The sequence below is a fragment of the Sphingopyxis sp. KK2 genome, from assembly GCF_001990265.1.
GTDB lineage: Bacteria > Pseudomonadota > Alphaproteobacteria > Sphingomonadales > Sphingomonadaceae > Sphingopyxis.
In genome coordinates, this window is record NZ_LYVN01000020.1 from 1 (window position 1) to 43162 (window position 43162).

46 protein-coding genes and 1 tRNA gene are annotated in these 43162 nt (G+C 65.5%); 17 read left to right on the plus strand and 30 right to left on the minus strand.

The window, feature by feature from the left end:
- The 6 genes from B1A78_RS22950 to B1A78_RS05370 form a co-directional block, all read right to left on the minus strand.
- Positions 1-267, minus strand: a 267-nt coding sequence (locus B1A78_RS22950) for a hypothetical protein (RefSeq protein WP_218667947.1), incomplete at its 3' end; no start/stop codon positions are given.
- Positions 268-1024: 757 nt separating this feature from the next.
- The gene (locus B1A78_RS23075) at positions 1025-1267 is read right to left on the minus strand and encodes a hypothetical protein (protein WP_256837489.1); all 243 of its coding nucleotides are present in this window, start codon (positions 1265-1267) and stop codon (positions 1025-1027) included.
- Between the two features lie 50 nt (positions 1268-1317).
- The gene (locus B1A78_RS05355) at positions 1318-3105 is read right to left on the minus strand and encodes a ParB N-terminal domain-containing protein (RefSeq protein ID WP_256837494.1); all 1788 of its coding nucleotides are present in this window, start codon (positions 3103-3105) and stop codon (positions 1318-1320) included.
- A gap of 207 nt (positions 3106-3312) precedes the next feature.
- Entirely contained in the window at positions 3313-3714 is a 402-nt protein-coding gene (locus tag B1A78_RS05360) for a DUF2958 domain-containing protein (protein ID WP_077145968.1), read from the minus strand.
- On the minus strand, positions 3711-3962 hold the full coding sequence (locus B1A78_RS05365; protein ID WP_077145969.1) for a hypothetical protein: 252 nt from the start codon (positions 3960-3962) through the stop codon (positions 3711-3713). The genes B1A78_RS05360 and B1A78_RS05365 overlap by 4 nt, the downstream gene beginning before the upstream one ends.
- Positions 3959-5149, minus strand: coding sequence for an ArdC family protein (locus tag B1A78_RS05370; protein ID WP_077145970.1), 1191 nt, complete (start codon positions 5147-5149; stop codon positions 3959-3961). The genes B1A78_RS05365 and B1A78_RS05370 overlap by 4 nt, the downstream gene beginning before the upstream one ends.
- Positions 5150-5899: 750 nt before the next feature.
- Here B1A78_RS05370 and B1A78_RS05380 point away from each other — a divergent pair.
- From B1A78_RS05380 to B1A78_RS05395, 4 genes are all read left to right on the plus strand, one after another.
- Entirely contained in the window at positions 5900-6709 is an 810-nt protein-coding gene (locus B1A78_RS05380; RefSeq protein WP_144037696.1) for an RNA polymerase sigma factor, read from the plus strand.
- Complete coding sequence (locus B1A78_RS05385; protein ID WP_077145972.1) at positions 6706-7623, plus strand: FecR family protein; 918 nt, start codon at positions 6706-6708, stop codon at positions 7621-7623. Before B1A78_RS05380 ends, B1A78_RS05385 begins: the two co-directional genes overlap by 4 nt.
- A gap of 69 nt (positions 7624-7692) precedes the next feature.
- Positions 7693-10629, plus strand: coding sequence for a TonB-dependent receptor (locus tag B1A78_RS05390; protein WP_077145973.1), 2937 nt, complete (start codon positions 7693-7695; stop codon positions 10627-10629).
- Positions 10629-12605 (plus strand): Atxe2 family lasso peptide isopeptidase, encoded by a 1977-nt coding sequence (locus B1A78_RS05395; protein ID WP_077145974.1) that lies wholly within the window; start codon positions 10629-10631, stop codon positions 12603-12605. The genes B1A78_RS05390 and B1A78_RS05395 overlap by 1 nt, the downstream gene beginning before the upstream one ends.
- On the opposite strand, the gene B1A78_RS05400 is transcribed toward B1A78_RS05395, so the two are convergent.
- From B1A78_RS05400 to B1A78_RS05425, 7 genes are all read right to left on the minus strand, one after another.
- Positions 12602-14338 carry an asparagine synthase C-terminal domain-containing protein gene (locus B1A78_RS05400; protein ID WP_083733865.1) on the minus strand — a complete coding sequence of 579 codons (1737 nt, stop codon included), beginning with the start codon at positions 14336-14338 and terminating at the stop codon, positions 12602-12604. The two genes, B1A78_RS05395 and B1A78_RS05400, sit on opposite strands and share 4 nt — an antisense overlap.
- On the minus strand, positions 14335-14991 hold the full coding sequence (locus B1A78_RS05405; RefSeq protein WP_179101983.1) for a lasso peptide biosynthesis B2 protein: 657 nt from the start codon (positions 14989-14991) through the stop codon (positions 14335-14337). Before B1A78_RS05405 ends, B1A78_RS05400 begins: the two co-directional genes overlap by 4 nt.
- A gap of 41 nt (positions 14992-15032) precedes the next feature.
- Positions 15033-15170: a hypothetical protein gene (locus tag B1A78_RS22550; protein WP_179101984.1), complete on the minus strand. Its 138-nt coding sequence runs from the start codon at positions 15168-15170 to the stop codon at positions 15033-15035.
- Between the two features lie 96 nt (positions 15171-15266).
- Complete coding sequence (locus B1A78_RS05410) at positions 15267-15890, minus strand: GntR family transcriptional regulator (RefSeq protein WP_144037697.1); 624 nt, start codon at positions 15888-15890, stop codon at positions 15267-15269.
- Complete coding sequence (locus B1A78_RS05415; RefSeq protein ID WP_077145978.1) at positions 15887-16783, minus strand: phytanoyl-CoA dioxygenase family protein; 897 nt, start codon at positions 16781-16783, stop codon at positions 15887-15889. Before B1A78_RS05415 ends, B1A78_RS05410 begins: the two co-directional genes overlap by 4 nt.
- Before the next feature lie 13 nt (positions 16784-16796).
- On the minus strand, positions 16797-17414 hold the full coding sequence (locus B1A78_RS05420; protein WP_077145979.1) for an acyl-homoserine-lactone synthase: 618 nt from the start codon (positions 17412-17414) through the stop codon (positions 16797-16799).
- Between the two features lie 79 nt (positions 17415-17493).
- Positions 17494-18237 (minus strand): LuxR family transcriptional regulator, encoded by a 744-nt coding sequence (locus B1A78_RS05425; protein WP_083733869.1) that lies wholly within the window; start codon positions 18235-18237, stop codon positions 17494-17496.
- 206 nt (positions 18238-18443) lie between these two features.
- Here B1A78_RS05425 and B1A78_RS05430 point away from each other — a divergent pair, with 206 nt between their 5' ends.
- Both B1A78_RS05430 and B1A78_RS05435 read left to right on the plus strand, forming a co-directional pair.
- Positions 18444-19211 (plus strand): transcriptional regulator domain-containing protein, encoded by a 768-nt coding sequence (locus B1A78_RS05430; RefSeq protein WP_077145980.1) that lies wholly within the window; start codon positions 18444-18446, stop codon positions 19209-19211.
- Positions 19212-19315: 104 nt separating this feature from the next.
- Positions 19316-19558 carry an AlpA family transcriptional regulator gene (locus B1A78_RS05435; RefSeq protein ID WP_077145981.1) on the plus strand — a complete coding sequence of 81 codons (243 nt, stop codon included), beginning with the start codon at positions 19316-19318 and terminating at the stop codon, positions 19556-19558.
- A gap of 18 nt (positions 19559-19576) precedes the next feature.
- Here the strand turns inward: B1A78_RS05435 and B1A78_RS05440 are convergent, their stop codons facing one another.
- Together B1A78_RS05440 and B1A78_RS05445 are read right to left on the minus strand one after the other, a co-directional pair.
- Positions 19577-20935, minus strand: coding sequence for an integrase arm-type DNA-binding domain-containing protein (locus B1A78_RS05440; protein WP_256837490.1), 1359 nt, complete (start codon positions 20933-20935; stop codon positions 19577-19579).
- 159 nt (positions 20936-21094) lie between these two features.
- Positions 21095-21187 (minus strand) — tRNA-Ser (locus tag B1A78_RS05445).
- 252 nt (positions 21188-21439) lie between these two features.
- On the opposite strand from B1A78_RS05445, the gene B1A78_RS05450 reads away from it, so the two are divergent.
- The gene (locus B1A78_RS05450) at positions 21440-22204 is read left to right on the plus strand and encodes a DUF1134 domain-containing protein (protein ID WP_077145982.1); all 765 of its coding nucleotides are present in this window, start codon (positions 21440-21442) and stop codon (positions 22202-22204) included.
- A 170-nt stretch (positions 22205-22374) separates the two neighbouring features.
- A complete protein-coding gene (locus B1A78_RS23080; RefSeq protein WP_256837491.1) occupies positions 22375-23541 on the plus strand; it encodes a GGDEF domain-containing protein in 1167 nt (388 codons plus the stop codon).
- Between the two features lie 22 nt (positions 23542-23563).
- Here the strand turns inward: B1A78_RS23080 and B1A78_RS05460 are convergent, their stop codons facing one another.
- Genes B1A78_RS05460 through petA form a run of 4 tightly spaced genes read right to left on the minus strand, consistent with a single transcriptional unit; the run spans position 23564 to position 26834 of the window.
- Positions 23564-24118, minus strand: coding sequence for an adenine phosphoribosyltransferase (locus B1A78_RS05460; protein WP_077145983.1), 555 nt, complete (start codon positions 24116-24118; stop codon positions 23564-23566).
- Between the two features lie 23 nt (positions 24119-24141).
- Positions 24142-24951, minus strand: coding sequence for a cytochrome c1 (locus B1A78_RS05465; RefSeq protein ID WP_077145984.1), 810 nt, complete (start codon positions 24949-24951; stop codon positions 24142-24144).
- A 31-nt stretch (positions 24952-24982) separates the two neighbouring features.
- Positions 24983-26263, minus strand: coding sequence for a cytochrome b/b6 (locus B1A78_RS05470; protein ID WP_077145985.1), 1281 nt, complete (start codon positions 26261-26263; stop codon positions 24983-24985).
- 13 nt (positions 26264-26276) lie between these two features.
- The gene (petA, locus tag B1A78_RS05475) at positions 26277-26834 is read right to left on the minus strand and encodes a ubiquinol-cytochrome c reductase iron-sulfur subunit (protein ID WP_077145986.1); all 558 of its coding nucleotides are present in this window, start codon (positions 26832-26834) and stop codon (positions 26277-26279) included.
- A 222-nt stretch (positions 26835-27056) separates the two neighbouring features.
- Here petA and B1A78_RS05480 point away from each other — a divergent pair, with 222 nt between their 5' ends.
- Together B1A78_RS05480 and hemF are read left to right on the plus strand one after the other, a co-directional pair.
- The gene (locus B1A78_RS05480; protein ID WP_077145987.1) at positions 27057-27515 is read left to right on the plus strand and encodes a tRNA (cytidine(34)-2'-O)-methyltransferase; all 459 of its coding nucleotides are present in this window, start codon (positions 27057-27059) and stop codon (positions 27513-27515) included.
- Positions 27512-28372 (plus strand): oxygen-dependent coproporphyrinogen oxidase, encoded by an 861-nt coding sequence (hemF, locus tag B1A78_RS05485; RefSeq protein WP_077145988.1) that lies wholly within the window; start codon positions 27512-27514, stop codon positions 28370-28372. The genes B1A78_RS05480 and hemF overlap by 4 nt, the downstream gene beginning before the upstream one ends.
- 57 nt (positions 28373-28429) lie before the next feature.
- Here the strand turns inward: hemF and B1A78_RS05490 are convergent, their stop codons facing one another.
- Together B1A78_RS05490 and B1A78_RS05495 are read right to left on the minus strand one after the other, a co-directional pair.
- Positions 28430-29305: a hypothetical protein gene (locus B1A78_RS05490; protein WP_077145989.1), complete on the minus strand. Its 876-nt coding sequence runs from the start codon at positions 29303-29305 to the stop codon at positions 28430-28432.
- A 123-nt stretch (positions 29306-29428) separates the two neighbouring features.
- Positions 29429-30247, minus strand: coding sequence for a glycerophosphoryl diester phosphodiesterase membrane domain-containing protein (locus tag B1A78_RS05495; RefSeq protein WP_077145990.1), 819 nt, complete (start codon positions 30245-30247; stop codon positions 29429-29431).
- A 127-nt stretch (positions 30248-30374) separates the two neighbouring features.
- Between B1A78_RS05495 and lipB the strand changes: the two genes are divergently transcribed.
- Positions 30375-31028 (plus strand): lipoyl(octanoyl) transferase LipB, encoded by a 654-nt coding sequence (lipB, locus tag B1A78_RS05500; RefSeq protein WP_077145991.1) that lies wholly within the window; start codon positions 30375-30377, stop codon positions 31026-31028.
- Positions 31029-31037: 9 nt separating this feature from the next.
- Entirely contained in the window at positions 31038-31376 is a 339-nt protein-coding gene (locus B1A78_RS05505) for a hypothetical protein (protein WP_077145992.1), read from the plus strand.
- A 4-nt stretch (positions 31377-31380) separates the two neighbouring features.
- Here the strand turns inward: B1A78_RS05505 and queE are convergent, their stop codons facing one another.
- The 6 genes from queE to B1A78_RS05535 all read right to left on the minus strand — a co-directional run bounded on the left by queE (position 31381) and on the right by B1A78_RS05535 (position 36453).
- Positions 31381-32013, minus strand: a complete 633-nt coding sequence (gene queE, locus B1A78_RS05510) for a 7-carboxy-7-deazaguanine synthase (RefSeq protein ID WP_077145993.1) — start codon at positions 32011-32013, stop codon at positions 31381-31383.
- Positions 32014-32016: 3 nt separating this feature from the next.
- A complete protein-coding gene (gene queC, locus B1A78_RS05515) occupies positions 32017-32709 on the minus strand; it encodes a 7-cyano-7-deazaguanine synthase QueC (protein WP_077146010.1) in 693 nt (230 codons plus the stop codon).
- A 185-nt stretch (positions 32710-32894) separates the two neighbouring features.
- On the minus strand, positions 32895-33287 hold the full coding sequence (locus B1A78_RS05520; RefSeq protein ID WP_256837492.1) for a hypothetical protein: 393 nt from the start codon (positions 33285-33287) through the stop codon (positions 32895-32897).
- Between the two features lie 144 nt (positions 33288-33431).
- The gene (locus tag B1A78_RS05525) at positions 33432-34346 is read right to left on the minus strand and encodes an Hsp33 family molecular chaperone HslO (protein WP_077145995.1); all 915 of its coding nucleotides are present in this window, start codon (positions 34344-34346) and stop codon (positions 33432-33434) included.
- Entirely contained in the window at positions 34343-35266 is a 924-nt protein-coding gene (gene argF / locus B1A78_RS05530; protein ID WP_077145996.1) for an ornithine carbamoyltransferase, read from the minus strand. Before argF ends, B1A78_RS05525 begins: the two co-directional genes overlap by 4 nt.
- Positions 35266-36453, minus strand: a complete 1188-nt coding sequence (locus B1A78_RS05535; protein ID WP_077145997.1) for an aspartate aminotransferase family protein — start codon at positions 36451-36453, stop codon at positions 35266-35268. The genes argF and B1A78_RS05535 overlap by 1 nt, the downstream gene beginning before the upstream one ends.
- Before the next feature lie 161 nt (positions 36454-36614).
- On the opposite strand from B1A78_RS05535, the gene B1A78_RS05540 reads away from it, so the two are divergent.
- From B1A78_RS05540 to B1A78_RS05550, 3 genes are read left to right on the plus strand one after another with little or no spacing between them, the layout of a single operon-like run.
- On the plus strand, positions 36615-37970 hold the full coding sequence (locus B1A78_RS05540; RefSeq protein ID WP_077145998.1) for a cytochrome P450: 1356 nt from the start codon (positions 36615-36617) through the stop codon (positions 37968-37970).
- Between the two features lie 45 nt (positions 37971-38015).
- On the plus strand, positions 38016-38453 hold the full coding sequence (locus B1A78_RS05545; RefSeq protein WP_144037699.1) for a hypothetical protein: 438 nt from the start codon (positions 38016-38018) through the stop codon (positions 38451-38453).
- Positions 38450-39355 carry a cation diffusion facilitator family transporter gene (locus B1A78_RS05550; RefSeq protein ID WP_077146000.1) on the plus strand — a complete coding sequence of 302 codons (906 nt, stop codon included), beginning with the start codon at positions 38450-38452 and terminating at the stop codon, positions 39353-39355. The genes B1A78_RS05545 and B1A78_RS05550 overlap by 4 nt, the downstream gene beginning before the upstream one ends.
- On the opposite strand, the gene B1A78_RS05555 is transcribed toward B1A78_RS05550, so the two are convergent.
- Together B1A78_RS05555 and B1A78_RS05560 are read right to left on the minus strand one after the other, a co-directional pair.
- On the minus strand, positions 39352-40338 hold the full coding sequence (locus B1A78_RS05555) for an LLM class flavin-dependent oxidoreductase (RefSeq protein ID WP_077146001.1): 987 nt from the start codon (positions 40336-40338) through the stop codon (positions 39352-39354). The genes B1A78_RS05550 and B1A78_RS05555 overlap by 4 nt on opposite strands.
- A gap of 67 nt (positions 40339-40405) precedes the next feature.
- A complete protein-coding gene (locus tag B1A78_RS05560) occupies positions 40406-40858 on the minus strand; it encodes an Lrp/AsnC family transcriptional regulator (protein ID WP_077146002.1) in 453 nt (150 codons plus the stop codon).
- Positions 40859-40932: 74 nt separating this feature from the next.
- Here B1A78_RS05560 and B1A78_RS05565 point away from each other — a divergent pair, with 74 nt between their 5' ends.
- The gene (locus tag B1A78_RS05565; RefSeq protein ID WP_077146003.1) at positions 40933-41526 is read left to right on the plus strand and encodes a LysE family translocator; all 594 of its coding nucleotides are present in this window, start codon (positions 40933-40935) and stop codon (positions 41524-41526) included.
- Positions 41527-41623: 97 nt separating this feature from the next.
- The gene (locus B1A78_RS05570; protein ID WP_256837493.1) at positions 41624-42589 is read left to right on the plus strand and encodes an aldo/keto reductase; all 966 of its coding nucleotides are present in this window, start codon (positions 41624-41626) and stop codon (positions 42587-42589) included.
- Here the strand turns inward: B1A78_RS05570 and B1A78_RS22555 are convergent.
- The coding region (locus tag B1A78_RS22555) for a hypothetical protein (protein WP_179101985.1) at positions 42574-43162 on the minus strand (589 nt) is incomplete at its 5' end. The two genes, B1A78_RS05570 and B1A78_RS22555, sit on opposite strands and share 16 nt — an antisense overlap.

Here is a 43162-nt window from a genome sequence, read left to right on the forward strand (position 1 = left end):
CGCAGCCGGCGGGGAAAAAAGGCGCGCCGCGGCCGTTGCGCCGCCGCCGCCCCGTTCCAGATCGCCACCGGAACAGCCCCGGGATGGCTTTCGCAGCCTGATCAACGGGACAGTTAGCCATGCGGCGCAAAGTGACCGGCACCACCGAAAGGCGATTGCCAAGGCGGCCATTTCGAGGCGAGGCTGATCGTTTCCGGCGCCGGATTCGTGGAGACGGTGGACCGGGAATTTCCGATTTTCGACCGGATCGATGTCGAACCGGCGCACGGGCGCAAGGGACCGAGATGGACAGGCTGGCGCCATTTTGTGTCGATGCCGGGAGCCGCGACCTCGCGCTTCTTTGCGATCCGCAGTGCCGGACTCTGTATCGGCCGCGCGCGCGGCGACGACGCCCGCGCTGCGGTTCGCCGCGACGGCTCGACCCCACCGCCCAGCGTGTCTCGGGCGTCTTTCGCTCGGATGTCGACCGGCACCGGACGGCGGTCTCGACGTCACGGCGAACGCCAACGACAGGGAGACGGCCGTGGCGCTGCTATGTCTTTTCCATTACTATTTTCTCCGCCGACTGCGCGCGCCGCCAACAGGAGCGGCCGAGGCCGTAACCCTAGCATCGCGCGGCGCCGCAGGCCTGCCGCGCGGCCTTTCCACATCAAGGCAAAGGCGCGCGCCGGGATCGGGAGGGCCGCAAGGCCCCTTCCCGGTGCGCGCCTTTTCCACTCTCCCCCGCCGCCCCGCGAGGGGCGGCGCGCGGCAAAACAGCCGGTCGGATGCAACATGCATTCGACCGGCCGCTTGCGGCTTCGCCAGTCCGAAGGCTGCACCGTCAGCCGTCCACGACGAGCGGCGGCACCTTGAAATCGGCAGCTTCAAAATAGCCGGTAATGGCCGCGAACGATCCAAGCCTTGCGGCCTCCTCGCGCCCGATCACGACCTGATCGTCCTCGTCCGCCGCATAGTGCCGAAGGTCGCCGCCGCCCTCGAAGACGACGCGTTCGGCGCCCCAGTCGGCGCCATAGCCGCCGCACTAGCGAACGAAAGGGACACAAGTCTCGACGCAATGGCTTTCGAGCGCCTGAAACTCTCCGCCCGAAACCTCGAAGGCGTGGAGCCTCAGCATCTCGCCCTCGGTGCGGTGATCGGCCTCGAAGGGCTCGCCGTCCCAATCGACCGACAAGCCCTCGGCCTGAATCAGGCGCACCAGCTCCGCATAGGCATCGGCGGTAACCGTCCCGCCAAGCTCGATCGACGCCGCAACACGATTGGCCATTTCATTCCTCCTCCTGCGGGCGGGCGGCGCCATGCCGCCCGCCCTGTGGATCAAGCCGCGAGCCGCTTGCCCTCGGCGTGCTTGTCTGCGGCCTCGCCATCGCTCTCGCCATCGCTCACGCCGCTTTCATCGGGGTCAGGCGCGACCCCGTCTTCACCGAAATCGTCGGGGTCCGCCTTCGCGTCCGCCTCTGTCCTGTCGATCTCCGCGGCGCGCGCGAGGATGTGGAGCAAGCGGTCACTTGCCGCGACGCTGCCGACGCCGCCGCGCGGCGTGTAGGGCGCGGGCGGGAATGTCATCCACTTGGGCACCCATGTCTCGACCTTGGCGCGCCCGTTTGCACCGTCCAGATGGTCGGTGACGATGGCTTTGAGCGTCTTCGCCTTCTCGCCCGCATTGGCAGCGGCAACTTCGGGACCGGCCACCTCGGCGACGATCTTCCCGAGCACCTCCTTGTCGCGGACAAGCTCCCAAAAGGCGGCGTCGGCGCGCCAGACCTTGGCGAGGTCGGTGCCGAGATGGAGGCCGATCGCCTCGACCGCCTCGCTGCCCGCCGCCAAGGTTTCGCCCATGACGATCGCGACGATTTCAAGCACGACCGGATCGGGCAGTTCCAAGAGCCGCGCGAAGGTCGGCGCGAACTGGCGCCCCCCATAACGCTGACCGGCGACCGTGCCGCTTTCGACATTCAGACCAAGCACCCCGAGCACCGCGCGGCGGCGCTCGTCGAATGTCGCTACGGCCATGCCGGTCTCGGCACTTTCCTGCACCGCGTCCTTGGTCTGGTGGTAGGACTGCACATCGACGCTGAAATGATCGGCACTCGCGATGACGTGCGCCGCCATCGCGCGAAGTGCAACCTCGCCATGCCGCGCCAGTTCGGCCTTGACCGCCGCGTGGCGGTGAAAGTCGATATAGGCGTTCATGGCGCTCGTCACCTCGGGCCGCTGCACTTTCTCGGGCACCGCACCGCCGTCGGTCTTGGCGCGGGCGCGCGCCCCCTTCTCGGTCAAATAGCCTTCGTGGAAGCTGACCTCGCCCGACTTGCGCACCTCGACATAGATGCGCCCGCCCTGCCGTTTGGATGTATGGCGATGATCGTAGCGGTCGAAGCGCTGGCCAAGGTCGAGAACGATCACGTCGCTCCAGCCATCGTCTAGATAGGCGGCGCGGCGCGTCTCGACCTCGGCCATCTGGCGCGTCCAGAAAGCGTCGGCGTCGGCGACCAGCTTGTCGTCGCCGAACAGGTCGGCGATGACCGCAACCTTCGCTTCTTCGACATCGAAGAGCGCATGGTCGGCCTTGATCGCGTTGCCGCCAAACAGCCATTCCTTGAGGCGGAACCCGGTGGGACAATAGGCGTCGGCGTCGTCGAACAACGCCAGCCAGGCGGTCTGCTGGCTCTTGCTCGCAAGGGTCAGCTGCTTGACGGTCGTCTGGTCGATTTCGGCATTGCGATAGAGGGTACGGATGCGCGGAAGCAAATTGCCGAGCGCGAGGATACGCCGCACCGCCTGCGGGTCGAAGGCGAAGTTCGCCGCGATTTCCTCGACATTGCGACCGAGCTTCGCGAGCTTGACGAAAGCCTCCCACTGGCTGACCTCGTCGGGTGCGACCCGCCGCAGATTTTCGAGCATCGACGCTTCGAGCGCGTCGGCGTCGTCGGCGTCGTCTAGGATTGCGCAAGGCAGCGGTCGCACGGTTCCGCCATCGCGGGCGATATTGCCGACGGCGGTGAAGCGCCGCCGCCCCGCCACGATCTCGAAGAGGTCCGTGTCGGGCTTCGCGCGAACGATGATCGGAACGATCACGCCGCGCTGCGCGATGCTCGGCTGGATGTCGGCGACATCGGGTCGCGGCCCTTGGCGCGCATGTTGGTCGATGCGACGACAAGCTTGTCGAGCGCGATAAAATCGAGTTTCATGATAGTCACTCCATTCAAAGGGGTGGCCGGTTTCAGGGTTTCCGCGCTCGGACTTCCATGAGCGGGGGATTGCCCCCCTGAAACCGGCCTGACGGCGAAGGCGCGCCGCCTCGCCTTGCCGCTAGTAAAGCGGAAGCTCTGAGCGCTTCTGGTTCAGAAGCGCGGTTTCGGCGGCGATGATCGACCCCAAGCGCCGCGCGGTGTCGGCCCAGACCGAGAGCGCAACCATCGGGTCGAAATGCTGGTCGCGCTCGATGCGCAATCCGAGAGCAAGCTTGACCTCGCGGATCTCGGCCAGCGAAAAATAGCCGAGTTCGGGACAGCCGAAGCCGAGGTCGGCGAGGCCAAACAGCGTGTCGCCATCGTCGGCAAGCTCGGTTGCGAGCCATGTCGCAGCACCGACCGGATTATAGAGTTTGACGACCGGCCACGGGTCGAAGCGCTGGTCGCGCTCGGCGCGAAGCCGCGAGGTCAGCGCATTGGCTTGCAGCGCGAACGCGAGATTCGCGGGAATGAGGGTCATGTCCCGTCTCCCGCATAAAAAGCTGCGTCCGCTCCGCGCGCGACGAGCAGGCTGCGGGCGATCTGGTAGCGGATGGACCAGTTCATCCGGCGCGACATGCGCATTTCCTGCCCGAGGGCGTCGATGCTCCGCGCGCGCCAGTAGAAGGTCGCGCTGTCGCCGAGGCCGGACAGCACCGCCTCAATCTCGTCGCCGCCGAGGGTCATGACGTCGGCGAGCGGCGTCGAAAGGTCTGCGAGCCGTGTCATCCGCCCGCTCCCGCCTCGGCGCGCGAGGCTGGCGCGCGATCTGCGTTCCCTGCGCTCGCCTCGCCGCCTTTCGTTGTCGCGGGCGTAAAGCCGAGCAGATAGTCTGCGGCCTTGCTCGCGAGGCTCGCCGCCTTGAAAATCGCGCGGGTGTCGGCGCGCATGATCGCGAGCCACGCGCCGAGATAATCGGCATGACGCACGGTCGGTGCGATACCGAGCGCGGCGCACAGGAAGGCGCTCGCGAGTTCGGCGCAAAGCTCCTCGCGGCCATAGGCGGCGCTCGCAAAGCCGCCCGACTGATCGCGGTCGAGCCGCGACTTATGACCGGTCCAATGGCCAAGTTCGTGGAGCGCGGTGCGATAATAATCGATCTGCGCAAAGAAGGCCTGTTGCGGCGGCAGCGCGACATAATCGCCGCCCGGGCTGTAATAGGCCTCATTGCCGCCAATGCGGATATCGGCGCCGCTCGCGGCGAGCAGCGTTTCGGCGAGCGGCTCGCGCTCGGGCAAGGGCTGGTCGGTCAAGGTGCAGCGGTCGGGAAGCCCGTCGACCTGCGCGACGTTGAACACGGTGAAGCTTTTGAGGAACGGTACCGAACGCGCGTCTCCCTCGGCGCCGCCCGCGCCGTTACCGCCGCCGGTCCGCCCGCCCTCAACCGCCGCACCGCCACTCGCCGCGCCGCCGCCGTTCCCGCTCGCATCCTTCGGCGTGAAGCGCGCGGCGTAGAAGATCGTCGTGCCCCTTTCGCCCTTGCGAACCTGCCCGCCTACCGCCTCGGCCTGACGGTAGGTCAGCCAGCCATGCGACCCGAAACCGCGCCGCATCGCCTCGGACCAGAGAATGAGGATGTTGATTCCCGAGTAGCTGCGCCGCGTATCGGCGTTGCGCGGCAGTCCCGGCGCAAAGGCCTTGGCGTCCCACGGCTGCGTCCAAGGAAAGCGCCCCTCCTCCAGCTCGGCAACGATCCGCGCGGTGACCTCGTCGTAGAGCGAGGGACGCGGCGCGGTGTTCCCACCGCGACCTTCGCTCCCGCCTTCGTGCTCGCCCCGAGCTTCGCGCTCACTCAAGCCCGCGCCCTTGCCGCGCTTCTCGCGGCGTGCGCCCGCCTTCCTTCCCGACCCTTTCCGCCTACTCGCGCGGTCCTGCTGCGCTGCGTCCCCGAACTGCCGTTGCTGAAATGCGCTCATGGTGCGTCTCCTCCTGCCCAAAATCCGCCGCGGCCGGCCCCGGACGGCGGGGCGGGCGGCGAACGCGCAGGGTATGGGACCGCCGTCCGAGGCGGCTGCGCACCCGAAGGGCCGCAGCGAAGCGAAGGAGCCGGGCGAAGACCGGCTTGCGCAGGTGCCGGGCGGTCCCAGCCCCGTGCGCCGCCCGCGCCGACGTCCGAGGTGCCGGCCCAACCCAACGCCGCCGCGCGGCAAGCGCGGCGTCCATCTCGGGGGAGGCTCCGGCCCGGGCATGAGCCCGGACGGGGCCAAAAAGAACGGCGCCCCCGGCGACGCCGAAGGACCGGCGGCGTGCAAGGACGGGAAGCAAGCGGGCAGCCGCGGTCGGTGGGGCGGCAGCCCCGGCGCGGCAGCGCGCGCAGCGGACCGGACTGCGCCCGCCGGGACGAGACGCGGCGACGGGAGCGCCGCGCGGCCAACCGTGAAAACGCGCGACCTCTGGCGGCGGCCCCCGCCGCCAGTGCGCGCTCCATTCGGGCCGCGCCCATCAACCGTGCCTTCTCGCTATGCTCCCGTTCCGGGCCTCGTCGATCGAAGTGATCCGAAAAAAGTCGCCAGGCGAAGCAAGGCCACGATCCCGAACCCGGGCGCCTAGGCCATTCGCGCGCAAATGCAGGCCGAACCGGACGCGAAGGCCTGGCGCCGTCCAGGCTTTACCCGCTATAAAGAACGGCTTTTCTTCCGCTTTGGACCAGTTTCATATGAAACCAGTTGAAACCCGGACTCACCGCGCTAAGCTTGAAGGGCATCGGGCCCAAGGCGCCAGATGCCGGGTTTGAGACCCCGCTTGAGACTGACGAATTCCCATTGCCATCCTGCCGGGTGGCCGCTGTCCATGTCCAAGTCCTTCGGGACCAAAGGCTGCGGCATGAGCCTCAAGCTCGTCTCAACACCCGGCTTCAAAACCGCCTTTTCGTGCCCCGGCATGGAAAGGCGGCGGCAATGGACTATGACGGCAGCGAGGGAAATCGCCGTACACCGCTCGGCGCCGGCGACCCGCTGCCGCCCGAAGATTGGATCGGGTTCGAGGCACATACGCGCGCCAACGCTCTTTACGTCGCCCACCGCCCCGAGCTCGCGGGCTTCCTGCGCAACCGGGCACCGGCACAGGAGGTCGGCGATCTCCTGCAGGAATGTTTCCGCCGCCTCTTCTCGAGCAGCGCCTATCCGCGCGTGCTTTTCGAGGAGCCGCGCGCCTATCTTTTCCAGACCGCGCGCAATCTCGTCGCCGAACGGCATCGGCGCCGCACCCGCGCGCATGCCGACGATCATCAAAGCTTCGACGAGCCGACGCTCGCGGGACCCGATCCGCACCGGGCGATCGACGCCCGCGACCAGCTCCGACGGATCGAGGAGACGCTGGCTCGGCTGAATGCGCAAACCCGGAGTATTTTCCTGCTGCACCGGCTCGACGGCCTCAGCTATGAGGAGATCGCAGCGGCCGAGGGGGTGAAGGTGAAACGCGTCGAGAAGGAAATCGCGAAGGCCATGCTCGCAATCAGGCGAGCCCGGCGCGCGTGAGCGAACGCGACCGCGAAGCCTCGGCCTGGTTCGCGCGCATGCGCGGACCCGATGCCGCCGATCACGCCGGGGCTTTCGACGCCTGGCGCCGCGATCCCGCCAATGCCGCCGCCTATTCCGAGCTCGAGGAGGATTGGCTGATCGCCGGGGGTGTTTCGCGCGCGCATGTCGCGGCACATGCTACACCCCGCGCGGCTGCGCCCCGCTCGCCGATGCGCTTCGCGATGGCGGCGGCGCTTGTCGCAGCGATCGCGCTCGGCTTCGCCTGGTACGCGGGCATCGGACAAGACAAGCCCATCATTGCGGAGCCCACGGGCCGGGATGGCAACCTCCAACTCCCCGATGGTTCGACGGTCCGGCTTGCCGATGGCGCGTACGCCGAGATCCGTTTCGCAGCGAACGAGCGCCGCGTCCTGCTCGTCGGCGGCCGCGCGTGGTTCAAGGTCGCGCATGATGCCGCCCGGCCCTTCATCGTCGAGGCCGAAGGGTCGGAGACGATCGCGCTCGGCACCGAATTCGAGGTCGATCTGAGAAAGGGGCCCGTTCTCGTCCAGTTGATCAAGGGATCGGTCGAGGTTCGCGCGGTCGGCACGAAGAGCGCGGTGAGACTCCGCCCCGGCGAACGCGCCGCGGTCGAGAACCGCGAGGCGCGCATCGTCGCGCCGATGACGTTACCGGTCGCCGAGACGATCATCGACGCCGACAATCTATCCGTCGCGACACTTCTCGATCGTGCGAATAGGGTAAATCCCGTACCGATCCGGCTCGCCGCGCCCGAGACCGGCAGGCTCCAGGTCACCGGACGGTTCGATATCGCAGACAGCATGGCGCTAGCCCGAAAGCTTGCGGCGGCGCTCGATCTCGACGTCGAAGCCCGTATTGATGAGATCACACTCCGCCCCAAGGTAAATTAGCCGGGGGGATAATCGCGAACCGGCATTTCCCCCTCCCAGACGGCAATCATCGCCGCACGGGAGGGACCTATGACACGCACCTATATTGCAGCGCTGCTCGCGACCGCGGCACCGATCGCACCGCTTCACGCCCCGCTGGCATCGGCGCAGGAAGCGAGCAGAAGCTACGATATCGCCGCCCAACCGCTCGGCGATGCGATCCGCCACTATTCTGAGGCATCGGGACGCCAGATCATAGTCCCCTCGCCGCTCGTGAGCGGCAAGCGCAGCAAGGGCGTTCGCGGAAGGCTGACCGCCGATGCTGCGCTGTCGCGCATCCTGGAGGGGACGGGGCTGGTCGCGGAACTGGTCGACGGCACCTTCGTCGTGCGCGCGGGAAACGGCGATGCGGCGGCGGGCTCGACTGAGGGTTCTGCCGCGAACGCGAGCGACGAGGCCATCATCGTGACAGGGTCGCGTATCCGCGGCGCCGGCCCGGTCGGCTCACCGGTCACGACCATCGACCGCGATGCGATCGATCGCAGCGGCCGCGCTACGCTGGCGGATTTCGTGCAGACGATCCCCCAGAATTTCTCGGGCGGGCCCACCGAGGCAAGCTTCGGCACCAATGCGCGCGGCAACGCCGCGAGCAACATCGGTTACGGAAGCGCGATCAACCTGAGGGGCCTCGGACCGGGCTCGACCCTCACGCTGTTCGACGGAACGCGGCCCGCGCTGGGCGGCGCCTCGGGAGCCTTCGCCGACATCTCGATGCTGCCCTCGCTCGCCGTCGAGCGCGTCGAGATCCTCACCGACGGCGCATCGGCGATCTATGGATCGGACGCGGTCGCGGGCGTCGTGAATATTCGCTTCCGCAATCGGCTCGAGGGCGCCGAGACGAGGCTGCGCGTCGGATCCGCCGATGGCGACTATGGCGAGTATCAGCTCGGTCAGATCGTCGGCAAGGGCTGGTCGACGGGCCATCTCACCCTCGCCGCAGAATATTATCGGCGCGGCAGTCTCGCATCGAGCAAGCGCCCCTTCGCGACCGAGGACCTCCGCCCCTTTGGCGGCCCCGATCTTCGATCCAACTTCAACAATCCGGGAACAATCGTCGCTGCGAACGGCCAACGGTTCCTGATCCCGCGCGGGCAAAACGGCGTCGGACTGACCCGCGCGCAACTCGCCCCGAGCACCGACTTCAACCGCGGCGACGCTCGCCGCAACGTCGACATCCTCCCGCGCCAACAGACGATCAGCCTTTACGCGAGCGGCGAGCAGCGGCTCTCCGACAACCTCATGCTTTTCGCACGCGGCCTCTATGCCGAGCGCAGCTTCGAAGCACACCGCCGCGTCCTCGGCATCTCGCAACTGACCGTCACGCCGACCAATCCCTATTATGTCGACCCGATCGGCACGCGGCAGAACATCACCGTCTATTATGACCCGGTGGCCGATTTCGGTCCCGAGGGCGTGAAAGGCCGCGTCCGGGCGGTCAACACCGCCTTCGGCGCGCGCGCGGACATCGGCAGCTGGAATATCGAAGTTTCGGGCGGCTACGGGCTCCAGCGCGACGGCTATGACGCGGTGAACCTCGTCCACCGGCTCCGCCTCGCCCGTGCTGTGGCATCGACCAGTCCCGCGACCGCGATCAACCTGTTCGGCGAGGGCGCGGTCAACAGTCCCGCGCTTATCGACGGCCTGCGCGGTAGCCTCGCGGTTCGCACCCGCAACCAGAACTGGAACGCGGCTCTGCGCGCCGATGGCAATCTGTTCGCGCTTCCGGCGGGTGATGTGAAGATAGCGCTCGGCGCCGAATATCGCCGAGACACGCTCCGCTATCGGCAGACGATCGACGCCACAGCCGACGCCCCGCTGGTCGTCGGCATTCCGGGCCTTCCCGATCAGCGGATTGTCAAAGCCATCTATGGCGAGCTTGCGATCCCGGTGTTCGACGCTGGCGATACGTTTCCCGGCAAGCTCGATCTGTCCGCTGCGGGGCGCTACGAAGATTATTCGGATGTCGGGGACACCGCCAATCCCAAGTTTGGCGCTCGTTGGGAGGCGCTTCCCGGCCTTGCCTTTCGCGCGTCCTATGGCCGGTCGTTCCGGGCGCCCTTTTTCGACGAGCTCGTCGGCGGCGCCAATTCGCGGGTCCAGACGTTCCGGCTCAATGATCCGGCATCGCCGACCGGCCAGACACCGGTCATCCTGCTGCTCGGGTTCAATCCCGATCTCGGCCCGGAGAAAGCGACGAGCTGGACGGCGGGTCTTGACTTCGAACCGCGCTTCATGCCCGGCCTCAAGCTTGGCATCACCTGGTTCGACATTCGCTACAAGGACCGGATCGCTTCGGCGAACAGCTTCCTCCAGACCTTTTTTGCTCGCCGCGACGTCTATGGCGAGCTGATCCAGGACAATCCCGATGCGGCCACGGTCGCCGCCTATTTCGCCGACCCGACTTTTTCCAATGCCATCGGGGTGACCCCGGGCCAGATCGCAGCGATCGTAGATGTACGCACCCGCAACCTGTCCAGTTCGACAGTACGCGGACTCGACTTCGATGTTTCTTGGATCCGCGCGATCGGAACAGGCAACGTCAGCCTTTCGGTCGGCGGATCGCGGCTTTTCACGATCGACAGCCGGATCACCCCGAATGCGCCTGCGAACAATGTTGTCGGCACGCTGGGAGCACCGGTAAAGCTCCGGCTTCGCGGACGTGCCGGTTTCGCGTTCGGCGCATTCGACGGGGGCGTCTCGGTCAATCATGTCGACGATTACCGCAACCTGTCGGTGAGCCCGGCCGAACATGTTAAAAGCTGGACGACGGTCGACCTGCAGCTTGGCACCCACATCGGCGATCCGGATGGGCGATCGCTTCGCCTCGCTTTCAGCGTCAACAATCTGTTCGACCTTGATCCGCCTTATGCGCGGTTCCAGACCACCGGCGTCACGATCGGCTACGATCCCGAGCAGGCGAGTCCGATCGGGCGGAGCTTCGCCTTGCAGGCCGTCATCAAGTGGTAATGGCCGCAGCGATCCTCGCCGCGTCGGTGCCGGTCGCCCAAGCGCCCCGCCAGCCCGTCACATCGCGCGATCTGGTCGAGGTCGCCGACGTCGGCGGCCTCGCCCTCTCGCCGGATGGTCGGCGCGTCGCCTATCGCATTGCACGGCCCTCGATCGAGACGAACGACGTCGCGCTCGACTGGTATGTCGCCGACGTCCTCGGCGGAAAGCCGATGCGGGTCGGTGGCGGCGGCGCAGCGCGTCACGACGGCGCGGGATCAGTCGCCGAACAGACGCCGGTGTGGGACCCGGACTCGCGCGGCCTGCGCTATCTGGCGCTCGTCGATGGAGCGGTCGCGGTCTGGCACTGGCGCGAGGGCGAATCTGCCCGGCGCGAAATCGTCGACGATGCCGATATTGTCCGGTTCGATCTCGATCCTGGCGGTCGATCGATCCGCTACACTGTCGGCGCAACGCGGGCCGAGATCGCTGCGGCCGAGAAGGCTGCCTATGACGATGGTGTCCTGGTCGATGCGCGGCTCGATCTCAACCAGCCGCTCGCCGGCGGGATGATCGAGGACGGGCGTCGCATCATGCAGCGCTTCCCGACCGATTGGTTCGATCGCGCCCGCATCCTCTGGGATGCCCCGCGATCCGATAAGGTCGTCGATCTCGCCAGCGGAGGCATCCGCGCCGCCCAAAACGTCGCATCGGAGCCGCAAGGCAAAATCGAGCGGCAAGCGAAGCTGGTGCGCCGGTCGGACGGTTTGACAGCGGCCATCGACGCCGATGGCCGGCCCGGAATTACCATCACGCGCGCCGACGGATCGAGGATCGAATGCTTGGCCGCACTTTGTCGTTCGACGCAACTTGCGGCGCTTGAATTCGTGCCCGGTTCGGATCGTCTGCTGATCTATGAGCGCGACGGCCTGTCGCGCGAGATCGTCTGGCTCTACACGCCCGGCGCGCGCAAGGCGCGAAGGCTCGCGGTATCCGATGGCGCCATCCGCTCCCCGGTACGCGGGCCGCGCTGCGTCGCGGCCGAAGAGGCGATCGTCTGCGCCGAAAGCGCACCGGTGGATCCGCCCCGGCTCGTCCGGCTCGCCTACAAGAACCGCGCCGAGACCATTATCGACGATCCCAATTCGGAGCTGCGCGACCGAATCGCCGCTATCGCCACCCGGTTTACATGGCCCGACGGCCACGAGGCCATCCTGCTACGGCCACGCGGTGCTCGGGGAGCGATGCCGCTGGTTGCGCATTATGCGCACTGCGAAGGCTTCCTGCGCGGCGGTGTCGGCGGCGAGATCCCGATGCTGCCACTGGTCGAACATGGTATTGCCGTGCTGTGCATGAATCGCACGGCACCGGCTCGCGGCGCCCCGATGGAAGCAAGCTACCAGGTCGGGCTCGAAGCCGTGACCCGCGCGATCGACGAACTTGCCGCCAAGGGTCTCGCGGACCCCGAGCACGTCGGGTTCGGCGGTCTCAGCTTCGGATCGACCGTCGTTCTCTGGGCGATCCGCAAGTCGGATCGCTTCGCCGCTGCCACCATCTCGTCCGGCCAGATCAGCTCGCAATATTATTGGACCAATGCTGTTCCCGATCGCGGCTACACCAAGATGCTGCAGGGCTTCTTCGGGATCGGCGATCCCGATAGCGACCCCGAGCGCTGGCGTGTCCTGACCGCGACGGCCGATGCGGAAAAGATCGACACGCCGCTCCTGATCCAGGCGCCCGAGTCCGAAATACGAAATCTCGTCGAGCTGCACACCCGGATGAAGCGCGCCGGAAGACCGATCGAGCTCTACGGCTTCGCCGATGAAATCCATATCAAGTATCAGCCTGTCCACAAGCGGGCCGTCTATGAGCGCAACCTCGACTGGTATCGCTTTTGGCTCAAAGGCGAGGAAGACGATGTTCCCGCCAAATCAGCTCAGTATCTGCGCTGGCGCGGCTATCGTGCGGGACAGCCCTTGTCCGCTCCCGTACGCTAGCCCGGTGCCGGGCGCGCCTCCCCGGGCGCGTCCGGCACCCCTTTATCCGTCACCGTGCGCACCCAGCGCTCCATGTCCGTCAGCTGCAAGATCCTGATCATGGCGATCGCGCCGGCTTTCGTTCGGCCGGTCAGGAGATCGTCGATTGCTTCGTTATCGATTATCCCCGCATCCGCCAGCCAGCCGCCGAGCAGAAAGGATCGGAGACGCTCCCGGTTGGCCTCGAAGGCGGGCAGGAACAGCGACAATATGCGACCCTTGCTCCGGCGCGCCAATATGATCTCGGGCAAGTCGTCACGAAAAGCCTCTCTTGCCAAGGCTCGGTTCTGTCCGCCCTCGCCCCACTGCCAGCTCTGGATGCCGAGGCCATATTCGACCAGCGGCTGTGACAGCAAAGGTGCGATCTTCGGGATGACGAGCGCTCTGTCGTAGCCGTCGAGGAAGGTCTGGATAAGCAGCAGTTTCATCGCATAGGAGCGCTGACCGGCCGCGACCTCCCGGGCGCCGCCGGTCCAGGGATGGTTCGGACGCGCATCGGCGAAATGTTGCGACAACAGGCTGGGGTCGACGGGCCACTGGCGCGGGTTTGCAACCAGGCCCCGCACGAGCAGGCGAAGGGCGTGCCAGATCGTATCTCCGGTGATCGCCGCGAGATCGCGCGCCGCGGCGACGCCGGCACGCGGACCGGCAAAGCGGAGCGCGTCGAGCGCTGGAGCGATGCTCGTGTGGTAGCCGAAGCTGCCGTCGCCGCCTGTCCCCGAGAAAATCGCGGCCGCCCGATATTCGCGCGCGGTCGCTAGTAGCGTTACGTCGTTGGCGTCGAGCAGGCCAAAGCCGCCGGGCCGCACCCTTGGATTTGGGATCGGCGCCAGTGGATCGGGACTTGTTCGCGGCAGGAGTATTTCCTCGAGCTCGGCTCCGAACCTGTCGCAGACTGCGCGGGCATAGATGCGTTCGTCGCCGTCCGGATCGGCGGTTGCGATGGTGACCGCACGCCATTGGCGGTCCTCCCCTCCGAGGCACGCCGCCACAATACTGGAGTCGATCCCCCCGGAGAGTTCGAGCTGGACCCGGTCGAAGCGGCCGCTCCACGCGGCGACAATCGAGCGCACCAGCGATCCGAGTTCATCCGCTCGCGCGCGTTTGGGCGGACGCAGCGTGAAGTCCCATGGCGACCAGGCGGGCAGCCCTGACGGTCCTGCGCCGAGGCGCATCACCTGGCCGGGAAGGAGCTCGCACACATCCTCGATCTCGGTCCGTTCCCCGCGGAGGTAGGGAAAGCGGAGGCGCGCGTCGATGGCGCTCGCGCAGGGCCTGTCGAGCGCAAAGCCGAGCGAGCGGGCAAGCGCGAGGTCGGTGAATGCGCAAGAGGTTGTGCGCGAAGCCGCCGCCGCGACATGAAAGACGGCCGGGCCGGTAATGGGTGAGCGCAGGATATGGATCCGATCGCCGGCATCGCCCCACACAAGCACGAAATTCCCCCAGAGATGGCGCAGTGCCCATTTGCCGCTGCTTTCGATGATCGCATCGACCTCGCTAGGGCTCAGGTCGCGGCAAGGGTCGAAGCCGTCGCGCCGGAAAGCCCACCCCACGATCTTGCATCGCCGCGCGTCGAAAAATGGTGCCGCGTCGGAGAAAACCATCGTCGCGCCGGCTACGCGACACGATGAAAATCCCTCGGGAGGCTGAAGACCGGCGGGCCAGCTCGAAAGGATCGCCATTCGTGCGGTCATAGTCTGAAGACCGGCGTGTAATCGGCGACAAAGTTTACCGGGTCGGTGAGCAGCAGGTCGCCATGCTGGAGCCAGCAGTGCGCTGCAAACGGCTCGAGCCTCACACCAAAATACAGGTCGGCGCCAATCCCGCGCCGCCACAACGAACGCGCCAGCGCGATGCTGTCCGGCACGCAGAGGCGCGCCGCGGGAACGAAGAGGCGCGCCCTTGCGTAGCCACGCGCCATCCGGGCTGCGGTCACACGCTGCAGGCCGGGGTCGTCTGTTCCGTTCCGACGGCAATCACGCGATCGTTGTAGGCGGAGATCGGCAAACATCGCTTCAAGTCCCCGCACCCGCAGCGCAAGGGCTGCCCCCATCCGGAACCAGGCCACTTCGGTTGCAGAGAGGCGACCATCGGTCTCGGGGCATTCGAGGGCACTGCCCGCTACAGGCAGCGCCACGACGGGAAGAACGGCCGCACCGCGCCCGGATTGCAGGAAGCCGTGCGCCAGCACGCTTTGCGGCGGAGGAGACATGGCGAAGTCAGCAGCAAGCAGCGCGGACGCCTCTTCGCCGCGCAAAAGGAAATAACGGTCGGCCGAGACATCGAGGCATACGACCTTCGAACCGAACGCTGCGAAGCTGATATGAGCGGGAAGATGATAGTCCATGGTGAGATGGAGGGCGCGGGAAGCCCGCGCCCTCCACGTCGTCATTCGGCGGTGATGCCGCCGTGCGGGACGATGTCGAGGCCTTCCGGCTCGGGAAAGGGCAGCTCGGTGCCGAGCGTCTCGACGCTCGCGATGCCCAGTTCTTCGACGCCGTCTTCGGCAAGGTTCTTCCGGTCCATGGGACCCTCCTTCAGCTATACCGCGGAATTGCGGCACCCTGAAGTTACGCCCCTCAAATGGAATAGAAATTTTATAGTTTTCATATAGTTGGAATATTATCCTAATGCTTCTTCGCGCTTGCGCATTTCGGCGCAGACACGCCTGACCCATGTTAGTCGGCGACGGTGGAAGCTATTGATCTTGGCGCGCAATTCGGGCCAGCGTGCGCTCCGGAAGTCCTCCTCAAGGTCGGCGAGCGCCTCACTGCAGAGCGGGTCGGTCTGATGCTCGAGCGCGCGAACCAAGTGCAGCCGATCGACCGCGCTCGCGATCGCGTGCCGGACCTCGCGGTTCGGAGAAAAGAGCGCGATCGACCGGAAGAGACGGTCGAGTCGTCCGGGATAATCATCGCCATCAGCGCCAACTACCGGGCCATCGGGCGGGACCGGCGGCATCGTCAAAGAACGAAGCGCGTAGCCGAGCAGCATCGCGGTCCAGGCGTAGAGGTCGCGTAAATCGGCTTCCGAGACTAAAGGTTGCCGAAATCCTTCCTGATGCCAGCTGTCGACGAGCCGCTCGCCCGAGAGCCGGTGCAGCGCATCGCGAACCGGCGTCGCACTCGCCCCGAGTTCGGCTGCCAGTTGCCCCGGGTCGAGCTTCGACCCGGGTGCGAACTCCCCCGCCATGACGCGCGCTTTCAGCTCGGTGTAGGCGTGCTCCATCCGGGCGCCAGGACTCACGACGCTTCTCCACCCGCCGGCTCGGCGCGCTGCCGTCCGACATGCTCCGAGAGCATCGCCGACTGGTCGGGACGCAGCGCGTCGATCGCCGCCAGCGGGTCGGTCGGATAGCCGCGGAAGAGGACCGACGGGCATTGGCCCTCGAAATTTCCGAGGTTGGGCCGGTGTTGCGCATAACCCGCGAGGGCTGAGAGCTCAGCCGGAAAGGTCCGCGCGATCTCGGGCGGATAGGCAAGCCACTGGTTTTCGTAGGGTTTGAGCCAACCGAGACAGTAGCTGATAATGATCCCCCGCCGGACGCCGGTGCTCCGGTTGCTTCCGGCGCCATGCAATGTCGATCCAAGGAAGACGATCGCGTCGCCCGGGTTCGCCTCCGCGACGATCGGATCGCATTTAACCTCGCGCGAAAGGGCCTCGGCGCCGTGACTTCCCGGCCAGATCAGCGTCGCGCCATTCTCGCGGGTAAAGGGCGTGAGCGGCCACATGACATTGACGAGATATTCGACCCGCCCGATCTCCCCTGCCCACATATCCTGGTCGCGGTGCGGGAACTGCGCGAGCGCGCCTGGATGGATCTCGATCGCCTGCGCGAGATTGAGCTGGATCCGATCGCACCAGGAGCCGAGCGCAGCCTCGGTGATCGCGAGGATGGCCGGGTTGAGAACAAGGTCCGCCATATGCGGCGAGTGGATGAGCAGGCGGCCGAACCGCTTGGTGCGCTCACCGTAGAAACCGCCCTCGCAGAAGGGCGTCGCGTCATAGCGGTCGGCCAGGTCGGCCTCGATCTCGGCGATCTTCGATGCGTCGGCTGCGCCGCGCAGGATCGTATATCCATCCGCGAAGAGGTCGACGACTTCGTCGAAGCCGGTGGCGACGATGGGGGTGATGCTCATGACATTTCTCCCCTCAAGCTGCGCGCGCGGTCGGAAGCGCTAGCCCCGTATCCGCCACAATGCCTGCCCCCTCGAGCTTAGAGACGCTGCTCCCGTCGATCCTGATCAGGAGCGACGTAAGACTTCGCCCATCATGGGTGCGCGGCGATCCCAGCGCCTCGCAGTCCCATCCGAACCTTCGGATCTGATCGAACCAGGCCACCTCGGCAACGCCCGTGTAGCGGCCGATCTTGTTCGCGAGGGCATAATCGACGAGCCCGACCAGAAGCATGTCTCGAGCGCTGCGGCGCAGTTGCGCTCCAACCCCGCGGGAGAGGCAGAAGCGGGTGATCTCGAGGACGTCGGTCCCGCTAGGGACAACTCCGTCGACAAGATCCGGATAGAGACTGTCGAGCAGCGCCGGGCGTGTCGTCTTCAGCAACCGCGCCGATGCCAGATGATTGCCCTCGACGTCGGTGACGATGAGATAGGCGGCATGGCCGTCATCGAATTGATCGACTTCGAACTTGCCGGCGAGCACCGGCAGGTTCCATTTCAGAAGATCGACGAACACATGTTTGCGGGCCTCGAACATCGACCTGAGCACCTTGTGCTCGCGGGTCCGGTCATTGGTATCAACAATATGAAGCATTTGAACTGTCCCCTTGAGTGAAAGAGACAATCCAATTGAACGGCAAATCGTCCCGGCGCCATAACACAACGGGGGGGTATCAGCGGCCCGCGAGGTCTCCGAAGCTGATGTCGCCACCAAAGAGCGCGCGGGTCGTGAGCGTCGTCCGGTCGGTCGCATCATATTTGGCGCGGGCGTTGCGCAGATGCTCCTTCACCGTGTCACGGCTGAGGCCCAATATTTGCGATATCGACCAGTCGGACTTGCCGCTCGCCGACCAGATGAGGCATTCGCGCTGCCTGTCCGTGAGCCGGGGACGACGGGGCATGATCTCCGGATTGGCCAGCAAACGTGCGGCTTCGAAAGCGTGGCTTCCTATCATCTGCGCAAAATAGAGTGCCTCGGGAGGTGCCGGTTCGCCAATGCCCCAGGCAAAGGACACCGACCCATGTGCCTCGCCCGGCAGATGGGTGGGAACGGTCAACCCATCCCCGATCCCGTGGCTTCGCGCTTGAGCCAATATATCGGCGTCCTGCGGCCGTTCGGGGGTGAACGCCGACCTGTCGTGCCACAAAAAGCCCGAAAGGCGCCGCTGGCTCGCCCGATGGACAGGATCGGATAACCCCAGTCTCCGCTCGTCGAACCACAGCGCCCATTCCTCGGGGTAGTTGTGGATGCGGATGCCGCGCTTAGGCGCTGCGAGAAAATCGACATGATGGCTGAGAGCGAAGAAGCTGCAGCCGATTGTACGGCAAACTTCGCGTAACGCATCGTCGATATCGGCGATTGTTGCGACCTTGGTCAGCTGCACGGCGATCCTTTGCGCCGCGTCGAGCGTTGGCATGTTCGTCCCCGCGAAATCGGACCGCGCCCTCAAGTCGCCGCGCCCTTATTCGCCTTTCAAACAGTTCGGAAGGGCGCTGCTCTCTCAAAGAAGCTGCCCGCCGAATATGAAAGATCGAACCGCCCCCACGCGATCTGTTACTGAAGTCCAGCATCCTATCAGAAGTCGTTGGAAATATTTCAATAATATTCTGAATATTTAACGGTGTGGAAAGGACGATCCATCTCGACGCACCGCCGGTGGTTCCCGACTGGCACAGCGCCGCGAACTACGCGGCGTTGCTCGACTGCGATCGTCGCTCCTTCGCCTGGGAGTGGCTGCGCCGGAGCGCGGCATATCGTTCTGCTTTCGTAAATCGCGGCGTCGAACCTTCACAATTCGGCCTCGTCGCATTCGTCGACCCCGTACTGGCGGCATCGGAGGCCAAACCGATCTGGTCGCCCCTCACCGACCCTTATGTTCTCGATAGCCGCATTGCAGGTTTTCGCCCTCCCCCGGGAGATCAGTTCGACATAAGGACTCTTGCACCCTTTGTGTCCGTCGAAATCGCCGATGAGGCTGTCGAGCACTGGCTTCTGACGAACGGGAAGTGGTCGATCAGGATAGACCTTCATGACGGCACATTACTCGGCGGCCCTTTGCTCCTAGACCATCGCCTTCAAGGTCTGTCGTCGATCGAACCCAAATTAGCCGCGCTCAAGCGACTTGTGGCATTAACCCGAAACGGAGACATACCGGTTGGCCTTGCGCCACGGGAAGTTCGTGCAGCCCGATGGATTCTCGAGCTGCGAACGGGCGACGCACTCGCTGTCGGAGCTTCGCAGCAGGACATGGCTCGCACCTTCTTCGGCAACTCGGTGACGCCAAACCGCTGGCGTCTCGACAGCAGTTCGTATCGGCTTCGCGTGCAAAGGCTGGTCAAGGCCGCGCGCCGTCACCTTGGTGCTCCACTCGCTGGTCCATGGTTTAACTGACAAGTCGCAAATTTTGCGGCGGGTTGCCTTCAGATGCGCGCGGCGGACGCTAACGCCGAAAGCAGGGAAATCTAGGTTCAGCCGTCCCTCCAACGGCAGAGCAAATGTCGGAATCGTCGCTCCCACCGAAACCAGCATTCGAGGTTCCAGAGCGGCTCGTTCGGCTCGATGAAGTCAAGCGGCGCGTCGGACTTGGCAAGTCGATGATCTACGAGATGATCAGGGCCGGCAGCTTCCCACCTCCCTACAAGATCACTCCGGCGACTGCACGCTGGAGCGACCGGGAGATCACCGCCTGGATCGACGAGGTCAAAGACGGCTTCGAGGGAAAGAAGCGGAAGGTCTGAGACCTTCCGCTCCAGTCGTCATACTGCGCGACCTGCAGAATTGTTGGAAAAACGGAACCCCTTGGGAACAGCTTCCGGCACCCGCCGCCGCGAATCCTCCGCCAAGGGCTTGGCGGGACGCTCAACCAGGACGCGGGGCGCAGGCAGCTTCTCCGTCAGCATGTCGGCCCAGATACAAGCAAGCTCGCGCCGCCGCGGCATGTAGGCAGCGCGGTTATATGCGCCCTCGCTTTCGCTGACTTGCTTGGGAATATGTGCCAGCATGAGATCGATAGCTGAACGGTCGTCCCTGTCACCCTCGCGCTTCGCCCACTCGTTCATGATCGTCGAGAAGGCAGCACGAAAACCGTGCGGGACATGATGCCCATGGTAGCCCGCGCGGTTCAGCAGGTAACCGATCGCATTTTCGCTCATCGGCCGGTGCGCGAACCGATTGCCCGGAAAGAGAAGTTCACCGTCGCCTGTCAGGGGCCAGAGAGCGCACAAGACTTCGACGGACTGCGGCGCCAGCGGCACCAGATGATCGCCTCCGTCTTCTTCCTTGCGCTCGATACCGCCCTTCATCCGCGCTGCCGGGATTCGCCAGAGCGGATATTTGCCGTCGAGGTCCTCGAATTCTTCCCAGCGGGCGCCGCGGAGTTCACCGGGTCTGACAGCGGTCAGTGCCAGTAAGCGCAGCGCAAGCCGCGTCACAGGCCGGGCATAATCTTCTTCCGCATCGTTGATCATTTTCTGGAGCGGCCCGAGCTCAACGATCGCCGGCTGACGGCCCTTCCTCACAGGCTTCAGCGCGGCGCCGAGTTTTTCAGCAGGATCACACTCGGCCTTACCGACCGCCATGGCATAGCCGAATATTGCGGAAATCCGCTGACGGACACGCTTTGCCGACTCGCCTGCCCCGCGATCTTCCATTGCCTTCAGGAGGTCGAATATCGCCGGCGGCGTCAGGCTCGCGATCGGAAGAGAGCCGATGGACGGAAAGACATCATGCTCAAGACTTCGCAGGATGTCGGCGGCGTGACGAACCGCCCATTGTGTTTTGAACGTCGCATGCCAGTCCCGCGCCACCAGCTCGAAAGTCGTACGGCCAGCTTCGAGGTTCGCTGCCACTTTCAGTCTCTTGACGACAGCCGGGTCGTGCCCTTCGTCCAGCTGGCGACGGGCTTCGTCGCGCTTCGACCGCGCATCGAGCAAGCCGACCCCCGGATAAATGCCGAAAGACATAGTCTTTTGCTTTTCGCCATATCGATAGCCCCATTTCCAGAGCTTCGATCCGGTGGGGGTGACCAGCAGGTAGAGCCGGTGACTGTCGGTGAGTTTATAGGGTTTTGCGCGTGCCTTTGCAGCGCGAATCTTTGCATCGTTCAGCATGCTCATCTCCGAGACCACGTTTTCAAAAACCGGGACCACGCGGCCGAACCTCCCGAGTGGCGGAGGCGTGTGGACGGCTGCGAACGACCCGGGCCACGAAGCGTCGGATTTCCTAGGAAAACAGCAAGATCGGTGGACTGTTGTGGACCCCCATGGAGGGGTAGGTGGCGGAGACGGAGGGATTCGAACCCTCGGTACCGGATTTACCAGTACGACGGTTTAGCAAACCGTTGGTTTCAGCCACTCACCCACGTCTCCGCATGGTCTGTCGCGCTAACGACAGGCTGGCTCAGGCGGGCGCTATAGCCAGCCGTCTCGCGCGCCGCAACGGCAAACATTGCTCTTTTTTTGCCGTCGGATTTTCGGCCCGTCGCCGAAATCGATTCGGTCTGGCGCAAAATCGACTCAGGTCATCGCCGGTTCATTGCCCGCCCGCCAATAGGAGAGTCATGGTAAACACAGCCTCGCGGCGCGATAGCGCGTCGCCGGCCCGGAATTTGGGGGAATATCATGCGAACGTCGCTTTCCAGCCTTGCCGTGATGGCCATCGCGTCGATTGGCCTTGCGCTGTCGCCGCTGCCCGCGGCGGCACAGATGACCGAGATCGATCCCAACAGCGCGATCGATGCCGACCTCGACAATCCGACCCCGCCGCCGCCCGCGACCGACACGGTGAGCGGCGACACAAGCTATGACAGCGACCTCGCGACGGGCGACCAGGTGACCTCGACCGACCCCACGACGACGACCGTGACGAATCCAGAAGCCGCCGCGACCAACGCCGCGCCGGGAACGACGTACAAGAAGGACGATCTGATCGGCGCCGCCGAGGGCGTGTTCGGCAAGGGCGCGCAGGGGCTCGCCAGCCTGATCGAGGATATCCTGAAGAAACAGGGCGAACCCAATGCCTATATCGTCGGCCGCGAAGCCGGCGGGGCGCTGGTCCTCGGCGTGCGCTATGGCTCGGGCACGCTGTTCCACAAGATCGAGGGCGAGATGCCCGCCTACTGGACCGGTCCGTCGATCGGGTTCGACGCGGGTGCCAACGCCGGCAACACCTTCGTCCTCGTCTATAATCTCTTCGACACGCAGGACCTCTACAAGCGTTATCCGGCCGGCGAAGGCGCCGCCTATCTGATCGGCGGCTTCAACGCCTCCTACCTGCGCCGCGGCGACGTCGTGCTGATCCCGATCCGCGTCGGCGTCGGCGCCCGGCTCGGTGCCAATGTCGGCTATATGAAGTTCCGCAAGAAACAGAACTGGGTGCCCTTCTAAGACCCGGCCGCTTATCCGGGGCGACGGCCCGCGCCCGAGGCGCGGGCCTTTTTTATGCCCACGGCGGCCGGCGACGCCGCGGACCCCGTTACCCGACATTAACTTTATCGGCGCACAATCGCCGCATGAGACGATCGGATTCCCCCGCCCCGATCAAGCCCCCTCTGCGCTTGCGTATCTTCCCAAGCCCGGCGGCGCTGCCCTTGCCCGTGTACCGCGACTTCGTGGACATGCTTTACAGCATGGCCGTCCCCATCTTCGGGCTCGGGGCGGTCTTCGTCGGCATCTGCGTGCTGGTCGGCCTCGAACTCGGCAACGGCTTCCTGCTCGTGCTTGCCGGCCTAGGCGCCCTGACCACGTTTCTGCGCCTCGCGACCCTGCGCGCTTATGGTCGTTCGGGTCCCGTGGACGACTTCGACACGCTGCGGCGCTGGGAGCGCCGCTATGCGATCGGCAACTATGCCTCCGCGATCCTCCTCGCGCTGCTCAACGTCGTTGCGATCTCTTCCCATTATCCGCTGCTCCACCTCATCACGGTCAGCCTGGTGTTCAGCTTCGGCGCCGGCATCGTGTCACGCACCTCGGTACGCCCGGCCATCTGTGTGACCAGCCTGCTGCTTGCCACCGTGCCGACGATCATAGCGCTCGCGTTGCACGCCCTCACCTCGCACGCGACCCTGCTGCATTCCGAGCTGTTCCTGATCGAGGCCTTCATCGTCGCGATGATCACCGGGCTCAGCCTCCAGACGGTCGGACATCTGTACCGGTCGGCGGTCGAGCATCACACCGCGCGGCACGACATGGCGAAACTCGCCCGGACCGACGCGCTCACCGGGCTTTCGAACCGGCTGCTGCTGCGCGAACTCTTCCAGCAACACGCCGCGACCGCGCTGCGCACCAAGCATCTCGTCGCGCTGCATTATCTCGACCTCGACGGCTTCAAGGCGATCAACGACCGCTTTGGCCATCCTGCGGGCGACGCCTTGCTCGAGCAGGTGGCGCGCCGGCTCGAGCGCATCGTGCGCAGCGAGGACGTGGTCGCGCGGCTCGGCGGCGACGAATTCGTCGTCCTGCAAGTCGATCTGAGCGACGAGAGCGAAGCCGAACTGCTGGCCCGCCGCATCATCCGCGAGATCGGCAAACCCTATCTGGTCGACGAGATCGAGATGTTGATTTCGGTCAGCGTCGGCATTGCGACCGCCCCCAAGCTCGGGATCGAACTCGAACGACTGCTCGCCTGCGCCGACGGCGCGTTGTATCGCGCGAAGGCGGGCGGAAAGGCCCGGGCACTCTTCTGCGCAGAGGCCGACGCCGCCAAGGCCGATATCGCCGCCTGAGCCGGCGCGCGACGCGATGCCGCTAGTCGCCGTCGAAGGCGATCAAGGTCTCGCAAGCCAGCCCCGCGCCGATCAGCCGCTGCGAGCCGCCCAAGTCGGGCAGGTCGATGACGAACATCGCCGCCGCGACCTCCGCCCCGGCATTACGCATCAATTCCGCCGTCGCGAGGATCGTGCCGCCGGTCGCGAGCAGATCGTCGACCAGCACGACCCGGTGGCCGGGCAGTACCGCGCCTTCGTGGAGTTCGAGCCGGTCGACGCCATATTCGAGCTCATAATCGACCCCGATGGTGACGCCGGGCAGTTTGCCCGCCTTGCGCACCGGGACGAGGCCGAGGCCCATCGCGGTTGCCATCGCCGCGCCAAACAGGAAGCCGCGCGCCTCGACCGCGACGATCAGATCGGGGCGATAGTCGGCCGCGCGAACGGACAAACGCCGCACGGCTTCCGAAAAGCCGGCGGCGTCGCCGATCAGGGTCGTGATGTCACGAAACTGGATGCCCGGCTTGGGAAAGTCGGGGATAGTGCGGACCAGCGACGCGAGGTCGAGGTCCGGCTGCGGCGGGAGGGCGATCATCGGGCGCGCCCTCCCCTGTCCGCTCAATGCTTCTTGTCGGCCCAGATGTTCCGGTACGACAGATAGGCGAGGATGCTGAAGATCGACAGGAAGATCACGACAGCCCAGCCGACCTGCACGCGCTTCACCAGCTTGGGCTCGGCGGTCCAGACGAGGAACGCGGTGACGTCCTTCGACATCTGGTCGACGGTCGCCTTGGTGCCGTCGGCGTAGGTCACCTGGTTCGGAGCCAGCGGCGGCGCCATCGCGAGGTTGAGGTTCGCGAAATAGGGGTTGTAGTGCAGCCCCGTGCCCGGCTTGAGTTCGGCGGGCAGGTTCGCCGGCGGGTTCTGGAACCCGGTCAGCAGCGAATAGACATAGTCCTTGCCGCCTTCGCGCGCCTTGGTGATCAGCGAAAGGTCCGGCGGCAGCGCATTGTTGTTCGCGGCGCGCGCGGCGGTTTCGTTGGCATAGGGCGACGGGAAATAATCCGACGGCAGGCCGTCGCGCGTCGCCGGCTCACCCGTGTCGGGGTTGATCGACGGAACCTGGAAACCCTTGGCAAAGGTCTTGACCTGACCAGGGGTGTAGCCGAGCGCCTCGATGTCGCGGAAGGCGACGAGGTGCAGGCCGTGACAGGCCGAGCAGACCTCCTTGTACACCTGCATGCCGCGCTGCAGCTGCTGCTTGTCCCAATGGGGCAGCAGGCCGTCGCTCGCGAGCTTCAGATGCTTGGGGTGTTCGTGGAACGAATGGGCGACATTCTCTTCATTGCTGAGCGGCGTCGTGAGAATCGCGAGCACCAGCGCGGTAATGAAACCGAGGCCGACGAGAAATCCGAGCGGGCGAACCATGGCTGTATCAGCTCCTGTTAAAGTCCGGCGCTCAGGCCGTGGCGTCCGACGTTTTGTCGGCATGCTTGGCGAGAACCGCCTCGGTGATCGAATTGGGCATCGGCAGCGGACGTTCGATGCGCGACACGATCGGCAGGATCACCAGGAAGTGGGCGAAATAATAGATCGCGCCAAGCTGGCTGAGGATCACATAGGGCTGTTCGGCCGGCTGCATGCCGCAATAGCCGAGCAGCAGGACGTCGACGACGAGGATCCAGAAGAAGATCCGGTACAGCGGACGATAGGTCGACGACTTGACCGGCGAGCTGTCGAGCCAGGGCAGGAAGAACAGCACGGCGATCGATGCGAACATCGCGATGACGCCCCACAGCTTCGCGTCGATCCACAGGAAGTTGAAGGTGAAGGCCTTCAGGATCGCATAGAAGGGCAGGAAGTACCATTCGGGCACGATATGCGCCGGGGTCGAAAGCGAGTTCGCCGGGATATAGTTGTCGGCATGACCCAGCGTGTTCGGGCTGAAGAAGGTCAGCAGCGCGAAGATGATGAGGAAGATGCCGAGCCCGAAGCCGTCCTTCGCGGTGTAATAGGGGTGGAACGGTACGGTGTCCTGTTCGTCCTTCACCTCGATGCCCGTCGGGTTCGACGAACCCGGGATGTGCAGCGCCCAGATGTGCAGGATGATGACACCCGCGATCACGAACGGCAGCAGATAGTGCAGCGAGAAGAAGCGGTTGAGCGTGGCGTTGTCGGGGACGAAGCCGCCGAGCAGCCATTCGCGGACCGGTTCGCCGACCAGCGGGATCGCCGAGAAGAAGCCGGTAATCACCTGCGCGCCCCAGAAGCTCATCTGGCCCCAGGGAAGGACGTAGCCCATGAAGGCGGTCGCCATCATGAGAAGGAAGATCACCACGCCGAGCAGCCACACCATTTCGCGCGGCGCCTTGTACGAACCGTAGAAAAGGCCGCGGAAGATGTGGAGATAGACGACGATGAAGAACATGCTCGCGCCGTTCATATGCGCATAGCGGATGAACCAGCCGGCATTCACGTCGCGCATGATATGCTCGACCGAGTTGAAGGCGACGCCCGCATTGGCGGCATAATGCATCGCCAGCACGATGCCGGTGATGATCTGGATCGCCAGCGCGGCGCCGGCGAGGACGCCGAAGTTCCAGAAATAGTTGAGGTTGCGCGGCACCGGATAGCCGGCGCCGACCGCGTTATAGACGAGGCGCGGCAGCGGCAGCTTCTCGTCCAGCCACTTCATCAGCGGCAGCTGCGGTTCGTAGTTCTTGGCCCAGGGAAAGCTCATCTTATCTCGCTCCTCAGCCGATCGTCACGACGGTGTCGCTGGTAAATTCATAGGGCGGCACAACCAGATTTTTGGGTGCCGGACCTTTGCGGATGCGCGCCGCGGTGTCGTAGTGCGACCCGTGGCACGGGCAGAAATAACCGCCGAAATCGCCGCGATTCTCGCCCTCGGCGGCGCCGAGCGGCACGCAACCCAAATGGGTGCAGACGCCGAGCGTGATCAGCCAGTTTTCCTTGCCGGGCTTCGTACGCTGGTCGATCGTTTCGGGATCGCGCAGGTCGCCGAGCGGCACCGCCTTGGCTTCGGCGATTTCCTTCGCGACGAGGTTGCGCACAAACACCGGCTGCTTGCGCCAGCTGGTCTTGATCGCCTGGCCGGGCTGGATCGCCGAAATGTCGATTTCGGTGGTCGACAGCGCGAGCACGTCAGCCGACGGGTTCATCTGGTTGACCAGCGGCAGGACGACGGCGGCCGCGCCGACCCCCGCGAAGCTGACCGCCGCGATATTGATGAAGTCGCGGCGACGGACTCCGTCGTCGATGACTGCGGCGGCTTCGGTTTCACTGGCCATTCGATTGCCCTTGCCTGGCTGAACTGACAATTTCCCCGGGGAAAGGGCCACCCTTTTTGCGCGCATGCGAAAGCACGCGCCCCGGCGGCCCCTCCGGGAATTGCGGGCCTGATAGCGACACAGTCGGGGCTTGCCAACAGGCAATTTCCCCTTTGCGAACCGCTTGCAGGCACCATCGCCCGGCCCCTCGATTTGCGCGGGCTGGCGCCTTATGAAGCGCGCATGGAAATCGCCCTGTTTCAGCCCGACATCGCGGGCAATGTCGGCACCACGCTGCGCACCGCCGCCTGTTTCGGCGTGCCTGCACATATTATCGAGCCGTGCGGCTTTCCCTTTTCGGACGGCGCGTTGAAGCGCGCCGGCATGGACTATGCGGTCCGCGCCAATGTCCGGCGCCATCCCGACTGGAATGCATTCCGGCAATGGTCGCAGATCGGCGGCCAGCGCCTCGTCCTCCTGACGACCGCCGGTGCGACGCCGCTGCCGCATTTTGATTTCGATCCAGGCGACATCCTGCTGTTCGGATCAGAGAGCAGCGGCGTTCCGCATCATGTCCATGACGCGGTCACCGCGCGCGTCGCGATTCCGATGCACAGGGACTTTCGCTCCTTGAATGTCGCGGTCGCGGCTGGCATCGCGCTCGCCGAGGCGCTCAGGCAGACGAAAGGTTTTCCCGCATGATTTTGCTCGACCCCCAGCAACAGGCTGCCCGCAACTGGTTCGAATCGTTGCGCGACCGGATCTGCGCCGAGTTCGAGGCGATCGAGGCCGAAGCCGGCAGCGAGGCGCGCTTTTCCTATACGCCGTGGGACCGCGAGGCCGAGGGGCTGGAGCCCGGCGCCGGTGGTGGCGGCGTGCGCGGGGTGATGACGGGTCAGGTGTTCGAAAAGGTCGGGGTCAATGTCTCGACCGTGGGCGGCCAATTCGCGCCCGATTTCGCCGCCTCGATCCATGGTGCCGCCGAGGATCCCAGCTTTTTCGCGACCGGGATCAGCCTCGTCGCGCATATGGCGAACCCGCATGTCCCGGCGGTGCATATGAACACGCGCTTCCTCGTCACGACGCGGCGCTGGTTCGGCGGCGGCGCCGACCTCAACCCCCCGATTCCCTATGCCGAGGATACCAACGCCTTCCACGCCCGGCTGCGCGCCGCCTGCGCCCCCTTCGGTCCCGACGTCTATGAACGCTATGCCAAATGGGCCGAGGATTATTTCTACATCCCGCACCGCGGCGTCCATCGGGGCGTTGGCGGCATCTTCTACGATCATCTCGAATCGGGCGACGATGCCGAGTTCGACCGCAATTTCGAACTCACCCGCGCAGTGGGCGAAGCGTTTCTGGACGTCTTCCCCCAGATCGTCCGGCGCCGCATGGGCCTGCCCTTCACCGAAGAAGAGCGCGAGGCGCAGCTGATCTGGCGCGGCCGCTATGCCGAATTCAACCTCGTCTACGACCGCGGCACGCTGTTCGGGCTCAAGACCGGCGGCAATATCGACGCGATCCTGATGAGCCTGCCCCCGCTCGCCAAGTGGAACTGATGCAAAAAGGGCGCCCCGTTACCGGAGCGCCCTTCCTGTTATCTTGATCGACGAGCCTCAGGCGAAGACGTCGGGCGAACCCTGAGTCCCAATGCAGCGATAGATGCCGGCGGGCATCGACACCGACACCAGGATCACCGGCACATAGACGATCAGCGCCATCAGCAGCAGGCCGACCACCGCACCCGCGCCAGCATCGGGCGTCATCATCGTGCTCGACAGCCCGCCGAACACCATCGACACCACGAAGATGAAGACGAGGAAGAGCAGGATCATCACGAAGTTGAAGCCGACGATCGTCCACTGCGACGCGCTCGTCAGCTTCCACGATTCGGCGAACGCCGAGAAGGGATTCGACGACCGGTTCACCGCCATCAGCGGCCCTGCGGCGGTGAGGCGCCCGAAGAACCACAGGAAAAAGACGATGATCGCGATATAGAAGATGATCCCGAACAGGATCAGTCCTGCCGATGCCCCGCCGCTGGCGAACGCCTCGGGCGACAGGCCGCTGGCGCCGAATACGCCGATGGCGAGCAGACCGACGATGAACAGAACAATGTAGAACAGGATCATCACGCCGATCTGCACTACGAAATTGCCGAGCATCAGCGCGAAGCCCGCGCCAAGGCCCCAGCCGATGTCGCTGGCGGGTTCGCCGCCAACGAGACCGGTTCGCCAGATCAGCAGGCTCGCCGCATAGACGATCGTCCCCGCGATGAAGCCGAAGAGGATGAACGATCCGAAGGCGCCAAAGGCGGCGGATGGATCGCCCTGCGCCATCATCATGGTCATCATCGCATTGCGCAACAGCAACCAGCCGAGCAGGCAGACGACGACGACCGCGCCCCCCAGCCATAACAGCATCTGCATCCAGTTGGTTTTCAGGAACCCGAAGGTCTCCGAAAAAGCGGCACCGACACTCATTTTGACCATGATTTCCCCCTTTGTTGAATTCTTCCTTATTCCTTCTTGTGCGCCCGATATCCTGCCTAGCGGGTTGTCGTCGTGATTGCGATCACTTCATGCCGTAACGGAAAAACGGCACCGACCGATCGGTCACGAAAATATCTCGCTCCCACCGCGCAGCGCCAGCTGGCGATAGGAGGCAGCGCTGATCGCGGCGGAGACGATACCGCCGACGGCGGCGACCCCGCCTTCAACCAGCCCGGTCAGCATCCGCCCGATGCCATCGCCCGTGCCGACGAGCGCGGCGACTAGGCCGCCCAGCATGACCGCAACGATCAGCACCACGAGCGTGACGAGGAACATGAACAGCGCAATCCGCCAGCCATTGTCCTTGGTCAGCCGCCAGCTTTCCTGGATCGCAGCGAGCGGATTGAACAAGGTGCGGTCGACCAGCACCGGCGACGTCACCGCGAGCCGGCCCCACAGATAGAAACAGATGCCGAGGAACAGCAGCGCGGCGACGAACAGCAGCAGCGCGCCGATCGCGCCGCCGCCCGCGGCGATCCCGGGCAGGAACAGCCCCAGCGCGATCACCCCGACCCCGATGCCAAGGATCAGCTGGACCGCGATCATCGTCGGCACCATCTTGAGCGCGAAGACCAGCGCGTCGCCGACGCTGATGCCCGTGTGCGACAACCAGAGCCGCATGATACCGACCCCGCCGATCGCACCGATCACGCCGGTGAGCAGCTGATAGGGAATCGCCTGACGCGCACTTTCCTGCAAGGTCGCCATCATCTGCTGGAACGTCGCATTGGCAACGGGCTCGAGCGGCACCGGGCCGAACCACGAAACCGCCAGCGTCGGCAGGAAGAGGAACACCGCCGCGATGGTGAGAGTCAGCGCGCTGTGCGACTTGAGCAACACCATGCTGTCGTCCCACGCCGCACCCATATCGAACTTTGGCATCTATATCCCGTCTCTGCTCAATTTCCGGACCGGGAGACTGACCGCCTTGGCGCGCGTTGTCCAGCCATGTTAACGATTTAGCACGCGGCGCTTGCACTCGATCGCGCACGGGCGCAGGAGGCGCGCGATGAGCCTTTCCTCGTTACCCGAATGGACCGTATCGCCGGGTCTGACCGATTACCCCGCCGCGCTCGCCGACATGGAGGCACGCGCCGCCGCCATTTATGCCGGCGAGGCGGGCGAGCGCATCTGGCTGCTCGAACATCCGCCGCTCTACACCGCCGGCACCAGCTCCGATCCCGCCGAACTGCTCGATCCGCGCTTCCCGGTCTATGACGCAGGGCGCGGCGGACGTTACACCTATCACGGCCCCGGCCAGCGCGTCGGCTATGTCCAGCTCAACCTGGCGCAACGCGGCCGCGACGTGCGCGCCTATGTGTCGGCGCTCGAAGGCTGGGTGATCGACGCGCTCGCCGAGCTCGGGGTCGAAGCGCGCCGCGCGGAGGGCCGCATCGGCATCTGGACCGACGACGAATTCGGCCGCGAGGCCAAGATCGGCGCGATCGGCGTGCGCGTGAAGCGCTGGGTGACGATGCACGGCGTCTCGCTCAACGTCGCACCCGACTTGGCGCACTTCGGCGGCATCGTGCCGTGCGGGATCGCCGAATTTCCGGTGACCAGCCTCGCCGCGCTCGGCAAAACGGCCGGGTTCGCCGAGGTCGATGCCGCGCTGGCGAATGCCCTGCCCGCCTTTCTCGACAAAATTTCGGCCAGCGCCTAGGAAGCAGCCATGACCCGCATCATCCTTCCCTCGCTCCTGCTCTTCGCCCTGGCCGCCTGCGGCAGCGAGCCCGCGGGCAAGACGACATCGCAGCTGAACGCAGTCGAGGTCGAGCCCGGCACGATCAGCGATTCGATGATCATCCTCGACGATGCGAGCGGCGACGGGACGGCGGTCGACAATAGCGTGCCCGACGACGGCAGCGCCAAGCCCGCCGCGAAGACCGAGGACAGCACCGACGAGGCTACCGACGAAACCGCGACGACCGGCGACGGTGCCGAAACCATCTCGTCGCCCGTCGCCAAAAAGGCCGAAACGCCCGCGCCCGCCAAGAAGGCCGGCGAATAAACGTCTAGCGCAGCCCGAGGCTCTTGTGCGCCTGGAGCGACAGGCGCCAACGGGGATCGTCCATCACCAGGTCGATGCAGGCCTGGACATTGGCCGCGGCATTGGGGTCGTCGAGCGGCTGGACCAGCAGATGCGCAAAATCGAGCGTCGCGAAGCGCGCCACGTCGCTGCCCGGCTGCGGCCAGACGAGCTTCAGTTCATCGCCGCTCGTCTGGACCAGTTCGCTGCCCGCCTTCGGGCTTATGCAGATCCAGTCGATGCTGCGCGGCACCGCGAAGGTCCCGTTGCTTTCGATCGCGATGGTGAAACCCTCGGCATGCAGCGCATCGATCAATGCCGCATCGACCTGCAGCATCGGCTCGCCGCCGGTCAGCACGACATAGCGGTCGTCGGCGCCATCGCCCCAGCTTGCGGCGATCGTCACGGCCAGCGTGCCCGCGTCCTTATATTTGCCGCCGAGCGTACCGTCGGTGCCGACAAAGTCGGTGTCGCAGAATTGGCAGACAGCCTTGGCACGATCCTTTTCGCGCCCGGTCCACAGATTGCAGCCCGAAAAGCGGCAGAACACCGCACGGCGCCCCGCCTGCGCCCCCTCGCCCTGCAAGGTGAGGAAGATTTCCTTGACCGCATAGGCCATGCGTCAGGCCCGAACGGCGTAGCGGGTCGGGTCGACCAGCCCGGCGTCGGCAAAGCCCTTTGACCGCAGGCGGCAGCTGTCGCACAGCCCGCAATGTTCGGCGCTCGGCGCCGGATCGTAGCAGGACCAGCTCATCCCCGCGTCCATGCCCAGTCGCGCCGCCTCCGCCGCGATGTCGGCCTTGGTCATATGCTGGAGCGGCGCGTGGATGCGGAAATCGACGCCCTTGTCGCCGTCGCGCGTCGCGAGGCGCGCGAGCTTTTCGAAGCCCGCGATGAATTCGGGGCGACAGTCGGGATAACCCGAATAATCGAGCGCATTGACCCCGATGACGATGTCCTGCGCCTGACGCGCCTCGGCGAGCCCCAGCGTCAGCGACAGGAAAATCAGGTTGCGCGCGGGGACGTAGGTCACGGGGACCTCGTCGCCGACCCCTTCCTTCGGCACCGCGATATCGTCGGTCAGCGCCGAGCCGCCGAAACGGCGGAGGTCGAGCGGCAGCACGATATGTTCGGCCGCGCCGACATAAGCCGCGATGCGCGCGGCGGATTCGAGTTCGACGCGGTGGCGCTGGTTATAGTCGATCGTCAACGCGACGATCCGCGCCCCCGCCTCGCGCGCGAGCCCGGCACAGACCATCGAGTCGAGCCCGCCCGACAACAGGACGATCAGGGGTTTTCCGGCGACATCTTGCATCGGCGCCAGATAGGCCCGCACCGCCGGGGGTGCAAGTGCTGCGCCGCACCAAAGAAAACGGGCCGCACGGCTGTCGCTGTACGGCCCAGTTCGGCATGAAAGCCGTTAGGGAGAAGGACACACATCGGTGCGTCGTGCCTTCTGCCTATCATCCTATGGTTAACGAAGTGTTACGGCCCGCCGATTCAATTGGTGCAGGCGCCGCTGCGCCGCGCCTCATAGGCCTGCGAGAAAGGCTTGCCGTCGGCGATCCCCTGCGTGTCGATCTGGACGAGCCGGTTGGTCTCGCTGCGGATCGTCGTTCGGCCATGCCCCGCGCCCGGGCAGGTATAATGGACCGTCACCGACTTGGGGGTATCTTCGATGATATAGCGCGAACAGTTCGCGCGCGGGTGGAAGATCTGGATCATCCGCCGCGCATCGCCGAAGCACATCGTCTGCTTGACCGCCTGGTTGCCGCGCTCGCGCAATTGCCACCCGCCCTTCTCGAGCTGGTCGAGCATCGCGAGCGAGGGCGCCTCGGCAGGCACAGCGCTCGCACCGGCGAGCGCCACAACCGCGAAAGATGCTTTGGTCAAACGGGAAAAGATCGCCATGTCCACCTATCCAACGATTGCCCTTTATCGCGGGCAAACATGCGACCCTGTGATGACTAGGTAACGTTTCGGCACCGCGATTTCAACCGCTTGGCGCTAAAACACGTCCGTTTGTCGCTCGCGGCGTCAGTTGGGGGTGGCGATTTCGCCGAGGGGAATCGGGAAAACTCGCGAACAGAAAGCACAGTCGACGACGATATTACCCGCCTCGTCGGCCATGTCGACGCGCTCGGTCTCGGGGAACTGGCGCAGCACGCCGGCATAATATTCGGCGCTGCAGCGGCAGCCGCGCGACACGGTGGCGCCGGCCTCGACGCGCACCTCGTCCTCGTGAAACAGCCGCCAAGCCAGCGTTTCGAGCGAATGTGCGGGGTCGGTCAGTTCCTCGGGCTTCAAGGTCGCGGCGATCGTGCGGGCGTGCTCCCATTCCGGATGGTCGTGGCGTGTGTGCAACCGGTCGCGGCCGACCTCACCCTCGGGCAAATGCTGGAGCAGCAGCCCGCCGGCGACGCACCCCGCCTCATGGTCGTGACGCGCGGCGAGCCGGATCAGACTCGGAATCTGCTCGGACTGCTCGAAATAATGTTCGGCGGCATCGCCGATCGACGCGCCTTCGAGCGGCACGATACCCTGATAGCGCTCGTCGGTGGCCGGCTGGTCGAAAGTGATCGCGAGAAAGCCTTCGCCGAACAACGCGAACAGCGTCGGATCGGACCCGACCTCGGCGAGCCGCTCGGCATCGAATTTGAGGTAACCGCGCAATTCGCCGCCACGGAAATCGCAGACGAGCAGTTCGACCGGCCCGCCGCCGGTCTGTGCCTGCAGCGTCAGTTGCCCGCCCTCGGCCTTGAGCGTCGACCCGAGCAGCACGGTGAGCACCAGCGCCTCGGCTAGCAATTTCTCGGCGACCGGCGGATAGCTGTGCGCGCCGAGGATGGTGTTCAGCGTGGGCCCCAGCCGCACGAAGCGCCCGCGCACATGGCGCGCGGCGATGGTGAAGACCAGGGGCTGGTCGAACCAGGTTTCGATCGCGTCGCTCATAATTTTCCTAGCGCCCACAACAGGACGGATTTCTGGGCATGGACGCGGTTTTCGGCCTCGTCCCAGACGCGCGACTGCGCGCCGTCGATCACGGCGTCGACGACTTCCTCGCCGCGGTGTGCGGGCAGGCAGTGGAGGAACAATGCGTCGCCCTTCGCCGCACCCATCAGCCGCTCGTCGACCTGATAGGGCGCCATCGCCGCGAGCTTGTTGTGCGCATGGTCCTGCCCCATCGACACCCAGGTATCGGTGACGACCAGATCAGCGCCCGTCACCGCCTCGCGCGCGTCGCGGACGATGTCGATCTTCGCACCATTCGCGCGCGCCGCCTCGACAAAGCGCGCCTCGGGTTCATAGCCCTGCGGCACGCCCGCGCGGACGTTGAAGCCGAACAGTCCCGCCGCTTCGATCAGCGAAGCCAGCACATTATTGCCGTCGCCAAGCCAGGCAAGCTCGAGTCCGGGCAACGCCTTGCCGCTCTCGACGATAGTGAGCAGGTCGGCGACGATCTGGCACGGGTGCGACAGGTCGGTCAGCCCGTTGATGACCGGCACGCTGGCGAAATGCGCCAGTTCCTCGATCTTCTCGTGGTGGTCGGTGCGGATCATGATCGCATCGGCATAACGCGACAGCACGCGCGCGGTGTCGGCGATCGTCTCGCCGCGGCCGAGCTGGCTCGTGCCCGCGTCGAGGATCATCGGCACGCCGCCGAGCTGGCGGATCGCGATGTCGAACGAACAGCGCGTGCGCGTCGAATTCTTCTCGAACACCATCGCCAGCACATGGTCGGCGAGCGGCTTGTCGGCGTCGGGCTTTGCTTTCGGCCAGCCGGCGCGCGCCGCCTTGCGGTCGATCGCATCCGACAGCATCGCCGCGATCGCGTCCCCGCCCGCGTCGGACAGGTTGAGGAAGTGCCGCATTAGCTTTCGGGCGGCGTGTAGCTCGCCGCGCCTGCCGACAGTTTCTCGATGCATTCCGAAATGTGCGACTCTTCGATGTTGAGCGGGGGCAGGATGCGGATGACATTGTCGCCCGCCGCCACCGTCAGCAGCCCGTGATTGTCACGCAGGTGCGCGACGAAGGCGCGGCTGTCGCTCTTCATCTTGACGCCGAGCATCAGCCCCATGCCGCGCACGCTCTCGAAGAGGTTGTCGTGGTTCGGGATCAGCTGCTCGAGCGCACCGCGCAGCCGTTCGCCGGTCGCCTTGACCTGGTCGAGGAAGCCGTCTTCGAGCACGACGTCGAGCACCGCCTGCCCCGCCGCCATCGCGAGCGGGTTGCCGCCATAAGTCGAACCATGGGTGCCGATCACCATGCCGCGCGCCGCCTTTTCGGTCGCGAGGCACGCACCCATCGGGAAACCGCCGCCGATACCCTTCGCGCTGGCGAGAATATCGGGGGTCACGCCAAACTGTTCATAGGCATAGAGCGACCCGGTGCGCGCGACGCCGCACTGGACCTCGTCGAACACCAGCATCAGGTCGCGCTGGTCGCAGATGTCGCGCAGCGCCTGAAGGAAAGGCTGCGATGCCGGGCGGATGCCGCCCTCGCCCTGCACGGGTTCGAGCAGGAAACCCGCCGTATTGTCGTCGACCAGGTCGAGCGCCGCATTGACGTCGTCGAACGGCGCATAGGCAAAGCCGGGCAGCAGCGGGTCGAACCCCTTGCGCAGCTTTTCCTGGTTGGTCGCCGAGATCGTGCCGAGCGTGCGGCCGTGGAAGGCGTTGTTGAAGGTGATCAGCGTATGTTTGTGCGCGTTGCCTGCGCTCGAATGATAGGCGCGCGCGGTCTTGATCGAACATTCGACCGCCTCGGCGCCCGAGTTGGTGAAGAAGACCGTATCGGCAAAAGTGTTTTCGACCAGTCGCGCGGCATAGGCCTCACCCTGCGGGCTGCCGTAAAGGTTCGACACATGCATCAGCGTCGCGGCCTGATCCTGGATCGCCTTGGTCAGGTGCGGGTGGCCGTGGCCGAGCAGGTTGACCGCGATGCCGCTCGCGAAGTCGAGATAGCGCTCGCCGCGCTCGCCGATCAGATAGGCGCCCTCGCCTCGCACCGGACGCACACCGCACCGGGGGTAAACGGGCATCAGCGGCGTGATCGACATGGCGAGGTCCTTTCTCGGCTCCAAAAGGCAAAAAGCGGCCCCGAAAGGGCCGCCTTGCAACGGAACGCCGATCTAGGGGCTAACCGTCGCCGAATCAATGCCAGTGTTGGCCTTGGCACGCGGCGCAGCGCGCCCTAGTCTCGGCGCCCGAGGAGACGGTTATGGCGACGTCCGCGACTTTCGTTCCGGCCCAGCCGCCGCGCGTGCCCGACTGGCTGCCCGGCTGGCGCGCGATGACGGGCGAACGGCTGCGCAGCGTCGTGCACGGCATCGCCGAACCGGCGTTCGACGTGTGGCATCAGCCGCGGCAGTTCCTCAACATGGACCTGCATATCGTCAATGCGCCCGACATGATCGGCCATGTCCTGCTCGACAACCACAGCAATTATGTCCGTCCGCGCCAGTCGCGGCAGATCCTGAAGCCGCTGATCGGCAACGGCCTGCTCAGCGCGGTGGGCGAGGATTGGCGTAAGCAGCGCAAGATCGTCGCACCGACGTTTGCGCCCGGCGCGGTCGCGGGCATGGCGGCGCTGATGGCCGATGCGACGCGCGACGCGATGCGCGCCTTGCCGGCCGAAAGCGCCCGCGTCGACATGGCCGAACTCGCCACCGACACGACGATGGCGATCATCGCCAAAACGCTCTTCTCGGGCGACCCGCGCCTGATGTCGCACGAGGCGTCGGCGCATATCGGGCGGCTGATCGCCTCGGCGGCGCAGCCGCGGCTGATGCGCATCCTCGGCCTGCAGGATTTCGATCCCAGTCCGTCGATGATCCGTGCGCGCCGATCGCGGCGCTGGCTGCGGCGCACGCTGGCCGACCTGGTGCGCGAGCGTGGTCCATCGGGCGGCGCCGACGATTTTTTCGGCGGCTTCATGCGCGCACTCTATGCCGACCTGCCGCCATCGGAGGCCGAGGAACTGGCGGTCGACAATGCGATCACCTTCTACGTCGCGGGGCACGAGACCACCGCGACGGCGCTCAGCTGGGCCTGCTATGTCCTCGCGGGCCAGCCCGAATTGCAGGAAGAGGCGCGCGCCGAGGCGGTCGCGGCGCTAGGCGGCGACATCGCCACGCTCGCCGACCGGCTGCCGCTGCTGCGCCAGATCCTCGACGAAACGATGCGGCTCTATCCTTCGGCGCTGCAACTGATCCGCGAAGCGGTCGCCGACGACGATATGCTCGGCGTACCGGTCCGGAAGGGAGAACTGGTCTTCGTCTATCCGTGGGTCGTCCATCGCCATCGCAAATTGTGGGACGATCCCGACCGCTTCGACCACAACCGCTTCGCGCCCGAGAAAAAGGCGGCGTTGCACCGCTTCCAATATATTCCCTTCGGCGTCGGCCCGCGCATCTGCGTCGGTGCGCGCTTCGCGATCACCGAGGCACTGATCGTGCTCGCGAACTGGCTCTCGGCGCGGCGCCTCGCGCTGCCGCACGGGTTCCAGCCCATTCCCTACGGCAATATCACGCTGCGCCCCAAGCACGGCATGCCGCTGGTCGTTTCGCCGCTCTGACAGCGCCGATGCAACCATGGCCGACGGATCGCGTTCGCGCCTCGCATGCGTCGTTTCGCTTTTCTCCTTCTCCCGATGCTCGCGCTCGGCGCCTGCGACGCCTTGCCGCGCGACGCGTCGGGCACCACCAGCCGCGTCGAGCGGACGCATGAACTGCGCGTCACGGTGCTGCCCGGAACGCCCGACGCGCGGCCCGCGCTCGCACTGCTCGGCGCTTACGCCCGCGATCATGGCGCGCGACTTCAGCTTGTCCCGATCCATGGCGAACATGCGCATAAGGCGCTCGAAGACGGCGAGATCGACGTGCTCGTCGGCCATTTCGCCAAGGCATCGCCCTGGCAGGCCGACATCGCATTGTCGAAACCCGTCGCGCGCGGCGAACCCGATGACAGGCATCACCCGGTGCTGCGCATCGCGCGGCGCAACGGCGACAACGCCCTGATCCTCGCGACGGACCGGCTGGTCGACGAGGCCGCACGATGAGCCTGCACAGCGGCATCCCCGACGCCATCGCTGCCGACGTCCGGCACGGCGAACGGCTCGAATGGTGGACGTTGTTGTGGATCGGCAGCGTCGTCGTCGTGATGGGCCTTGTGATGGGCGCGAGCCAGGCGATGAAATCGGCGGTGATCGAGGATGTCCTCAGCCTCATCCCCGCAATCGTCTTCCTGCTGTCGGTGCATTGGGAGCGCAAGCGGGCGAACCGCCGCTTCCCCTTCGGTTATCGCCGCGCCAACAGCCTCGCCTTCCTCGTCGCCGCGACCGCGCTGCTCTCGGTCGGCGGCTTCCTTGTCTACGAAAGCGTCACGACGCTGGTGCGACAGGAGCATCCGACCGTCGGCGGCATCACCCTGTTCGGCGAAACTATCTGGCTCGGTTGGCTGATGATCGCCGCGCTCGTCTATTCGGTGATCCCGCCGCTGGTCCTCGGGCGGATCAAGCAGCCGGTCGCGAAGCGGATCAACGACAAGGTCCTCCACACCGACGCCCTGATGCAAAAGGCCGACTGGCAGACCGGGCTGGCGGCGATCGCCGGCATCATCGGCATCGGGCTCGGCTGGTGGTGGGCCGACGCCAGCGCGGCGCTGTTCATCGCGCTGTCGATTATCAAAGATGCCATCGGCGCATTGAAACAGGCGGTCGCCGAACTGCTCGACGGCACCCCGCGCGCGCTCGCTTCCAACGCGATCGCCGATGATGCCAAGGCGTTGATCGCGGCGCTCGAGGCGCGCTTCGGCCAGGTCGAAGTGCGGCTGCGCGAAACCGGCCGCTATATCGCCGCCGAGGTCGACTGCCGCCCGCCAGCCGTCATCCCGACCGAGGCCGAACTGATGGGCGAAGACAAGGCCTGGCGTCTGGCGAGCCTCGGTTTCCGTCCGGACTAGAGCGCCTTCGCCGCCTCCATCGCCAGCGCCACCGAATGCTTGCGCGCGTCATGATCGTACATCGAGGACGCGATTACCACTTCATCGACCCCGGTGCGCGCGACAAAGGCCTTCAGCCCGTCGCGGACGTCGTCGACGGTCCCGACCGCCGAACATTGCAGCACATGGTCGAGGATCGCGCGCGCATTGGGCGGCAGGCTGTCCTTGTAGCCCGCGAGCGGCGGCTTCATCTTGCCCGGATTGCCGGTACGCAGCGCGACGAAGGCCTGCTGCTGCGACGAGGCGAGCAATTCGGCCTCCTCGCGCGTGTCGGCAGCAAAGACGTTGAACGCCGCGGCGGCATAGGGCTCGGACAGCTGTTCCGACGGTTTGAACTGGCGGCGATAGATATCGAGCGCCTCGTCGAGCGCGTCGGGCGCAAAATGGCTGGCAAAGGCATAAGGCAGCCCGAGCATTGCCGCGAGCTGCGCGCCGAACAGGCTCGATCCGAGAATCCAGATCGGGATGTGCGTCCCCTCGCCCGGCACCGCGCGGATGCCGAGCCTTTCGTCTCCGGCAAGGAAGGCCTGCAATTCGACGACATCCTGCGGAAACTGCCGCTCGTCGCTCGCGAGATTGCGGCGGAGCGCGCGCGCGACGACGCCATCCGACCCCGGCGCGCGGCCGAGGCCAAGGTCGATGCGGCCGGGAAACAGCGCCTCGAGCGTGCCGAATTGCTCGGCGATCACCATCGGGGCGTGGTTGGGCAGCATGATCCCGGCCGAGCCGATGCGGATGCTCGACGTCGCTTGCCCGATATGCGCGAGCACGACCGAGGTCGCGGCGCTGGCGATCCCCTGCATGCCATGATGTTCGGCGACCCAGTAGCGGCCGTAACCGAGCGCCTCGGCGTGCCGGGCAAGATCGGCGGCATTGGCCAGCGATTGGGCGATCGTCCCGGTGTCGGTGACGGGGACGAGATCGAGCAGGGAGAGTTTCAGCATGAAACCGATATGCGGATGCGCGCCGCGCGGTTCAACCTTAGCGCTTCGCGGACCCGGTCAAGAAATTCTACGCCCGCTCGTCCTTCGGCGATTCCATCAGCACATAGGTGGTGATCGAATGCACCTGCGGCAGAACGCCGAGCACCTCGGTGTGGAAATGCTTGTACGCCGCAAGGTCGGCGGTCTCAATGCGCAGCAGATATTCGATCGTGCCTGTGATGTTGTGGCATTCGCGCACCTCGGGCGCTTCCGCCATCGCAGCCTCGAAATCGCCCTGCGCCTTTTTTGTGTGCGTCGACAGCCCCACCGCGACATAGGCCATGAACGTCAGCCCCAGCTTCGCGGGATCGATCACCGCGCGATAGCCCTTGATCACCCCGCTGCGCTCCAATTCCTGCACGCGGCGCAGGCACGCCGAGGGCGACAGCCCGACGCGCTCGGCGAGCTCAAGGTTGGAGATTCGTCCGTCGCGCGACAATTCGCGCAATATATTGCGGCCTATGGCGTCGATCCTGGTCATGGATTGCACAAACTAACCGATTGCGGTCCATCTTTGCAATCCATCGCGCATCGAAACGCATTATATTGCGCCGCATGGAACAGACCACTCTCGCCGCGCTCTCCGCCTTCGCGCTCGTCTCGTCGATCACGCCGGGGCCGAACAATATGATGCTGATGGCGTCGGGCGCCAATTTCGGCCTCCGCCGCACCGTCCCGCACGCGCTGGGGGTCGGCTTCGGCTTCACGCTGATGATCCTGCTCGTCGGCGTCGGGCTGATGGGATTGTTCGACCTGTTCCCCGTCCTCAACACCGTGCTCAAGGTCGTGAGCGTCGCCTATCTGCTGTGGCTGGCGTGGAAGATCGCCAACGCCGCCGCGCCCGGCGGCGGCAACGAGGCCCCGCGCGGCAAGCCGATGACCTTCGTCCAGGCGATCCTGTTCCAGTGGGTCAATCCGAAGGCGTGGACGATGGCGCTGTCGGCGATCGCACTCTACGCGCCCGACCGCAATTTCGTCGCGGTGCTACTCGTCGCGATCGTCTTCGGCATCGTCAACCTGCCCTCGACGAGCATCTGGGCAGTGATGGGCACCGCGCTGCGCGGCTGGCTGTCGAGTCCGGCGCGTCTCAAGGCGTTCAACTGGACGATGGCGGCGCTGCTCGTCGGATCGCTTGCGCTTCTGATCTGATCGCTTAAATCCCGGCGCGACATCGCTCGCGACCGGAGAAAAACCCATGCAAAGCCGCCGCCTTGGCAAAAGCGCCATCCATGTGTCCGACATCTGCATGGGGACGATGACCTTCGGCAGCCAGACCGACGAGGCCGAAGCGTTCCGCGTCCTCGACCGCTGTTTCGACGAGGGTATCAATTTCTACGACACCGCCGAGGGTTATCCGGTGCCGCCCGACAGCAAATGGGTCGGCCGTACCGAGGAGATCGTCGGCCGCTGGATGAAGACCAAGCCGCGTGACGCGATCATCCTCGCAACCAAGGTGTCGGGACCGAGCCATGTCTGGTTCAAGTCGCCCTGCCGGAACGGCATGACCGCGCTCGACCGCAAGAATATCTGCCAGGCGATCGACGACAGCCTGACGCGACTGCAGACCGACTATGTCGACCTCTACCAGACGCATTGGCCCGACCATGACGCGCCCTATGACGAGATGATGGACGCGCTCGACGAACTCGTCCGCGTCGGCAAGGTCCGCATCCTCGGCTGTTCGAACGAGACGAGTTGGGGACTGATGAAATCGCTCGCCGCGTCGGAGAAGCTCGGCGGCGCGCGCTACCACACGATCCAGAATAATTTCAGCCTCAACAACCGCCGCTTCGAGGACGAACTCAAGCAGGTCTGCCGACAGGAAGGCGTCAGCCTGATCCCCTATTCGCCGCTCGCCGGCGGCGTGCTGTCGGGCAAATATCAGGGCGGCGCGACCCCCGAGGGTGCGCGTTTCTCGCGCTACCTCCAGATGGAGGGCCGGCAGGCGGTGATGGGGCGCCGCTTCGTCAACGACAAGAGCCTCGCCGCGACCGAACGCTATCTCAGGATCGCCGAGGAAGCCGGGCTGCATCCGGTAACGATGGCGACCGCCTGGTCGAAACAGCACGACTTCGTCGCCTCGACGATCGTCGGGGTCAGCGCCTATGACCAGGTCGATCCGATCCTCGCGGCGAAAGATCTGGTACTGAGCGACGATGTGATGAGCGCACTCCACCAGGTGAGCCGCGACATCCTCTACCCGATGGGGTGATCGACCGGCCGCAAAGTCGGCCAATCGAGCACCAGCGCGTCGCCCACCCGCAGCGCGCGCCAGGACGTGGCCAGCCGGTCGAACGCCGCGAACACCGCAGGTTTCGCGCGGTCGAACGCCGCGCGCTCCTCAGCGCTGAGCGTCGCCCGCACCCGATCGGCCTCGCCCAGCGCGGCGCGCTGTCCGGCGCTGTCGGGGCGGCGGCCGCTGCGCCAGCCGATATCGAACAGGAAGGCGGCGAGTTCGGACAGTTCGCCCTCGCGGCCCTGCGTTTCGACCAGCCTCTTCCCCTTGGCAACCTGCTTGCGGACGGTGCGACGCCGGTCGCGGGCATCGGCCTTGCCGCCTGCGGCCTCGACATGGAACGAGCCCGCGGTCCCGCCCGCGGCGATCTGCCCGAACACCCCGCCCTTGAGCCCGAGCAGTGCCTCGACGACGAAATGCACCATGTCGTGCGGGACGTCGGCGTCGAAGCCCGGCGCGGGGTCCATCACCAACACGGGCATCCCGGGTCGCTCGATGCGCATCGAATAGCGGCGCTCGCCCGATCGGATGAAATGGACTTTCATGGGC

What these genes read in the sequence shown, in the direction of transcription:
- queC (WP_077146010.1), bottom strand. Translation starts at nt 32,709, where the DNA reads ATGCAAGATGTCGCCGGAAAACCCCTGATCGTCCTGTTGTCGGGCGGG.
- B1A78_RS05540 (WP_077145998.1), top strand. Translation starts at nt 36,615, where the DNA reads ATGGCGACGTCCGCGACTTTCGTTCCGGCCCAGCCGCCGCGCGTGCCC.
- B1A78_RS05570 (WP_256837493.1), top strand. Translation starts at nt 41,624, where the DNA reads ATGGGGACGATGACCTTCGGCAGCCAGACCGACGAGGCCGAAGCGTTC.
- B1A78_RS05495 (WP_077145990.1), bottom strand. Translation starts at nt 30,247, where the DNA reads ATGCCAAAGTTCGATATGGGTGCGGCGTGGGACGACAGCATGGTGTTG.
- B1A78_RS05435 (WP_077145981.1), top strand. Translation starts at nt 19,316, where the DNA reads ATGTCGGAATCGTCGCTCCCACCGAAACCAGCATTCGAGGTTCCAGAG.
- B1A78_RS05565 (WP_077146003.1), top strand. Translation starts at nt 40,933, where the DNA reads ATGGAACAGACCACTCTCGCCGCGCTCTCCGCCTTCGCGCTCGTCTCG.
- queE (WP_077145993.1), bottom strand. Translation starts at nt 32,013, where the DNA reads ATGGCCTATGCGGTCAAGGAAATCTTCCTCACCTTGCAGGGCGAGGGG.
- B1A78_RS05360 (WP_077145968.1), bottom strand. Translation starts at nt 3,714, where the DNA reads ATGACCCTCATTCCCGCGAATCTCGCGTTCGCGCTGCAAGCCAATGCG.
- B1A78_RS05535 (WP_077145997.1), bottom strand. Translation starts at nt 36,453, where the DNA reads ATGTCGATCACGCCGCTGATGCCCGTTTACCCCCGGTGCGGTGTGCGT.
- B1A78_RS05465 (WP_077145984.1), bottom strand. Translation starts at nt 24,951, where the DNA reads ATGGTTCGCCCGCTCGGATTTCTCGTCGGCCTCGGTTTCATTACCGCG.
- argF (WP_077145996.1), bottom strand. Translation starts at nt 35,266, where the DNA reads ATGCGGCACTTCCTCAACCTGTCCGACGCGGGCGGGGACGCGATCGCG.
- B1A78_RS05550 (WP_077146000.1), top strand. Translation starts at nt 38,450, where the DNA reads ATGAGCCTGCACAGCGGCATCCCCGACGCCATCGCTGCCGACGTCCGG.
- B1A78_RS05440 (WP_256837490.1), bottom strand. Translation starts at nt 20,935, where the DNA reads ATGAGCATGCTGAACGATGCAAAGATTCGCGCTGCAAAGGCACGCGCA.
- B1A78_RS05525 (WP_077145995.1), bottom strand. Translation starts at nt 34,346, where the DNA reads ATGAGCGACGCGATCGAAACCTGGTTCGACCAGCCCCTGGTCTTCACC.
- petA (WP_077145986.1), bottom strand. Translation starts at nt 26,834, where the DNA reads ATGGCCAGTGAAACCGAAGCCGCCGCAGTCATCGACGACGGAGTCCGT.
- B1A78_RS05420 (WP_077145979.1), bottom strand. Translation starts at nt 17,414, where the DNA reads ATGCTTCATATTGTTGATACCAATGACCGGACCCGCGAGCACAAGGTG.
- B1A78_RS05395 (WP_077145974.1), top strand. Translation starts at nt 10,629, where the DNA reads ATGGCCGCAGCGATCCTCGCCGCGTCGGTGCCGGTCGCCCAAGCGCCC.
- B1A78_RS05480 (WP_077145987.1), top strand. Translation starts at nt 27,057, where the DNA reads ATGGAAATCGCCCTGTTTCAGCCCGACATCGCGGGCAATGTCGGCACC.
- lipB (WP_077145991.1), top strand. Translation starts at nt 30,375, where the DNA reads ATGAGCCTTTCCTCGTTACCCGAATGGACCGTATCGCCGGGTCTGACC.
- B1A78_RS05470 (WP_077145985.1), bottom strand. Translation starts at nt 26,263, where the DNA reads ATGAGCTTTCCCTGGGCCAAGAACTACGAACCGCAGCTGCCGCTGATG.
- B1A78_RS05460 (WP_077145983.1), bottom strand. Translation starts at nt 24,118, where the DNA reads ATGATCGCCCTCCCGCCGCAGCCGGACCTCGACCTCGCGTCGCTGGTC.
- B1A78_RS05505 (WP_077145992.1), top strand. Translation starts at nt 31,038, where the DNA reads ATGACCCGCATCATCCTTCCCTCGCTCCTGCTCTTCGCCCTGGCCGCC.
- B1A78_RS05400 (WP_083733865.1), bottom strand. Translation starts at nt 14,338, where the DNA reads ATGACCGCACGAATGGCGATCCTTTCGAGCTGGCCCGCCGGTCTTCAG.
- B1A78_RS05490 (WP_077145989.1), bottom strand. Translation starts at nt 29,305, where the DNA reads ATGGTCAAAATGAGTGTCGGTGCCGCTTTTTCGGAGACCTTCGGGTTC.
- B1A78_RS22550 (WP_179101984.1), bottom strand. Translation starts at nt 15,170, where the DNA reads ATGGACCGGAAGAACCTTGCCGAAGACGGCGTCGAAGAACTGGGCATC.
- B1A78_RS05390 (WP_077145973.1), top strand. Translation starts at nt 7,693, where the DNA reads ATGACACGCACCTATATTGCAGCGCTGCTCGCGACCGCGGCACCGATC.
- B1A78_RS05545 (WP_144037699.1), top strand. Translation starts at nt 38,016, where the DNA reads ATGCGTCGTTTCGCTTTTCTCCTTCTCCCGATGCTCGCGCTCGGCGCC.
- hemF (WP_077145988.1), top strand. Translation starts at nt 27,512, where the DNA reads ATGATTTTGCTCGACCCCCAGCAACAGGCTGCCCGCAACTGGTTCGAA.
- B1A78_RS23075 (WP_256837489.1), bottom strand. Translation starts at nt 1,267, where the DNA reads ATGGCCAATCGTGTTGCGGCGTCGATCGAGCTTGGCGGGACGGTTACC.
- B1A78_RS05370 (WP_077145970.1), bottom strand. Translation starts at nt 5,149, where the DNA reads ATGAGCGCATTTCAGCAACGGCAGTTCGGGGACGCAGCGCAGCAGGAC.
- B1A78_RS05405 (WP_179101983.1), bottom strand. Translation starts at nt 14,991, where the DNA reads ATGGACTATCATCTTCCCGCTCATATCAGCTTCGCAGCGTTCGGTTCG.
- B1A78_RS05560 (WP_077146002.1), bottom strand. Translation starts at nt 40,858, where the DNA reads ATGACCAGGATCGACGCCATAGGCCGCAATATATTGCGCGAATTGTCG.
- B1A78_RS05415 (WP_077145978.1), bottom strand. Translation starts at nt 16,783, where the DNA reads ATGAGCATCACCCCCATCGTCGCCACCGGCTTCGACGAAGTCGTCGAC.
- B1A78_RS05365 (WP_077145969.1), bottom strand. Translation starts at nt 3,962, where the DNA reads ATGACACGGCTCGCAGACCTTTCGACGCCGCTCGCCGACGTCATGACC.
- B1A78_RS05555 (WP_077146001.1), bottom strand. Translation starts at nt 40,338, where the DNA reads ATGCTGAAACTCTCCCTGCTCGATCTCGTCCCCGTCACCGACACCGGG.
- B1A78_RS05450 (WP_077145982.1), top strand. Translation starts at nt 21,440, where the DNA reads ATGCGAACGTCGCTTTCCAGCCTTGCCGTGATGGCCATCGCGTCGATT.
- B1A78_RS05425 (WP_083733869.1), bottom strand. Translation starts at nt 18,237, where the DNA reads ATGCCAACGCTCGACGCGGCGCAAAGGATCGCCGTGCAGCTGACCAAG.